Annotated in this window: 50 protein-coding genes (2 of these 50 running past the window's edge); 24 read left to right on the top strand and 26 right to left on the bottom strand. The window is 71.7% G+C overall.

Going from position 1 to position 57671, the window contains the following annotated elements; genetic code table 11:
* From AB0J72_RS24075 to AB0J72_RS24020, 12 genes are all read right to left on the bottom strand, one after another.
* Positions 1-949, bottom strand: the 5' end (the start) of a protein-coding gene (locus tag AB0J72_RS24075; RefSeq protein WP_363402206.1) for an amino acid transporter. 1052 nt of this gene lie to the left of the window's left edge; the window shows 949 of its 2001 coding nt (coding positions 1-949); it begins with the start codon at positions 947-949; its stop codon lies off the left edge, out of view.
* A gap of 43 nt (positions 950-992) precedes the next feature.
* The gene (locus AB0J72_RS24070) at positions 993-1880 is read right to left on the bottom strand and encodes a metal ABC transporter permease (protein ID WP_363402204.1); all 888 of its coding nucleotides are present in this window, start codon (positions 1878-1880) and stop codon (positions 993-995) included.
* Complete coding sequence (locus AB0J72_RS24065) at positions 1867-2727, bottom strand: metal ABC transporter permease (protein WP_363402202.1); 861 nt, start codon at positions 2725-2727, stop codon at positions 1867-1869. Before AB0J72_RS24065 ends, AB0J72_RS24070 begins: the two co-directional genes overlap by 14 nt.
* On the bottom strand, positions 2720-3535 hold the full coding sequence (locus AB0J72_RS24060) for an ABC transporter ATP-binding protein (RefSeq protein ID WP_363402200.1): 816 nt from the start codon (positions 3533-3535) through the stop codon (positions 2720-2722). Before AB0J72_RS24060 ends, AB0J72_RS24065 begins: the two co-directional genes overlap by 8 nt.
* Positions 3528-4472, bottom strand: a complete 945-nt coding sequence (locus AB0J72_RS24055) for a metal ABC transporter substrate-binding protein (RefSeq protein ID WP_363402198.1) — start codon at positions 4470-4472, stop codon at positions 3528-3530. The genes AB0J72_RS24060 and AB0J72_RS24055 overlap by 8 nt, the downstream gene beginning before the upstream one ends.
* 161 nt (positions 4473-4633) lie before the next feature.
* Complete coding sequence (locus AB0J72_RS24050; RefSeq protein WP_363402196.1) at positions 4634-5686, bottom strand: LLM class flavin-dependent oxidoreductase; 1053 nt, start codon at positions 5684-5686, stop codon at positions 4634-4636.
* Entirely contained in the window at positions 5676-6068 is a 393-nt protein-coding gene (locus tag AB0J72_RS24045) for an SCO5389 family protein (RefSeq protein WP_363402194.1), read from the bottom strand. Before AB0J72_RS24045 ends, AB0J72_RS24050 begins: the two co-directional genes overlap by 11 nt.
* 15 nt (positions 6069-6083) lie before the next feature.
* Positions 6084-7046 carry an ATP-binding protein gene (locus AB0J72_RS24040; RefSeq protein ID WP_363402192.1) on the bottom strand — a complete coding sequence of 321 codons (963 nt, stop codon included), beginning with the start codon at positions 7044-7046 and terminating at the stop codon, positions 6084-6086.
* 169 nt (positions 7047-7215) lie between these two features.
* Positions 7216-8028: a hypothetical protein gene (locus tag AB0J72_RS24035; protein WP_363402190.1), complete on the bottom strand. Its 813-nt coding sequence runs from the start codon at positions 8026-8028 to the stop codon at positions 7216-7218.
* A 115-nt stretch (positions 8029-8143) separates the two neighbouring features.
* Positions 8144-8662 carry a hypothetical protein gene (locus AB0J72_RS24030; protein ID WP_363402188.1) on the bottom strand — a complete coding sequence of 173 codons (519 nt, stop codon included), beginning with the start codon at positions 8660-8662 and terminating at the stop codon, positions 8144-8146.
* 114 nt (positions 8663-8776) lie between these two features.
* Entirely contained in the window at positions 8777-9973 is a 1197-nt protein-coding gene (locus AB0J72_RS24025; RefSeq protein ID WP_363402187.1) for a hypothetical protein, read from the bottom strand.
* Between the two features lie 808 nt (positions 9974-10781).
* The gene (locus tag AB0J72_RS24020) at positions 10782-14477 is read right to left on the bottom strand and encodes an NB-ARC domain-containing protein (RefSeq protein WP_363402185.1); all 3696 of its coding nucleotides are present in this window, start codon (positions 14475-14477) and stop codon (positions 10782-10784) included.
* A 334-nt stretch (positions 14478-14811) separates the two neighbouring features.
* Here AB0J72_RS24020 and AB0J72_RS24015 point away from each other — a divergent pair, with 334 nt between their 5' ends.
* The 9 genes from AB0J72_RS24015 to AB0J72_RS23975 all read left to right on the top strand — a co-directional run bounded on the left by AB0J72_RS24015 (position 14812) and on the right by AB0J72_RS23975 (position 24633).
* On the top strand, positions 14812-15186 hold the full coding sequence (locus tag AB0J72_RS24015; protein ID WP_363402183.1) for a hypothetical protein: 375 nt from the start codon (positions 14812-14814) through the stop codon (positions 15184-15186).
* Between the two features lie 210 nt (positions 15187-15396).
* The gene (locus tag AB0J72_RS24010; RefSeq protein WP_363402181.1) at positions 15397-15846 is read left to right on the top strand and encodes a PRC-barrel domain containing protein; all 450 of its coding nucleotides are present in this window, start codon (positions 15397-15399) and stop codon (positions 15844-15846) included.
* Positions 15847-15897: 51 nt separating this feature from the next.
* Entirely contained in the window at positions 15898-16347 is a 450-nt protein-coding gene (locus AB0J72_RS24005) for an HIT family protein (protein ID WP_363402179.1), read from the top strand.
* Positions 16348-16622: 275 nt separating this feature from the next.
* Entirely contained in the window at positions 16623-17600 is a 978-nt protein-coding gene (locus AB0J72_RS24000; RefSeq protein ID WP_363402177.1) for a LacI family DNA-binding transcriptional regulator, read from the top strand.
* A gap of 75 nt (positions 17601-17675) precedes the next feature.
* Entirely contained in the window at positions 17676-18866 is a 1191-nt protein-coding gene (locus AB0J72_RS23995; RefSeq protein WP_363402175.1) for a sugar ABC transporter substrate-binding protein, read from the top strand.
* Entirely contained in the window at positions 18863-19723 is an 861-nt protein-coding gene (locus AB0J72_RS23990) for a sugar ABC transporter permease (RefSeq protein ID WP_363402173.1), read from the top strand. Before AB0J72_RS23995 ends, AB0J72_RS23990 begins: the two co-directional genes overlap by 4 nt.
* Positions 19720-20529, top strand: a complete 810-nt coding sequence (locus tag AB0J72_RS23985) for a carbohydrate ABC transporter permease (RefSeq protein WP_363402171.1) — start codon at positions 19720-19722, stop codon at positions 20527-20529. The genes AB0J72_RS23990 and AB0J72_RS23985 overlap by 4 nt, the downstream gene beginning before the upstream one ends.
* 7 nt (positions 20530-20536) lie before the next feature.
* Positions 20537-22483, top strand: a complete 1947-nt coding sequence (locus AB0J72_RS23980; protein WP_363402169.1) for a TIM-barrel domain-containing protein — start codon at positions 20537-20539, stop codon at positions 22481-22483.
* Positions 22483-24633, top strand: coding sequence for a hypothetical protein (locus AB0J72_RS23975; RefSeq protein ID WP_363402167.1), 2151 nt, complete (start codon positions 22483-22485; stop codon positions 24631-24633). The genes AB0J72_RS23980 and AB0J72_RS23975 overlap by 1 nt, the downstream gene beginning before the upstream one ends.
* Positions 24634-24713: 80 nt before the next feature.
* On the opposite strand, the gene AB0J72_RS23970 is transcribed toward AB0J72_RS23975, so the two are convergent.
* Positions 24714-25088 carry a DUF488 family protein gene (locus tag AB0J72_RS23970; RefSeq protein WP_363402165.1) on the bottom strand — a complete coding sequence of 125 codons (375 nt, stop codon included), beginning with the start codon at positions 25086-25088 and terminating at the stop codon, positions 24714-24716.
* A 226-nt stretch (positions 25089-25314) separates the two neighbouring features.
* Between AB0J72_RS23970 and AB0J72_RS23965 the strand changes: the two genes are divergently transcribed.
* Positions 25315-26664, top strand: coding sequence for an NAD(P)/FAD-dependent oxidoreductase (locus AB0J72_RS23965; RefSeq protein WP_363402163.1), 1350 nt, complete (start codon positions 25315-25317; stop codon positions 26662-26664).
* A gap of 104 nt (positions 26665-26768) precedes the next feature.
* Here the strand turns inward: AB0J72_RS23965 and AB0J72_RS23960 are convergent, their stop codons facing one another.
* On the bottom strand, positions 26769-26945 hold the full coding sequence (locus AB0J72_RS23960; protein WP_363402217.1) for a hypothetical protein: 177 nt from the start codon (positions 26943-26945) through the stop codon (positions 26769-26771).
* Between the two features lie 335 nt (positions 26946-27280).
* Here AB0J72_RS23960 and zwf point away from each other — a divergent pair, with 335 nt between their 5' ends.
* Positions 27281-28678: a glucose-6-phosphate dehydrogenase gene (zwf, locus tag AB0J72_RS23955; protein WP_363402161.1), complete on the top strand. Its 1398-nt coding sequence runs from the start codon at positions 27281-27283 to the stop codon at positions 28676-28678.
* An 18-nt stretch (positions 28679-28696) separates the two neighbouring features.
* On the opposite strand, the gene gnd is transcribed toward zwf, so the two are convergent.
* From gnd to tkt, 3 genes are read right to left on the bottom strand one after another with little or no spacing between them, the layout of a single operon-like run.
* The gene (gene gnd / locus AB0J72_RS23950; RefSeq protein WP_363402159.1) at positions 28697-29725 is read right to left on the bottom strand and encodes a phosphogluconate dehydrogenase (NAD(+)-dependent, decarboxylating); all 1029 of its coding nucleotides are present in this window, start codon (positions 29723-29725) and stop codon (positions 28697-28699) included.
* 22 nt (positions 29726-29747) lie between these two features.
* A complete protein-coding gene (gene tal, locus AB0J72_RS23945) occupies positions 29748-30821 on the bottom strand; it encodes a transaldolase (RefSeq protein ID WP_363402157.1) in 1074 nt (357 codons plus the stop codon).
* Positions 30822-30881: 60 nt separating this feature from the next.
* Positions 30882-32945 (bottom strand): transketolase, encoded by a 2064-nt coding sequence (gene tkt / locus AB0J72_RS23940; protein WP_363402155.1) that lies wholly within the window; start codon positions 32943-32945, stop codon positions 30882-30884.
* A gap of 299 nt (positions 32946-33244) precedes the next feature.
* Here tkt and AB0J72_RS23935 point away from each other — a divergent pair, with 299 nt between their 5' ends.
* Positions 33245-33607, top strand: a complete 363-nt coding sequence (locus tag AB0J72_RS23935; protein ID WP_363402153.1) for a YciI family protein — start codon at positions 33245-33247, stop codon at positions 33605-33607.
* Between the two features lie 5 nt (positions 33608-33612).
* The gene (locus tag AB0J72_RS23930; protein ID WP_363402151.1) at positions 33613-34830 is read left to right on the top strand and encodes a DUF6596 domain-containing protein; all 1218 of its coding nucleotides are present in this window, start codon (positions 33613-33615) and stop codon (positions 34828-34830) included.
* On the opposite strand, the gene AB0J72_RS23925 is transcribed toward AB0J72_RS23930, so the two are convergent.
* Together AB0J72_RS23925 and AB0J72_RS23920 are read right to left on the bottom strand one after the other, a co-directional pair.
* On the bottom strand, positions 34809-35708 hold the full coding sequence (locus tag AB0J72_RS23925) for a cytochrome c biogenesis protein CcdA (protein ID WP_363402149.1): 900 nt from the start codon (positions 35706-35708) through the stop codon (positions 34809-34811). The genes AB0J72_RS23930 and AB0J72_RS23925 overlap by 22 nt on opposite strands.
* Positions 35708-36283, bottom strand: coding sequence for a redoxin family protein (locus AB0J72_RS23920; RefSeq protein WP_363402147.1), 576 nt, complete (start codon positions 36281-36283; stop codon positions 35708-35710). The genes AB0J72_RS23925 and AB0J72_RS23920 overlap by 1 nt, the downstream gene beginning before the upstream one ends.
* A 451-nt stretch (positions 36284-36734) precedes the next feature.
* On the opposite strand from AB0J72_RS23920, the gene AB0J72_RS23915 reads away from it, so the two are divergent.
* The 4 genes from AB0J72_RS23915 to AB0J72_RS23900 all read left to right on the top strand — a co-directional run bounded on the left by AB0J72_RS23915 (position 36735) and on the right by AB0J72_RS23900 (position 38445).
* Positions 36735-37106 (top strand): hypothetical protein, encoded by a 372-nt coding sequence (locus AB0J72_RS23915; RefSeq protein WP_363402145.1) that lies wholly within the window; start codon positions 36735-36737, stop codon positions 37104-37106.
* Entirely contained in the window at positions 37103-37450 is a 348-nt protein-coding gene (locus AB0J72_RS23910; protein WP_363402143.1) for a hypothetical protein, read from the top strand. The genes AB0J72_RS23915 and AB0J72_RS23910 overlap by 4 nt, the downstream gene beginning before the upstream one ends.
* 22 nt (positions 37451-37472) lie before the next feature.
* Positions 37473-37643: a hypothetical protein gene (locus AB0J72_RS23905; protein ID WP_363402141.1), complete on the top strand. Its 171-nt coding sequence runs from the start codon at positions 37473-37475 to the stop codon at positions 37641-37643.
* 223 nt (positions 37644-37866) lie between these two features.
* Positions 37867-38445: a dihydrofolate reductase family protein gene (locus tag AB0J72_RS23900; protein ID WP_363402139.1), complete on the top strand. Its 579-nt coding sequence runs from the start codon at positions 37867-37869 to the stop codon at positions 38443-38445.
* On the opposite strand, the gene AB0J72_RS23895 is transcribed toward AB0J72_RS23900, so the two are convergent.
* The gene (locus AB0J72_RS23895; RefSeq protein ID WP_363402137.1) at positions 38427-39137 is read right to left on the bottom strand and encodes a helix-turn-helix domain-containing protein; all 711 of its coding nucleotides are present in this window, start codon (positions 39135-39137) and stop codon (positions 38427-38429) included. The two genes, AB0J72_RS23900 and AB0J72_RS23895, sit on opposite strands and share 19 nt — an antisense overlap.
* Positions 39138-39242: 105 nt before the next feature.
* Here AB0J72_RS23895 and AB0J72_RS23890 point away from each other — a divergent pair, with 105 nt between their 5' ends.
* Complete coding sequence (locus AB0J72_RS23890) at positions 39243-41456, top strand: S8 family serine peptidase (protein ID WP_363402136.1); 2214 nt, start codon at positions 39243-39245, stop codon at positions 41454-41456.
* Positions 41457-41458: 2 nt separating this feature from the next.
* Here AB0J72_RS23890 and gsmA read toward each other — a convergent pair whose 3' ends face one another.
* Positions 41459-42115, bottom strand: a complete 657-nt coding sequence (gsmA, locus tag AB0J72_RS23885; RefSeq protein ID WP_363402134.1) for a sporangiospore maturation cell wall hydrolase GsmA — start codon at positions 42113-42115, stop codon at positions 41459-41461.
* Positions 42116-42284: 169 nt separating this feature from the next.
* Positions 42285-42656 carry a helix-turn-helix transcriptional regulator gene (locus AB0J72_RS23880; RefSeq protein WP_363402132.1) on the bottom strand — a complete coding sequence of 124 codons (372 nt, stop codon included), beginning with the start codon at positions 42654-42656 and terminating at the stop codon, positions 42285-42287.
* Positions 42657-42707: 51 nt separating this feature from the next.
* Between AB0J72_RS23880 and AB0J72_RS23875 the strand changes: the two genes are divergently transcribed.
* On the top strand, positions 42708-43976 hold the full coding sequence (locus AB0J72_RS23875) for an enoyl-CoA hydratase/isomerase family protein (RefSeq protein ID WP_363402130.1): 1269 nt from the start codon (positions 42708-42710) through the stop codon (positions 43974-43976).
* Positions 43973-44980 (top strand): MsnO8 family LLM class oxidoreductase, encoded by a 1008-nt coding sequence (locus AB0J72_RS23870; RefSeq protein ID WP_363402128.1) that lies wholly within the window; start codon positions 43973-43975, stop codon positions 44978-44980. The genes AB0J72_RS23875 and AB0J72_RS23870 overlap by 4 nt, the downstream gene beginning before the upstream one ends.
* A 49-nt stretch (positions 44981-45029) precedes the next feature.
* Here AB0J72_RS23870 and AB0J72_RS23865 read toward each other — a convergent pair whose 3' ends face one another.
* Complete coding sequence (locus tag AB0J72_RS23865) at positions 45030-45917, bottom strand: NmrA family NAD(P)-binding protein (RefSeq protein ID WP_363402126.1); 888 nt, start codon at positions 45915-45917, stop codon at positions 45030-45032.
* Positions 45918-45967: 50 nt separating this feature from the next.
* Here AB0J72_RS23865 and AB0J72_RS23860 point away from each other — a divergent pair, with 50 nt between their 5' ends.
* Positions 45968-46672 carry a TetR family transcriptional regulator gene (locus AB0J72_RS23860; protein WP_363402124.1) on the top strand — a complete coding sequence of 235 codons (705 nt, stop codon included), beginning with the start codon at positions 45968-45970 and terminating at the stop codon, positions 46670-46672.
* Positions 46673-46677: 5 nt separating this feature from the next.
* Here the strand turns inward: AB0J72_RS23860 and AB0J72_RS23855 are convergent, their stop codons facing one another.
* The gene (locus AB0J72_RS23855) at positions 46678-47865 is read right to left on the bottom strand and encodes an MFS transporter (protein ID WP_363402215.1); all 1188 of its coding nucleotides are present in this window, start codon (positions 47863-47865) and stop codon (positions 46678-46680) included.
* 108 nt (positions 47866-47973) lie between these two features.
* Here AB0J72_RS23855 and AB0J72_RS23850 point away from each other — a divergent pair, with 108 nt between their 5' ends.
* Positions 47974-48816, top strand: a complete 843-nt coding sequence (locus AB0J72_RS23850) for a LysR family transcriptional regulator (RefSeq protein WP_363402122.1) — start codon at positions 47974-47976, stop codon at positions 48814-48816.
* Between the two features lie 62 nt (positions 48817-48878).
* On the opposite strand, the gene AB0J72_RS23845 is transcribed toward AB0J72_RS23850, so the two are convergent.
* Positions 48879-51536 (bottom strand): hypothetical protein, encoded by a 2658-nt coding sequence (locus tag AB0J72_RS23845; protein ID WP_363402120.1) that lies wholly within the window; start codon positions 51534-51536, stop codon positions 48879-48881.
* Between the two features lie 13 nt (positions 51537-51549).
* Here AB0J72_RS23845 and AB0J72_RS23840 point away from each other — a divergent pair, with 13 nt between their 5' ends.
* Together AB0J72_RS23840 and AB0J72_RS23835 are read left to right on the top strand one after the other, a co-directional pair.
* On the top strand, positions 51550-51684 hold the full coding sequence (locus tag AB0J72_RS23840) for a hypothetical protein (protein ID WP_363402118.1): 135 nt from the start codon (positions 51550-51552) through the stop codon (positions 51682-51684).
* A gap of 3 nt (positions 51685-51687) precedes the next feature.
* Positions 51688-51963, top strand: a complete 276-nt coding sequence (locus AB0J72_RS23835; RefSeq protein WP_363402116.1) for a hypothetical protein — start codon at positions 51688-51690, stop codon at positions 51961-51963.
* 138 nt (positions 51964-52101) lie between these two features.
* Here the strand turns inward: AB0J72_RS23835 and AB0J72_RS23830 are convergent, their stop codons facing one another.
* Positions 52102-57671, bottom strand: the 3' end of a protein-coding gene (locus AB0J72_RS23830) for a hemopexin repeat-containing protein (RefSeq protein ID WP_363402114.1). It continues 8170 nt past the right edge of the window; only the last 5570 of its 13740 coding nucleotides appear in the window; its start codon lies off the right edge, out of view; its stop codon occupies positions 52102-52104.

Here is a 57671-nt window from a genome sequence, read left to right as displayed (position 1 = left end):
TGACGAAGCTGCTGGCCAGCAGGTACACGCTCATGATGGCGGCGGCCACGGTCAGCAGCTTGCGGGTGTTGCGGATGCGCGCCCGCAGCCGCTCCTGCGGGTCCTCGCCCTCCGCGGCGACGAGCGGCATCATGCTCACGCCGGTCTCGAAGCCGGACAGGCCCAGCACGAGCAGCGGGAACGCCAGCACGGCCGGCAGTGCGAGGTCGGTGAAGCCGGTGCCGCCGGCGGCCAGCGCGGTCGTCCAGGTGGAGAACGCGCCCGGCGTGGTGACCACCTCGACCACGCCGACGACGACGATGACCGCGTTGAGGGTGAGGAACACCGCGACGAGCGGGATGGCGACGCTGACCGCTTCGCTGAACCCGAGCAGGAACACCCCGCCCAGCACCAGCAGCAGGATCACGGTCAGCGCCACGGCGTGGCCGTGCAGGAAGCCCGGGGCGTGCGGGTTCTCCAGCACGTGCAGGCTGGCGTCGGCCGCGGACAGGGTGATCGTGATGATCCACGAGGTGGCGACGAACCCGAGCAGGACCAGCACGAAGATCTTGCCGCGCCAGAACGGCAGCAGCTGCTCCAGCATCGACACCGACCCGGCGCCGTGCGGGCTCTCCTTCGCGACCCGCCGGTACATCGGCAGCATCCCGAACAGGGTCAGCGCCACGATCAGCAGCGTCGCGAGGGGCGACAGCGCCCCGGCGGCGGTCGCCGCGATGGCCGGCACGTAGGCGAGGCTGGAGAAGTAGTCGACGCCGGTCAGGCACATCACCTTCCACCAGGCGTGCTGCTCGGCGTGCGCCTCCCCCGCCGCCGGCCCGACCGGCTGCACCCGGTGCCGCAACAGCCACCGGGCCACCGGACCGCCGCGCGGCGGCCGTCGAGCCGGTGTCTGCACCGCCGCCGGCGGCGCGTACTCGTCCAGCTCTACGGCGTCCTCCGTGGTCCCCATGCGTCCTCTTCCCAGGCCGTGCGAGCGGCGGTTCCCGCCGTGATCACGGTACGAGTATCCGTGCCCTCCCGCCGCCCAGAGGGAAGCCCTCGTCCGGTCCGCGGCGGCGACGGCGGCGCAGCCACCGGGCGAGCAGGCCGCGGCGCGGTCCGGCGAGCATCGAGGCGGCGAAGCAGCCGGTGGCGACCAGGCTGGTCGCCGCGCCGGCCGCGACGTCCCAGCTGCGTGACAGCAGCAGGCCGCCGATGGTGCTGGCAACGGCGAGGCCCACGGCGACGGCGGTCATCGTGGCGATCCGGTCGGTCCAGAGCCGGGCCGCGCCGGCTGGGGCGACGACGAGCGCGAGGGTGAGGATGGTGCCGACGGCGGGCACGGCGGTGACGACCACCGCCGAGATCAGCAGCAGGAGCCCCAGGTCGATGGCGGTGGTGCGGTAGCCGGCGGCCCGGGCGCCGGCACGGTCGAACGCCGTGTAGACGAGCGCCTTGTGGCCGGCGCTCAGCGCCGCGGCGACGATGACGGTGACCGCCGCGGCGACGTACAGGTCCTCGGTGGTCACGGTGAGGATCGAGCCGACGAGGTACGCGGTGAGGTCCTTGGTGAAGCCGCGTTGCGCGGACAGCAGCACCACGCCGAGCGCGAACCCGGCGGCGAGCGCCACGGCGGTCGCGGTGCTCGGGTCGTGCCCGCGCCGCCGGGACAGCGCGACGACGGCGAGGGCGGCGAGGACCCCGGCGGTGGCGCCGCCGAGGTAGAGGTCGACACCGACGACCGCGGCGACGACGACGCCGGGAAAGGTGGCGTGGGTCATCGCCATGGTGAAGAACGACAGCCGCCGCAGCACCACCTGGACGCCGAGCAGGCCGGTGGCGGCGCCGATGAGGACCGCTTCGACCAGGGCGCGGTTGAAGGCCACGTCAAGCCACGACATCGGACGGCCTCCGACGCACGAGCGGCACGAGCAGCGCGAGCAGGTACAGGGCGACGAGGGCCAGCACGACGGTGCCGCCGCTGGCCAGTCGCAGCCCGTACGTGACGGATGCGTGGTAGCTGACGACGAGGCCGGCGTATCCGGCTCCCGCCGCCGCCAGCACACCGACGGCGGCGATCACCGCGAGGCGGTCGGAGAGCAGCCGGCCGGTCGCGGCGGGGACGACGAGCAGCGCGACCATGAGGATGGTGCCGACGGACTGGGCGGCCGCGACGACGACGAGGGCGACGGCCAGATTGAGCAGCAGGTCCAGCAGCCACACGCGGTAGCCCATGGCCGCCGCGGTCTGCGGGTCGAACGCCCGCAGCCGCAGCTCCTTGGCCAGCAGGCCGAGCGTGAGCAGGACGACCCCGGTCACGGCCGCGGTCTGGGCGAGCTGGGTGGGCGTGACGGCCAGCAGCCGGCCGAACAGGAAGGCGGTGAGGTCGGCGCTGTACGAGCTGCGGCGGGAGACGAGGACGACCCCGACGCCGAACATCGCCGCGAGCAGGACGGCCAGGGCGGTGTCGTCGGTGACCCGCCGGGACCGGGTGAGCAGGGTCAGCAGCACCGCGGTCACCGCCGCGGCGACGAGCGCGCCGGGGAACACACCGCCGGCGCCGCCGGCGAGGAACCCGATGACGACGCCGGGAAAGACGGTGTGGGTCATGGTGTCGGCGACGAACCCGAGCCGCCGGATCAGCACGAACGTGCTGACGACGCCGGCGAGCAGTGCCAGGAGCAGCAGTTCGGCGAGGGCGCGGCCCATGAACGGCGTGGTGAACGGCTCGACGAGGACGCTACGCATGGCGGTTCGCGATCGGTTGGGCGACGATGACGCGGTCGCCGCGCAACTCCAGGGCCTGGCTGCCGTACGTGGCGCGCAGCAGGGCGGGGGTGATCACGTCGTGGACCGGCCCGAACCCGTACATGTGCCGGTTGAGCAGGCAGGCGGCGTCGCAGGCCAGGTGGGCCAGGGTCAGGTCGTGGGTGCTGATGACGACGGCGGCGCCGTGGCGTTTGAGTGCCGCGATCGCGGTCAGCAGCGCGTCCTGGCTGAGCGCGTCGACGCCGTTGAAGGGCTCGTCCAGCAGCAGCAGCCGGGGCTGCTGGGCGATGGCCCGGGCGAGGAGCACCCGCTGGCGCTGCCCGCCGGACAGGGTGCCGAACCTGGCCTTGGCCCGGTCGGCGAGGCCCACCTGGGCGAGGGCCTCCGCGGCGATGCGCCGGTCGGCGCGGCCGGGCCGGCGCAGCCAGCCGGTCCGGCGGTAGCGGCCCATGAGCACGACCTGCGCCACGGAGATCGGGAACTCGGGGTCCAGAGTGTCGGCCTGCGGGACGTACGCGACGTCGCGGCGGGCCGCGGCCGGCGGCTTCCCCAGGGCCGTGATCGTGCCGGCGGTCACCGGTACCAGGCCGAGGACCGCCTTGATGAGGGTGGACTTGCCGGCGCCGTTGGGGCCGATCAGCGCGACGGTCTCGCCGGGGAGGACCTGCGCGTCGACGTCCTCCAGGGCGGGGGTGCCGTCGTAGGCGACGGTGGCGTGCTCGATGCGCAGGGCGACGCCGACGGGGAGGGCCGTCGGCGTCGCCGGTCCCGGCGCCGGCTCAGCCACCGAGCGCCTTGACGATGGTGTCGGTGTTGTGGGTTTCCATCTTGAGGTAGGTGTCGCCGGCGGAGCCTTCTGGGCCGAGGGTGTCGCCGTACAGCGCGTCCTCGCCCGCGACGACCCTGACGCCGGCCTGCCGGGCGATGGCCTCGGCGGTCTTCGGCGGCAGCGAGCTCTCGGAGAACACGGCCTTCGTGCCGCTCTGCTTGATCTTCGCGACGATGTCGTCGACGTCCTTGGCGGACAGTTCGGCGGACGTGTCGAAGCTGGGGATGATCGAGCCGACGAACTGCAGCTGGTACCGGTCGATGTAGTAGCCGAACGCGTCGTGGTTGGTGACGAGCTTGCGGTCGCCGGCGGGCAGCTTGCCGATCTTCGCGGCGATGTCGGCGTCCAGCTGGTCCAGCCTGGCGCTGTAGTCGGCGAGGTGCTCGGCGAACGTCGCGGCGTCCGCGGGCGCGGCGGCGCTGAACGCCTTCTCGATGGTCTGCACCATCAGCTTGGCGTTGCGCGGGTCGTGCCAGATGTGCGGGTCGCCGTGGTCCGCCTCGTCGCCCTCGCCCTGGCGGATCTTCACGCCGGTGCTGGCGTCGACCGTGGTCCCCTTGAACCCGGCGGAGCTGATGGTCGCGTCGAGCCAGCCTTCCAGTCCGACGCCGTTCTTGACGAGCACCTTCGCGGCGCCGATGGCGGTGAGGTCGGCCGGGGTCGGCTCGTAGTCGTGCGGGTCGATGTTGGGCTTGATGAGCTGCGTGACGGCGACCCGGTCGCCGCCGATGTTGCGGGCGAAGTCGGCGACCTGGGTGGTGGTCGCGACCACGGCCAGCTTGGCGCCGGCGGCGTTCGCGGGTTGGGCCGTCGTGCCCGCGTCGTCGCCGCACGCGGCGAGCCCGGCCGCCAGGCTGGCGAGCGTGGCGGCGACTGCGAATGTTCGCAGCTTCATATCGGTTGCTCCTCGGATACGAGTCGTCCTTCGGGCGGTCAGCCGCCCGAGCGAGCCAGACGCTACTCGTTTTCATTTTCAATAACGAGCCGTCGCATCGCAATGTGCGCATGCCAAAAGGCACGCCGGCGCAGGAAGGCAGTGCAGGCAGGCGGTGCGGGCTATCGTTGCCCGGCTGAAGGCTGAGCGGCGGTCGGCAGGCGGCGCAGCGCGGGGAGCACCTCGGCGCCGAGCCGGTCGATGTTGCGGATCGTCCGCTCCGGTGTACCGCCGGCCTCGACCATGAGCAGCACCCGCCGGACGCCGGTGCCGGTGAGCGTGTCGGCGAGCCGCCGCACGCACCGGTCGGGTGGCCCGATCGGGTGAATGGCCATGAGGTGTTCGACGTAGTCGGCGAGGTTCCGGGTCGTGGTGGTGCCGTCGATGCGGACGTGTTCGCCCGCCCTGGCCAGCCACGTGGGTAGCGTGTCGCGGAGGACGTCCTCGGCCTGTGCGGTGGTGTCCGCGACGTACGCCAGATGCGCCGAGACGTGTCCGGCGCCCGGCTGGGCGTGGCGCCGGATCAGGTCTGCCTTGCCGGTGTCGGTGTCGTGCACGCCGAGCAGCAGCGGCAGCCCGCGACCTGCCGCGAGGTCCACGGTGGAGGGTGAGGTCGCGGCGACCCAGACGGGCAGTGCATGCGGCGGCCGCGGTACGACGGGGACGGTACGGAAGCCGAACCTTGCTCCTTCGCCGCGGACGGTACCGGCGCCGCTGAGCGTGGCGAGCAGGACGTCGAGGGCTTCGGCGAAGCCGTCCGGGGTGTAGCGGTCCAGGCCGGTGCCGAAGACCTCGAGGTCGACCCACGGGCCGCCGCGGGCGACACCGAGATCGAACCGGCCGCCGGAGACGGCGTCGAGCAGCGCCGCCTCCTCGGCGAGGGCGACCGGATGCCGGTTGGACAGGTTCGCCGCGGCGGTGCCGACCCGCAGCCGGTGCGTCCGGCCGAGGATGAACCCCGCCATGGCGACGGCGGACGGGCAGGTGCCGTACGTGACGAAGTGGTGCTCGGCGAGCCAGACGCCGTCGAAGCCGGCCCGCTCGGCCGCCTGGGCGTAGGTGACCGCGGCGCGCAGCGCGTCGGCGTGGCCGGCGCCGGGGAACTGCCCGGCCAGCAGGAACGCGTCGACGCGCAACACCCCGCCGGCCGGGCCGATGCCCGGGTCAGCAGTCACGAAGCTCCGGTGACTGGTTGAGCAGCTGACCGCGCGGGGAGACGAACGCCTGGTACCGATCGCCGCCGACCGCCGCCGGGGTGAACGCGGCGACCCGGTGGCAGTTCTGGAACGCGAGCTTCACCCCGAAGTGCCGCTCCAGGCCGCCGCGGATCGCGTCGCTGGCCAGGGCGCGCAGCAGCTGGCCGCGTTCGGCCTCGCTCGGCGGCGGCACCTCGTGGTCGGCGAAGTCGCCGCCGGACGCGCGCAGGTCGCCGGCGACGCCGCTGATGACCGTCCACGCGTACGGCAGGGAGTCGCGCACGCAGGCGACGAACTCGGCATCGTCGACGGGGCCGGCCTCGGCCCGCTCCAGCAGTGCGGTGGGGACGTCGAGTGACATCGTGTGCTCCTTCGGTCAGTGCGCGGCGACGGTCGCCGGCTGCAGGACAAAGTCGGGGTCGATCTGCGCGGTCAGGTCCGCGCCGGCGCGGGCGTTGCCCCAGGCCGTCGCGTTGCGGGTGTGGAACTCGGCGGCCTGCGCGGCGTACCGGGGCCAGTCCTTGCCGCAGCCGTCCAGCGCGGCCTGCATGGTGCGCAGGGCTTCGGCGTTGCCCGCCTCCAGTTCGCCGATCGGCAGGTGCCTGCCCCGTTCGGCGGCCTTCACGAACGCGGACCGGCCGATCCAGCACAGCAGGTCGTCGCCGACCTCGTCGCGCAGGAACGCGACGTCGCCGGGGTCGTCGACCTTGTTGCCCACGACGGCGACGCGCACCCCGTGGTCGCGGGCGTAGCCGGTGTACTGCCGGTAGACCCCGACGCTGCGCACGGTCGGCTCGCAGACCAGGAACGTCAGGTCGAAGCGGGTGAACAGCCCGGAGGCGAACGAGTCGGCGCCGGCGGTCATGTCCACCACCGCGTACTCCCCCGGCCCGTCGACCATGTGGTTGAGCAGCAGCTCCACCGCGCCGACCTTCGAGTGGTAGCAGGCGACGCCGAGGTCGTCGACGGCGAACGGGCCCGTCACCGCGAGCCGGACGCCACCGACCGGCCGGACGAGGCGGTCGTAGATCGGGTTGCCGTCACCGACGCCGACCAGCCGCGACCCCGCGCCGGGCGGCGTGGTCTTCAGCATCGCCGCGGCCGAGGCGATCCGCGGGTTGTCCCCGCGCAGGTGCTCCTTGATCTCGTCGAGGTGGTCGCCGAGCGCTGGCAGCAGCGCGGCCTCGTCCTGGTCGGCGCCGAGCGCCACGGCCAGGTGCTGGTTGATGTCCGCGTCGATCGCCAGGAGCGGGACGTGCTGCTGGGCAAGGTACCGGGCGAAGAGCGCAGCCAGCGTCGTCTTGCCGCTGCCGCCCTTGCCCACAAACGCTGTCTTCACCACCTAAGTGGTATCGGTTTTCATTTTCACCGTCAAGCGGTTCGCCCGGATTCAGCCCTTCCGGCGCCGCGACTGCGTGACCACCGACTTCCGCCCGATGCCAGGCGCGTTTCATCGCGCGCGACAGGAAGTGAACACATTCGCACGCGTGAATGCTTGAACCACGGTTTTACGACGATGCGTCTGGATCGTCGCGGAAGCTCAGCCCGGCCGCGTCCAGCGCTGCTCGCAGGTGTTGAAGGGCGTAGGCCCCGACGCCGTGCAGCGCCAGCACCTCGCGCTCGCTGAGGCCGGCCACCTGTTCGAGCCGGACCACACCGAGTGCGGTCAGCGCACGCGTCGCGGCCGCGCCGATGTGCGGCAGCGGGATGCCCGGCTCGGGCACCGGCCGGTCCCGGGACGGCCGGGGATGACCCTCGTGGTCCAGGACGGCGGCGCCGCGCGGCGAGAGCCGGTACCCGATGTCGAGCGACTCCGTCAGGCCGCGCTCCTTCAGCTTGCGCACGTCCTGCTTGAACGACAGGGTGTCGCGCCCCATCCGCTGCGCGAGGTCGGGCGCCCGGGTGGCCGGCAGCTCGTCGATCAGCAGCAGCGCCTGGCGGGTCCAGGGCCCGGTCGAAGAGGCACGGTCGAGCCGGTCGAGCCATATGACGATCGCGTCGATCTCGGCGGTGTCGGGCACCGACTCCCGCAGCGCGTGCCGTGGGTCCGCGCCCGCGTACCGCAGCCCGATCCGATACACCGGACGCTCCGGGTGGACGCGGTCCAACCCCTCCCGCAGCGCGACCAGCGACGCCGCACCGGCCCGGCGGGCGTCCGCGGCAGTCAGCGACCTCACCGGCACACGGTCGACGGACGTGATCTCGACCAGCCCGACCGCGGTACGCATCTGGGTGCCGACCTTGACCCGAGGCCGGTCCCACCGGCGGAACGCCACATCGACATCACCGGCACGGATCGCCGCCAACTCTGCCGGACGCATCTGCACACCCCAGTTCAACACACGCCACGACCCATCGGGCGGTCCGCGCATCCGGCGTGTCACACCGCCGCGGATGTGGGAACGTACCTCCAGTGACCGTGTCGAACGGCGTCGCTCAGCGGCGGTCGAGAAAAGCCGTGAACAGCGGGTCCGGGTCGTGCCGGTAGACGTAGTCGAGCACGGCGAGGCCGGTGGCGCCGGCCGCGAACGCCAGCACGAAGTCGACGCAGCCGCCGGCGAAGGGATGCACCGTGCCGCCGGTGAACGGGTTGGGTTCGTAGACGGCCACCCGCCAGTCGTCAGCCACGTCGCCGTCCGCGATCCAGCAGACCAGATAATCGCGGCCGAGGGCCGCCCACGGGACGAGCTGCTCCGGAGCCTCGTCGTCGCGCAGCTGCCCGCGACGGAAGTCCAGGGCGGCCTCCAGCTCGGCCGTCGAGCCGTCACCGTCGGGCTGGTCGACCGCGAGCGTGTCACGGTAGACCCCCGGCGGCACGGTGCGCACGTACCGCACATAGTCGACCGGCAGCGGCAGGCCGAACACGGTCTCGAGCGTCTCCTGCGGCACGGGCCGCGCCGGCGCCGGCGGCGATCCCGCAAGCGCCGTCAGGGACGCCAACGCATCACTGGTCACGGCCCATTCTGTACCACGCCTCGACCTTGAGTTCGAGCTTCCGCTGTGCCTGAACAGTCAGGGGCGCGGCCCGGAGTTCCGGGTCGCGCCCCCTGACTGGTGGTTCTGTCTGACTTACCTGCCGATCTGCTGGCCGTTGTCGGCCCAGGTGTTGTTGCTCCACGTGGGGAGCGTCGAGGCGTTCAGTGCCTGGGTGCCGTAGTAGCCGCCCTTGGGCCAGAAGCCGCCGCCGGACTGGCGCATGAACTTGTTGTTCGTGACCTTGCCGTTGGTGATCTTGTAGCCGGCGTCGTACCAGTAGAACGAGTAGCCGCCGCCGTTCATCAGGTTGCTGTCGACGACCACGTCACTGATCGGGCCGATGTCGGCCTTGAGCAGGATGCAGGACGTCTGGGTGTGCTGGTTCTCCAGGCGGTTGTGCAGGATGCGGACGTACGTCGCGTTGGTCGACTGGATCACGTCGTTGTGCTGGGCGGAGCCGGAGCCGCCCGGGTCGTGCAGCCAGGAGTCCTGGACCGTGCCGCGGCCGTCGATGCGCAGGATGTCGCCGGAGCCGTGGGCGTTGACCCGCAGGAGGCTGTAGCCGGTGCGGCCGATGAGGGCGATACCACCGGTCGACGCGTCCTTGAGCTGGCCGTCGATCTCGGTGTCCTCGATGCGCAGGTTGTTGTTGTCGTCGGTGGAGGTCACGGCCTGGACGTTGGCCACGCGGATCCGGCTGTTGCGGATGGTCACGTTCTTGGCCTTGATCTCGATGTGGCCGTTGATGTCCTTGCCGTCGATGACCGTGCCGGCGACCGTGATCGTCATCGGTCCGGTGTACGGCGTCAGCGTCACCTTCTTGCGCGTGTCACCGGGCAGGCCCTGCGGGTAGCCGGTGTTGTTCGCGGCGGGGAAGCCGGCCACCGTGTAGGTCGGGCTGCCGCCCGCGCCCGGCGTCGTCGTGCTGCTGCCCGTCGGCGTGGGCGACTTGGAGCCGGAGGGCGATGCCGAAGCGGTGGGCGACGCCGAAGCCGAGGTCCCCGGGGTGGCCGAAGCGGAAGGGCTACCCACGCCGGCGGACGCGGACGGGGTGCCGCCCGTGCTCGCGGTGGCACCGGGCTGCGCCCCATAGGCGGGGAGGGTGTCCTTGCACGCGGTCAGGCCGCCCGTGGCGAGCAGTGCCATCGCCACGATGCCGACACCCGCGCGGCGCCGCGAGCTGCGGCCGGCGGCGGAGTGCGAAAGGGTCTGCGCGGGGTGGAGCGGGGACTCGTCGGCGGAGACGTGGGTCCCGTCGGCGAAGTCGTGCGAGGTGGAGTGCTGGTTCATGCTGTGGGAATCCTCCCGGTCAGTCGACATCCGTCCGTCGACGGCCATTGGCCTGTCGGATCTTGTCGGCGTGAAAGTCGGTTGGGGTTCCATACCTAACTGCAACTTTCCTTTGTCTGCGGTACACGCGTTTGTCCATTCCGGCGAACCCGAATTGGCCGCGCGATGACCGGCGCTTTTGGCGCCGCCCGAGACCGTGCCGTTAACCATTCCGTTCGAAGCATGCCACGGCTTGACGAGGGAATGAATCCTTGAGGGATAGACAGACCGCTACCTTTAGCTGTCTTAAGTCAGGGCTAAGAAGCAGTACGATTCAGAAAACCCACGTAAGCCCCGGATCGGGCATATCGGCGCAGACCTGGAGTGACCCAGATCACACCTATTGGTGTGCCGAAAATGACGATCTTCTTCGTTTCTGCAATGCCGTAAACCATACCGCCACATAGCAGTTTGGCCTAGTGCTAGCAGGTTCGACCTGGCCCGGCCGTCGGTTCAGCTCCCGAACTCTGCCCGATGGCTCCACCCGGACCTGCAACTCGACTTGTGGCGTGGCGAACAGTTCGCCTCTGTCGAGGTGGCGCTATTCCGCAGGATCGCGAACCGACTCCGGACTAGAACCGTCGGTGCTGATCGCCGGAACGGACCGGGCGGGCGAATGCGTAATGGCGCCGGGGCCGGCACTATTCTGACGTTCGTCATTTGCGGTTACTGACGCCCGATAGCAGTGAATTGCAAAGATGTAGACATCGAGCCGCCGACCGCACAGGCGCGTGAGCAAATCGGCAAACTGACGCACCTCCGGACGGACTTAGATCCGTGGCGTCCGGATCGCGAACACGAAGAGATGGTCCCCTCCCGTTGCCGCCAGGATCCCGTCGCCAACCATCACACAGCCAGAGAGCGGCGTGTCGGTTCTCGTCGTCGCGGCGAGTCCGCCGCTGCGGTCCCAGACCCGCACGGTCTTGTCGCGGCCGACGGTGACGATGTGCGACCCGTCCGTCGATACGGCGACCGCTTCGACCCAGTCGGTGTGCCCGGCCAATTCGTGGCGCAGCGCGCCACTGACCGGGTCCCAGACTCGCGCGGTGTCGCCACTACCGGTGACGATGTACGACCCGTCCGCCGGTACTGCCACCGACAGCACCCAGTTGGCGTGCCCGGTCAGTTCGTGGCGCAGCGCGCCGCTGACGGGGTCCCATACCCGCGCGGTCTGGTCGCGGCTACCGGTCACGACGAAGGACCCGCCGGCCGGTACGGCGACCGCCTCGACCCAGTCGGTGTGTCCGATCAGCTCGTGGCGCAGCGCTCCGCTGACGGGGTCCCATACCCGCGCGGTCTTGTCGCGGCTACCGGTGACGACATACGACCCGTCCGACGGAACGGCGACCGACAGCGTCCAGCCAAGGTGCCCGGTCAGTTCGTGGCGCAGCGCTCCGCTGACCGGGTCCCAGATCATCGCCGTTCCATCGTTGTCGCTTGCCGTCACGATGTAGGACCCGTCTGGCGGCACAGCCACCGTGTTGACCCAGCCGTTGTGCCGGGTCAGTTCGTGGCGCAGCACGCCGCTTCGGTGCCAGACCCGCGCAGTCCTGTCGCGGCTGCCCGTGACGATGTACGACCCGTCGGCCGGGGTGGCCACTGCCTCGACGGAGTCGATGTGGCCGGCCAAGGCATTGCGCAGCACACCGCTGACCGGGTCCCATACCCGCGCCGTCTTGTCGCGGCTACCGGTGACGACGTACGACCCGTCCGCAGGCCCGGCCAAGGCTTCCACCATGTCGGTGTGGCCGGTTTGCGCATGCCGCAGGATGCCGCTGGCGGGGTCCCATACCCGCGCGGTCTCATCGCGGCTGCCAGTGACGATGCATGACCCGTCGGCCGGCACGGCGACCGCCTCCACGGCGTCGGTGTGGCCCGTCAGCGTGTGCCGCAGGACGCCGGTGGCGGGGTCCCATACCCGCGCCGTCCCGTCTCCGCTGGTCGTGACGATGAACGACCCGTCGGCCGGGACGGTCACGGCCGACACCGGGCCGGCATGCCCAGCGAGTTCGTACCGTGGTCGGCCACTTGCCGGGTCCCAGACGCGTGCTGTCCGGTCGTGGCTGGCGGTGACGATGTACGACCCGTCGGCTGGCACCGCTACCGCAGAACCGGTGTGGCCGGTCAGCGTGTGCATGAGTCCGTAGCCGGCAGGATTCCAGACTCGCGCCGTCCGGTCGTAACCGGTGGTGACGACGTACGACCCGTCCGCTGGCACGGCCACGGCTGACACCGGGCCCGTATGCCCGACCAGGTCGTGTTGCGGGATTCCCCGCGCCGGATCCCAGACCCGCGCCGTCTGGTCGTCGCTGGCAGTCACGATGTAGGACCCGTCCGCCGGGACGGCCACGGCGAGCACAGCACCGGCGTGTCCGGTCAGCCGGTGCCGGAGGGCGCCCGTGAACGGGTCCCACACCCCCGCCGTTCGGTCATTACTGGCGGTGGCGATGTAGGACCCGTCTGCCGGAACGGCCACGGCGAGCACCGGGCCGGCGTGCCCGGCCAGCCGGTGTCGGAGCATGCCGCTGACCGGGTCCCAGACCCGTGCGGTCCGGTCATCGCTGGCAGTCACGATGTAGGACCCGTCCGCCGGAACGGCCACGGCGAGCACAGCACCGGCGTGCCCGGTCAACCGGTGTCGGAGCACGCCGCTGACCGGGTCCCAGACCCGTGCGGTCCGGTCATCGCTGACGGTGACGATGAACGATCCGTCCGCAGGGAGGGCCACCGCCACAACCCGGCTGATATGGCCGGCCAGGACGAACGACAGGGCCAGATGAGGGGCGTCCGGTGGGCGTCCGCGACTGGTCAGCCGGATGGCGTCGGGCAGCGTCGCGCGGTACGCCGCGACAGGTGCAGCGACGTCGGGATTGCCGTCGAGGCGGCTGATGACGATGTCAGCGAGGCTGTGCGCCGGCTCGACCGGGCCGAGGAGATGCGCCGCCTGCCGCACTGCCCGCCGTAACGTACCGACGGTGGGGACAGTGCACGTGGCGTAGTCGGCATCGAGACTCAGCGCGCCGAGCTCGGTCTGTCGCAACTTCATCTCCGCCCACCGCAGATCCCGCAGCAGCCCGGTCAGCTCCGGCACCAACCCTGCATCGGCCAAGTGCTGGCAGAGGTACCGCTGAAAGTAGTTGCCAGTGGGAAGCAGATGCCACGGCGTCGGCCCGGTGCCCACGGGCACGAGCGCGCGGGCCGCAGCCACCAGCGCCCGGTTGCCGTCAACGATTTCAGCGGGGTACTGATGCCGCAGGAACGTACGCACCACGTCATGGACTCGGACCGTCGCGGTTGCCCTCGAGTAGCTGGCCAGCAACGACAATCCGTCCAGCCGTTCGCAGAGCCGCTGGACCGCGTATGGACCTGACACCACCGGCGACCAGAGCATCGCCAGGACGTCGGCCGGCACCGCGAGGTCCTCGGCGAATACGCCCAACCGGACGAACGCGGTCCGCTCCGGGCCACTCAAGCGGGCCATGCTCGCCCCGATGCTGGCCGCCGCGGCCCGGTTGCGGCTCTCCTCGTCGAGCAGGTTCAACGTTGATGGACCCTCCGCGACCAGCCGTGCGACCAGCCGCTCCGCTGCCTGTGGCAACGCCGCGCCCCCCGCGACCTCGTCGAACAGGTGCCGGTTCGCCATCCGCACCAGCAGCGGCCATCGACCGGTCACCCGGAGCAGTTCGCTCTCGGCCCGCAGACCCAATGGCGCCGTGCCGGTCAACCCGGTCAGCAACGCGGCCCGTGCCTGCTCCGCACTGAACTCGTCAACCCGGACCATCCGACCGCCGGCCACCCCCGCGACCACACCCGGACGGCGGGTCGTCACCAGCCGCGTGCACCGCTGTCCACCGTGCAGAAACGGTCGCAGATGCTCCGACCGCCACACGTCATCGATCACCAGCAGCACCCGCGGGCCCTGATCCAGCAAGCGCCCCAGTTCCTGACCTGCCTGCTCCAAGCTCTGCGCATCCAGCCGGCGGCCGCTCAACCGGAAGTACACGTCATTGATCTGTTCACGCAGATAGGCCTCGGTCGGCTCCTCACCGAGGGTCACCCACGCCGCCGAGCGGAACACCCGCCGCACGCGCCGATGTCCGCAGACCTGCCGCGCCAGTGTCGTCTTGCCGAACCCGCCGGCGCCGAACAGGGCCGTTCCCACCCCGACCACCCCGTGACCGACGCCGACCAGGAGAGCGGCCAGTTCCTCCTCCAGGTCGACCCGTCGGACCCGGCCGGCCTCAAGCGCGCTCACCCACACGCGACCCCGCGAACCCGACCGTGCCGCCTGCACACCGGCCACCGCAGCCGCGCCGACCGTACCCGTGATCCCAGCACTCAGCAGCCACCACCGAAACCGACCAAGGTCGAACGCGTTGGTCGTCAAACTCAACAGCGCGTCGAGAGCCGTCAGCCACAACACCGTCAGGGCCGCCCCTGCCGCAACCCACCAACGCCGCCCCACCCAACCTCCTCGCCCAACCGTCATTCACCACAATCAACACCACCCGACCCCGCCCCGCCAACAACCGAACGAACAAACCCACTCACCCACAGACCCGGGCTTGTTCTCCGCGAGCGCCGGACGTCGAAGCGTGCTCCGTACAGGCCCGTACAAGGCCGGACGTCCCCCATGAGCTGCGGCGATGGGTGGGTTGCCAGTACGGGTCCGTCCGGACTGGACGTGACCTCTTCCTGGCTGGCCTGAGGTCGTCAACGGTGAGAGGACATGTTCGCAGCGCACCGATTTTGCGAATCGGTGCTTCGAGGGGAGTTCGGAGATGCGTAGAGCCGGGCACGTGTTCCGCCGGACGGCGGTTTCGGCAGCGCTGGTCACAACGCTCGTCAGCGCAGGTGTGGTCGCGGCGGCCGAGCCCGCCATGGCCGCGGTGACTGTCTCTGGTGACGTGGTCTGCAATCAGAGCACCGGTCCCGTGGTGGGGGTCTGGATTCAGGCCGCGGGAGGATCGGGCTGGGCATCGGGGACGAGCGTCTTCAGCAAGTCGGGTGTCACGCCGCCGTGGACAGTCCATGTCGGCTGCGGCGGTTCGCCGTCGAGCTGGAAGTACACGGTCTACGGCGTGAAGAGCATCTCCTCGACCTTCGCGAACTGGGGTTGCTTTCCGTTCGGGCCGCCCTTCCAGGCACCGGGCTGCTACACGCCCGCCAGCTAGGCCGTACAGCGACGCGGCGCGCCCGCCACCGAGTGGAAACCGTTCGGGGCGGGCGTTCTGGCAGTCGAGGCTCGGACCCCGGCCCGGCGGGAAGGCATGGGCCGGTCGGGCTGCGGACTCGCGGCGAAGGTCCACCAGATCGGTGAATCGTCAGGTCCAGGACGGCCGGTCTGGGTGCGTGAGCGGCGGCCAGCGGGGTAACCCGTGGACATGTTCGATCCCTGGACCTGGCGTGACCCGGCGGCACTCGCCGGTGGCTACAGCGGCGTCGCCGACGAGGACCTCGGCGTGGACACCGCCGCACCGGTGCCTCCTCCCGACGGCCGGACCGACGTCGAACTCACCGGCTACCACGTCGAGGCGACCGACGGCCGGATCGGCACCGTCGACGAGGCGAACCACGACACCGGCGCGGCCCATCTGGTCGTGGACACCGGTCCGTGGATCTTCGGCCGGAAGGTGCTGCTTCCGGCCGGGACCGTGGACCACGTCGACCACCGTGAGCGCACCGTCCACGTCGACCGGACGCGGCAGCAGGTGAAGGACTCCCCCGCGTACGACCCGGACACCTTCACCCAGTCCGGCTACCGGGACCAGGTCGGCCGCTACTACACCGACAGCTACGCGCGGCCCGAGCCAGGTGCCGGTCCCGATCGGTAGAGCAACAAACTCAGTAGCACCCGTCTGGGCGCGCTGGGGACCATTGCGCGCATGACACAGAACGCGACGCCGGCGGCGCAGGGGTGCATCTTCTGCGCCATCGCGGCCCGGCAGGCCGAGGCCAGTGTGGTGTACGAGGACGAGACCGTCGTGGCCTTCATGGACCTCAACCCCGTCGCACCCGGCCATCTCCTCGTCGTGCCACGCGTGCACGCGGTGGGCCTCGAAGACCTCGACCGAGCCACCAGCGCGCACGTCTGGTCGGTCGGTCATGACATGGCACGGGCCTTGCGGCGCTCAACCATGCGCTGCGAGGGAATCAACGTCCTGCTCTGTGACGGCGAGGTCGCCTTCCAGACGGTCTTCCACTTCCACCTTCACGTCATCCCTCGCTACGCGGGGGACGGCTGGGCCCTCATGCACGACGCGACGGAACGCAAGCGGTCGCTCCTCGACAGCGACGCGCAGGCGATCAAGGACGCCATCGCGGCGGCGGACTGACCGGTCCCTGCCGGCGGTCTGCTCGCCCTTCCTCAGGCCAGCAGGTAGACCCGAACCTTCTGGCCGACCATCCGTCGCGATGCGCGACGTCGCCCTCCGAGCCCGGCCGGGATCGCCGCCGTCCTGACCCGCTCGGGGCGTCGGGCCGGCGGCGCCGGGTCTTGCCGCCGTGTTGCCGCGGTGTTACGGTCCACGCGTCGAACTGATTCGACAGTTCGACACCTCCGGCTCGACCCAGTGCGGCCGGACCGCGGCGATGGGAGGAGACTCGGGCAATGGCAGTGACCATCGCGGACGTGGCCCGGCACGCGGGGGTGTCGCGGAGCACGGTGTCCTACGTGCTCAGCGGCAACCGCTCCATCTCGCCCGAGACGATCGCCCGGGTCGAGGCGAGCATCGCCGAGCTGCAGTTCCGGCCGCACGCCGGGGCGCGCTCCATCCGCACCAGGCGCACCGGCGTCATCGCCATGGCGCTGCCGCTCGTGCACGGACCCCACAACCAGGTCCAGATGCCGTACGTGTGGGCGGCCCTCACCGCCGCCCAGGAGGCCGGGCTGAAGCTGCTCATGCTCACCGACGACGACGGCACGTCCGCGATCCGGGACGCCGTCGGCACCGCCCTGGTCGACGGGGTGATGCTCATGGAGGTGCAGCAGAAGGATCCGCGGGCCAAGCTCCTGCGCACGCTGCAGTGCCCCGCCGTCCTCGTCGGCACGCCGGACAACCCCTACGGCCTGCCGTACGTCGACTTCGACTTCGTCGCCTGCGGGCGCGTCGCCGCCGAGCACCTCGTCGAGCGCGGCCACACGCACGTGGGCTTCCTCGGGCAGCACCCCGAGACCTACCGCCGCGGCGCGGCCTACGCCGCCCACGCCCGCGACGGAGCCCTCGACGCGCTGCGCGAGCAGGGCGCCGCGGCGACGTGGACGCCCTGCCTGCCGAGCGCCGGCGGGGTCGTCGACGCGCTGGGCGAGCTGCTCGAACGCGACCCGGACATCACCGCGATGGTCGTCTACAACGAGTGGGCGCTGCCGCTGGTGGCCGACCGGCTCGCCGGGCTCGGCCGGCCCGACGTCGACATCGTCGCGATCTGCCCCGACGACGCCGCCGACCGGCTCACCACGCCGGTCACCGCGGTGTCCCTGCCGGTGGAGGAGCTCGCCCGCACCGCGGTGCAGCGCCTCGCCGGACTGCTCAACAACGAGGTCCAGCCCTCCGTCACGATGCTGGCCCCGCTGCTCAAGGTCCGCTGAACCGACACACCCTTCACCGCACACCCTTCCGCCATTTGTCGAATCAGTTCGACAAATCGAGAGAGGCACCCCCACATGAGAAGACTCGCGGCCGCCGTCCTCACCGCCCTCGCCCTCACCGCGTGCGGCAATGGGGCCAGCGGCACCAAGGACGGCGCCGACACCCTGACCGAGATCGACTACTACGAGGCCGCGCCGCAGAACACCCAGCTGCCGAAGCTGCTCGACGAGTGCGGCGCCCAGGCCGGCGTCAAGGTCCAGCACCAGCAGGTGCCGCGGGCTCAGTTCATGCCGAAGCTGCTGCAGCAGGCGTCCGCCCGGTCGCTGCCCGACCTCGCCCTCGTCGACAACCCCGACCTGCCGCAGCTGGCCGCGTCCGGCGGCCTGGTGCCGCTGAAGGAGCTGTCCACCGACGGGCTGTACCCCTCCATCGTGGCGGCCGGCAAGTACAAGGGCGACACCTACGGCATCGCGCCCGGCGTCAACGGCCTGGCGCTGTACTACAACCAGGACCTCTTCACCGCCGCGGGCCTCCAGCCGCCGAAGACCTGGGACGAGCTGACCGCCGCCGCGAAGGCGCTCACCAAGGGCACCCGCTACGGCATCGCCTTCTCCGCCGTCGGCACCGAGGAGGGCAGCTTCCAGTTCGAGCCGTTCTTCTGGACCGCCGGGGCGAGCCTCAGCCGGCTCGACTCCCCCGAGGCGATCAAGGCCCTGACCCTGTGGAAGGACCTCGTCGAGGCCAAGGCCGCGTCCAAATCCGTCGTCACCTGGACCCAGGCCGACATCAACGACCAGTTCATGGCCGGCAACGCCGCGATGATGGTCAACGGGCCGTGGCAGCTGCCGACGCTGAACAAGAAGAGCGACCTCAAGTTCGGCATCGTGCCGATCCCGATCCCCTCGCCCACCGCGAAGCCGGTGACCCCGCTCGGCGGCGAGATGTGGACGGTCGGGCGCAGCAACCCGCAGCGCGAAGCGAAGGCCATGTCGGTGCTCAAGTGCCTGCTGAGCCAGGACAAGAGCCTCGAGTGGTCGAAGGCGGCGGGCTACATCCCGAGCAACCAGGCCGCCGCGGCCCAGCTCGCGCAGAGCGACCCTCAGCTGTCGGCGTTCGTCGAGGAGATCGCCACCGCCCAGGCCCGCACCGCCGAGCTCGGGACCGACTACCCGAAGGCCAGCGAGGCGCTGTTCAACGCGATCCAGGCCTGCCTCGCGGGCGGGAAGTCGCCGGAAGAGGCGCTCAAGGCGGCTGCCCGAAAGTGAAGCGGCTCGCCTTCGTCGCCCCGGCGTGGCTGTACCTGATCCTGTTCTACCTCTATCCGCTCGCCACCAACGTGCGGATGGGTTTCCAGGACTACACGGTCTCGTCCTTCTACACGGGCGTCGCGCCGTTCGCCGGGCTGCGGAACTATCGCGAGGTGTTCCGTGACCCGGCGTTCGCCGGCACCGTCACGAACACGGTCCTGTTCACCGCCGCGTCGCTGGCCTTCCAGTTCGGCATCGGCCTGGCCCTGGCGGTGTTCTTCCGCCGCCGGTTCCCGCTGAACGGCGTGCTGCGCTCGCTGCTGCTGGTGCCGTGGCTGCTGCCGCTGGTGGTGTCCGGCACGGCGTGGCGGTGGATTCTGGAGACGGACTCGGGCGTGCTCAACCAGTCGCTGCTCGGCCTGCACCTCATCGACGAGCCGATCCCGTGGCTGGCCAGCACGAGCGTGGCGCTCACCGCCGTCACGCTGGTCAACGTCTGGGTCGGGATCCCGTTCAACATGGTCATCCTGTACGGCGGGCTGCAGTCGATCCCCGAGGAGCTCTACGAGGCCGCCGCACTGGACGGCGCCGGGGCGTGGCGGCGGTTCCGGCACATCACGCTCCCGCTGCTGCGGCCCGTCACGACGGTCGTGCTCACGCTCGGGCTGATCTACACGCTGAAGGTGTTCGACGTCATCATGGTGCTCACCCAGGGCGGCCCGGCCGACTCGTCGCAGACCCTGACGACCTTCTCCTACGACCTGTCGTTCCAGCAGCTCACGTTCGGGCGCGGCGCCGCCGTCGGCAACCTGCTGATCGTCGTCGCCGTGGTGTTCGCGATCGGCTACCTGCGCGCGGAACGGCGCTCGTCGTGAGGCGCGCGGCCAACACCACGATCGGCGTGATCGTCCTCGCCGTGATGCTGTTCCCGCTGTACTGGATGGTCAACGCCTCCCTGCTGCCGTCCACGGAGCTCATCAAACCCTCGCCGGTCTGGCTGCCGATCCACGGCACCCTGGACGGCTACCGCAACGCCCTGTCCAGCCAGGGAAGGCACCTGCTGACCAGCGTGTACGTCGCGCTCGGCACGGTCGGCGTCACGCTCGCCGTCGCCGTGCCGGCCGCGTTCGGCCTGGCCCACCTCGGCGCCCCGCTGCGCCGCACGCTGCTGTTCGGCCTGCTGGTGGCGCAGATGATCCCGGGCATCGTCATGGCCAACGCGTTCTACGCCGCCGCCAACCAGCTGTACCTGCTCGACACCCCGCTCGCGCTGATCCTCGCCGACTCGACGCTGTGCGTGCCGTTCGCCGTGCTCATCGTGCACACGTTCATGCGCGGAATCCCGGCCCAGATCCGCGAGGCGGCCCAGCTCGACGGCGCCTCGGCGCTGCGCACGCTGTGGTCGGTGATCCTGCCGGTGAGCCGCAACGCGGTCATCACCGCCGGGCTGTTCTCGTTCCTGTTCGCCTGGGCGGACTTCCTCTTCGCGGTCACGCTGACCACCCGCGACGAGGCCGCCCCCATCACCGTCGGCATCTACCGCTTCATCGGCGCGCACATCAGCGACTGGAACAGCGTGATGGCCACCGGGGTCATCGCCTCGCTGCCGGTCGCCGCGCTGCTCGTCGTCGCACAACGCTACGTCGCGGCCGGCATCACCAGCGGCAGCGTCAAGGATTAGGAGAGCAATGACCACTGCGCTGACCTGGCGGCACGGCCACGACGTGCTGGTCGCCGAGCCGTGGGGAGCCGACAGCGTGCGGGTCCGCGCGGGCCGGCACCGCATCGCCGACGACCGGCCCGGCGCCCTGCTCGACCGGCCCGCCGACCCGGGCGCGTCCATCGTGGACGGTGTACTCGTCAACGGCCGGCTGCGGGTCGAGGTGAGCGCCGGCGGGCTGCTCACCGCCCGCCGCGCCGACACCGGCGAGGAGCTGCTGCGCGAGGCACCGGCCCACTTCTGGTGGCCGGGCCCGCGGCACTTCGAGCCGGCCGGCGGCGGGAGCCACCGCGTCGAGCAGCGCTTCGCCGCCTACGCCGGCGAGCGCTTCTACGGCCTCGGCCAGCACGGGCACGGCCGCTTCGACCAGAAGGGCATGGTGCTCGAGCTGCAGCAGCGCAACGGCGAGGTGAGCATCCCGTTCACGGTGTCCAGCCGCGGCTACGGGCTGCTGTGGAACACCCCGGCCGTCGGGCGCGTGGAGCTGGCCGTCAACGGCACCCGCTGGGTCGCCGACCGGGCGCCGCAGATCGACTACTGGCTCACCGTCGGCGAGCCCGCCGAGATCCTGCGCCGCTACGCCGAGGTGACCGGGCCCGCGCCCGAGCTGCCGGCGTGGGCGTCCGGCTTCTGGCAGAGCAAGCTCCGGTACCGCGGACAGGCGGAACTGCTCGAGGTCGCCCGGGAGTACCGTCGCCGCGGCCTGCCGCTGTCGGTCATCGTCGCGGACTACCTGCACTGGCGCCACCTCGGCGACTGGGACTGGGACGGCGAGGACTGGCCCGACGGGCCCGCGATGGTCCAGGAGCTGCGCGGGCTAGGCGTCGAGCTGGCGGTGTCGGTGTGGCCGTCGGTCAGCCCGCTGTCGGCGAACCACGCGGCGATGCGCGACGCCGGGCTGCTGGTGGCGACCGACAGCGGCAGCGGCGTACACGCGGAATGGCCCGACGGCGAGACCGACGCGCCGATCGGGGTCTCGTTCTACGACGCCACGGACCCGCGGGCGCGGGAGTTCCTCTGGGCGCGGGTGCACGAGTCGTACGGCAAGGACGGCGTCCGCGCGTTCTGGCTCGACGCCTGCGAGCCCGAGATGCGCCCCGGCCACTTCCACAACCTGAGCCTGGCCGCCGGGCCGGGCGCCGAGGTCGCCAACCTGTATCCGCGCGAGCATGCCCGCGGCGCGTTCGAATACCTCGGCCAGCAGGGCGAGACCGAGGTGCTGTCGCTGGTCCGCTCGGCCTGGGCCGGTTCACAGCGCTACGGCGCGGCCCTGTGGTCCGGCGACATCCCGGCGACGTTCCCGGCGCTGCGGGCGTCGGTGCGGGCCGGGCTGAACGTCGCGATGAGCGGCATCCCGTGGTGGACGACCGACATCGGGGGCTTCCACGGCGGCGACCCCGACGACCCGGAGTACCGGGAGCTGCTCGTGCGCTGGTTCCAGTTCGGCGCGTTCTGCCCGCTGTTCCGCCTGCACGGCCACCGCGAGCCCCGCACCGACCGGGCCGGCGTCGGGGTCGGCGGCGGCCCGAACGAGGTGTGGTCGTACGGCGACGAGGCCTACGCCATCCTCGCCGCCTTCCTGCGGCTGCGCGAACGGCTGCGCCCGTACCTGCACGAGCAGCTGCGCTCCGGCCTGCCGCTGCTGCGCCCGCTGCTCGTCGAGTTCCCGTCCGACGCCGCCGCCTGGGACGTCGACGACGCCTTCCTGTTCGGCCGCGACCTGCTCGTCGCGCCCGTCCTGTACCCCGGCGCGCGCGACCGCGAGGTGTACCTCCCGGCCGGCGCCCGCTGGACGCACACCGACACCGGCACCACGTTCCCGGGCGGGAGGACCGTCACCGTCGACGCTCCCCTGGCCCGGATCCCCTTGTTCCTGCGAGACGACGCCCGTCTCCCCGTCAATCAGGAGGATTGATGTCCCGCGCCGCTCCGCCAAGCCGCATCATCGCCGTCCTGCTCCTCGGCATCTGCTCGATCGCGGTGCCGCTCCTGGCCACGCCGTCGGCCGAGGCCGCCGACACCACCGTCGACGTCGACTTCTCCGCGGTCGGCAAGACACCCACCTTCGCCGGATCCGGGTTCCTGTACGGCCTCAACCAGGACGGCTCCGGGCCCGCCGACTCCCTGCTGCAGCCCCTGCATCCCACGCTGTTCCGCGGCGGCGGGGCGCGCATCGCCGGGCACGGCTGGATCGGCGACGGGTACACCGCCGGGTCCGGCTACCAGGTGCGCCTCAACTCCGCCGTCGGGCAGGCCCGGCGGGTCACCGCCGCGCCCTACAACGCCACCTATCACCTGCTCGTCTCCGACATCTGGGGCGCCGACACCGAGCAGCCGTCCAACACCGTGTACCCGTGCGACAACGGCGACTGCACCAACTGGCGCGCGTTCGTCAACCGGCTCGCCACGGACGTGAAGGCGTCGGGTGCGCGGGTGCGGTACGACATCTGGAACGAGCCCGACGGCACCGGCTTCTGGCCGCGCGGGGTCAACAGCGCGCAGTACTTCCAGATGTGGAACACCGCGGTGACGCAGATCCGCCAGGTCGACCCATCGGCCGTCATCGTCGGCCCGTCGTACTCCGGCTACAACCACGCCTGGCTCGACGCCTGGGTCGCGCGGACCAAGGCCGACGGCACCCTGCCGAACGTCCTCAACTGGCACTTCGGCAACGATCCCCTGGCCGACTCGGCCGACGCGGCGGCGATCCTGTCCGCGCGCGGGGTGGCGGCGCTGCCGCTCACCATCGACGAGTACCTCTTCTCCGGGCAGCAGCAGCCGGGGTACCTCGCCTGGTTCCTGTCCCGCCTGGCCGCGTCCAACGTCTCCGCGGCGGCGCACGCGATCTGGTCGGACTGCTGCGTCGCCGGCACGCTCGACTCGGTGCTGTGGAACGGGCAGCCCACGGGGCAGTGGTGGACGTACCGCGCCTACGCCCAGATGACCGGGAACCTCGTCGCGGCGACCGGCTCGGGCCCGATCGGCGTCGCCGCGAGCATCGACCGCAACGCCGGCCGCGCGGTCGCGTTGCTGGGCAACCAGACGGGCCAGACCGGCACCACCACGGTGGCGGTGCGCGGCGTGCCGTCGTGGCTCGTCACCAACGGCCGCGCCCGCGTCACCGTGGCCCGCATCGCCAACCAGTCCCCGCTGACCGGCCCGGCGGTCGTCTCCAGCGTCGACGTCACGGTCACGGGCGGCACGCTGAACGTGGCGGTGCCGATGACGTCGGGCTCGGACGCGTACACCGTCACGCTCGGCACCCCGCTCGACGGCGGCACCACGGGCGGCCCGCTCATCGTCGACGCCAACAGCCCCGACTTCTCCTACGGCGCGAACTGGGGCGTCACGACGGGGGTGCCGGACATGTTCAACGGCACCGCGAACTGGAGCCACGTCGCCGGCGCCACGGCCACGTTCCGCTTCACCGGCACCCAGGTCGCGCTGCGCGCCGTCCGCGACGTCGACCAGGGCCGCATGACGGTCGCGGTCGACGGGGGCAACCCGGTCACGGTCGACAACTACGCCGCCACGCGCAACGCCTCGGGCGTGGTGTGGACCAGCGCCGTCCTGGCGTCCGGCCCGCACACGCTGACGATCGTCAACACCGGCCAGCGCAACCCGTCGAGCACCGGCACCAACATCGCCCTCGACCGCGCCGACGTGACCCAGGCGGCCACCGCGAGCACCTACGACGGCACCGACGCCCGCTTCGCCTACGGCTCCGGCTGGGGCCTGACCACCGGCGTGCCGGACATGTTCAACGGCACCGCGAACTGGAGCTTCACGGCCGGCTCGACGGCGACGTTCACCTTCACCGGCACGCGGGTCGCCCTGCACGCCGTCCGCGACGCCGACCAGCAGATCATGGCCCTGTCGCTCGACGGCGGCGCGGAGACCCTGGTCGACAACTACGCCGCGGCGCGCAACGCCTCGGGCGTGGCGTGGACGAGCCCGGCGCTCGCGGCCGGTTCGCACACCCTGCGGATCCGGCTGACCGGCACGAAGAACGCGGCCAGCAGCGGATGGAACGTGGCGATCGACAGCGCCGACGTCACGCCGTAGCCGTCCCTCCCCGGTCCCGGCCGTGCGGCGTCACGGCCGGGACCGCACCGAGACGCGCCGAGATGTCCGCGGCGGGGGGATCAGGTCGTGGTGCTTTCGGCGCCGGTCAGCCATTCGGCGAGGACGGCGGCCTGGCTGTGGTCGACGTCGTGGGTGGCGGTCAGCAGCGTCACCTTGTCGTGGGTGGCGACGTCCCGGAGATGGTCAGCGGCCTGCCGGCGCTCGGGCTCGCGCAGTTCGGTGAGGTAGCGGCGGCGGAACTCGTCGAAGCGGCTGGGCTTGTGGCCGTACCAGCGGCGCAGCTCGGTGGACGGGGCGACGTCACGCAGCCACTCGTCGAGATGCGCGTCCGCCTTGCGCATCCCCCGCGGCCAGACGCGATCGACCAGCACCCGCCTGCCGTCGCCGGGCGAGGACTCCTCGTAGATCCTGCGGTACGTGATGTCCTTGGTCATGACGGTCCTCCCCCACTGAGCGCACTCGTTTGAGCCGGTGGACGCCGTCTTCCATCATGCGCCTTCGCGATGGAGAACCAGGCCGCGGTGGCGCGGGAGGCGGCGGATGTGTCGGGGGCCGTGGACCTGGGTAGGGCAGCACATTCACGGGCAGCCGCGCGGGCAGCACTCGCGCGGCGGCGCCAGATCGTTGCTGCCGTCAACGAGGTACCTCAGGAGGAGGATCATGAAGAAGTCCTTTGATGTCGTCGTGATCGGAACTGGGGAAGCCGGCTCAACGGTGGCCACGCGATGCGAGGCGGCCGGCCGGAACGTGGCGATCGTCGACTCCCGGCCCTACGGCGGCACCTGCGGGTTGCGCGGCTGTGACCCCAAGAAGGTGCTGGTGGGAGCGGCCGAGATCATCGACCGGAGAAGTCGCATGCAGGGCCGCGGCGTCACCGGGGATCTGCGCATCGACTGGCCGGAGCTCATCCGGTTCAAGGCCACGTTCACGGACCCGTTTCCCCGGCAGCAGGAGGAGATGCTCGTCAAGGAGGGGGTGGAGACGTTCCACGGGCGGGCACGCTTCGTCGGTGAGCGTTCGATCGAGGTCGGCCAGGACGTGCTCGACGCCGCGAACCTGGTCGTGGCGACCGGCGCGTGGCCGAGAAAGCTGGGTATCCCGGGCGAGGAGCACCTCACCCGCAGCGACCAGTTCCTCGACCTGCGGGAGCTGCCCCGGCGGATCGTGTTCGTCGGAGGTGGATACATCGCGTTCGAGTTCGGCCACATCGCGGCCAGGGCCGGTGCGACGGTCACCATCCTGCAGCGGGGGGACCGGCCCCTCACAAACTTCGACCAGGACCTCGTGGCGCGGCTCCTGGTGCGCACCCACGACGCGGGCATCGACGTCCGCACCGGCGCCCAGGTCACGGGGGTCGAGGGAACACCGGGAAACTTCAGGGTCACGGCCGCGACCGATTCGGGATCCGAGGTGTTCGAGGCGGACCTGGTCGTCCACGCGGCCGGTCGCGCCCCTGAGATCGACGACCTCGACCTGTCCGCCGCCGGCGTCGAGTCCGACCGCCACGGGGTCCGGGTCGACGACTACCTGCGGAGTGTGTCGAACCCGGCGGTGTACGCGGCGGGAGACGCGGCCAACAGCGGCGGCCTTCCCGAGACGCCGTTCGCTCAGTACGAGGGCGGCCTCGTCGCCGAGAACCTCCTGAACGGCGACCAGCACACGACGGACTACCGCGGCCGGGCGAGTGTGGTCTACTCGATCCCCGCACTGGGCGCGGTGGGCATGACCGAGCAGGAGGCGCGGGCCGAGGGCCTGAGCTTCGACGTGAAGCAGGCGGACACCTCGAGCTGGTACTCGGCGCGACGGGTCGCCGAGCCGGCATCGATGTACAAGGTCCTGATCGAGAAGGGCACCGGCAGGATTCTCGGAGCGCACCTGTTGGGCCCCGAGGCCGACGAGTTCTCGAACCTCTTCGCGCTCGCCATCCGGGCGGACATCCGCGCCGACGCACTGCGGCAGGCGCTGTTCGTCTACCCGACCCAGGCCTCCAACATGGCCTGGATGGTGTAGCGCCGGCCCCTACGCGGAACGGGCCGGCGGCGAACGGGTTCACGACCCGGTGGTTGGCTGGGTCGTGGACCGGGTCGCGCCGGTGGGACGGGATGTGTGACCGGTCAGCCGGAAGGCCCGGCCGTGGTGGGCCGGCTCGATCGGTTCGTCGCCCTCCAGCGCAGCCCGACATGGCCGTTCGACAGCGCGAACACCGACTCCGACTGCGCCAGCACCCCGAGGTCAAGACCGGTTTCGCGGATGTCCCACGGCTCGGGCGGAAACGCCGGATGGCTGATCATCGCTCGTCCCCGATTCGGGTCGGTCGCGCCCGTCGAGATCGAACAGGCAGGCGCGGACGCCTGCGGGCAGGCTCAGCACCCTTCTGACGCTACCCGGGACGATCCGGCGGTACCCAGCCACGGACGGACGGACGGCCGCCCGGGCCGGATGTGCCGGATTCCGCCGGCGCGGTCATCGGTGTACGAACCGCCGGGCCGGGTAGCGGTCAGGAGTACCCGTACATCCACAACGGTCGGAGTGACCAGGGATCATGAGCGTTCAGTATGCAGCGCCTGGTGCCAGGGAGTCGGTGACGCCGCGGCAGGAGGGCGCACCCTGCGAGGATCACGTAATCGTGCTCTTCGGCGCCACCGGGGACCTCGCCAGACGCAAGCTCCTACCCGGGCTGTTCAGCCTGGCCAGAGCGGGTCTGCTGCCGGCCCGCTATCGGATCGTCGGCTCGGCCCGCTCCGCGCTCACCGACGACGAGTTCCGCCGGCGCGCCAGGGACGCGGTGGCCGAGTTCGGCACGGCGGAGCCGACCGGCGAGGCGTGGCACGAGTTCGCCGAGTCGTTGTCCTTCGGCTCGGCGGAGCCGGCGCACCCGCAACCGCTGCTCGACGCGGTGGCGACGGCCGAGCAGACGATCGGCGGGCACCCCCGCCGGCTGTTCCACCTGGCCGTGCCGCCACGGGGTTTCACGCCCACGATCGGCATGCTCGGCGACACCGGCCTGGCGGGCAACGCACGCGTCATCGTCGAGAAGCCGTTCGGCACGGACTTCGCCTCCGCCCGCGCGCTCGACGACGCCATCCACACCACGTTCGACGAGTCCCAGGTGTTCCGCATCGACCACTTCCTCGGCAAGGAGTCGGTCGACAACATCCTCGCCCTGCGGTTCGCCAACGGACTGTTCGAGCCGATCTGGAACCGCGACCACATCAGCCACGTGCAGATCGACGTGCCCGAGACGATCGGGATCGAGGGCCGCGCCGGGTTCTTCGAACAGACCGGCACGTTCCGCGACATGATCGTCACGCACCTGTTCCAGGTGCTGGGGTTCGTGGCCATGGAGCCGCCGACCTCCCTGGCCGCCAAGCAGCTGCGCGACGAGACCACCAAGGTCTTCGAGGCCATGCCGCCGGTGGACCCCACCCAGGTGGTGCGCGGCCAGTACCGCGGCTACCGCGACGAGCCCGGCGTCGATCCCGGCTCGCAGACCGAGACGTTCGTCGCCGCCCGCGTCGAGGTGGACAACTGGCGCTGGTCGGGGGTGCCGTTCTACCTACGCTCCGGCAAGTCGCTCGGGCAGCGGCGGCAGGTGGTCACCCTCGGGCTCAAGCAGCCGGCCCTGCGGATGTTCGCGCTGGACCCGAGCTTGGCGTGCGCGATGTCCAACAACGAGCTGGTGATCGACTTCGACGATCCGGGCTGGATCGCGGCCCGCTTCCTGGCCAAGGAGCCCGGCGCCACCATGCGCCTCACCGATGCGGCCATGACGTTCCGGTACGCGGACTCCTTCTGCACCCAGTGCGCGCTGGCCGGCTACGAGCGGCTCATCCTCGACGCGATGCTGGGCAACCAGTCGCTGTTCACCCGTGCCGACGGTGTCGAGCGGCTCTGGAAGGTGTCCGGCCCGCTGCTGGACAATCCGCCACCGGTGCAGCCGTACGACCCCGGGTCGTGGGGCCCGGACGCCGTCCACCGGCTCATCGCGCCGCACCACTGGTACCTGCCGGACGGCCGCCGGTGACGCGGCCGCCCGGCCGGCTCAGCCGTGCTTCTCCGCGTGGCCGCCGAACTCGCTGCGCATCGCGGACAGCACCTTGTCGGTGAACTCGCCGAGCCCCCGCGACTCGAACCGGTCCATGAGGGCCGTGCTGATCACCGGGGCGGGCACGCTCTCATCGATCGCCGCCTGCACGGTCCAGCGGCCCTCGCCGGAGTCCGAGACACGCCCGGTGAAGTCGTCCAGCCCGGGCGAGCGGGCCAGCGCGTCGGCGGTGAGATCCACCAGCCACGACTCGACGACCGAGCCGCGCCGCCACACCTCGGCGACCTCCGCGACGTCGATGTCGTACTGGTAGGCCTCCGGGTCACGCAGCGGCGTCGTCTCGGCGTCGACGATACGGGTGGTCTTGCCCGCGTTGGCGTGCCGGATGATCGAAAGCCCCTCGCCGATGGCGGCCATCATCCCGTACTCGACGCCGTTGTGGACCATCTTCACGAAGTGGCCGGCGCCGTTGGGGCCGCAGTGCAGGTATCCGTCCGGCGCGGTGCCGTCACGGGTCCGGCTCGGTGTCGGCTCCGCATCCCCGTGCCCCGGGGCGATCGTCTTGAAGATCGGGTCGAGCCGCCGGACCGGCGCCTCCTCGCCGCCGATCATCAGGCAGTAGCCGCGTTCCAGGCCCCACACGCCGCCCGACGTACCGCAGTCCAGATAGTGGATCCGGTGCGCGGCCGCCTGCCGGGCGCGGGCGATGTCGTCGCGGTAGTACGAGTTGCCGCCGTCGACCACCACGTCGTCCGGGTCGAGCAGCTCCACGAGCTCGTCGAGCGTGGACTGCACGGCCGCGGCCGGCACCATCAGCCAGACCGCGCGGGGCCGGTCGAGCTTGGCCACCAGATCCGCGAGCGAGGTCGCGCCGAGCATGCCCTCGTCGGCGAGCCGCTGCACGGTTCGCTCGGTGCGGGCGTACCCGACGCACCGGTGGCCGTCGCGCATGAGCCGGCGGACCAGATTCCCGCCCATCCTGCCCAGTCCGACCATGCCGAGCTGCATGGGCCTCTGCGTCGTCATGATGATTCCCCCTCGAGCGGCGTCAGGCGACCGCGGCACGTTGTGCGGAGATCCTTGCCAAGAGGTCGTTCCAGGCGGCGACGAACGTCTTCGCCCCGTCGGACTGCAGCTTCGCGGCGAGGCCGCCCTCGTCGAGGCCGGTCTCGCGGAACCGGGCCAGCATCGCGTCGCAGCCGTCGCCGTCGGCGGGCATCGGCGCCCCCATCTCGCCGTGGTCGTAGAACGCCTCCAGCGTGACGTCGGGCATGGTGTTGATCGTGAACGGCGCGGCGAGCCCGTACACGTAGAGCGTGTCGGAGGCGGCCGGGTCCTTCGTCCTGGTGCTGGCCCACAGCAGCCGCTGGATCCGCCCGCCGGAGTTCTGCACGCGCTGCACCCGGTCGGAGTCCATGAGCTGCCGGTACGCCCGGTAGGTGGCCAGGCCCACGGCGAGCCCGAGCTCGTCCTTGAGCTCCTCCGGCACGCGGGTGGCGACCTCGACGTCCCAGCGGGACATGAAGACCGAGGCGACCGACCCCACGGCGGGATCGAGCTGGCGCTCCATCCGGCGCTCGACGCCGGCCAGGTACGCGTCCGCGGCGGCCTCGTACTGCTCCGGTGAGAACAGCAGGGTGACGTTCACGGGTACCCCGGACGCCACGCACTCGGTGATCGCCGGCAGGCCCTCCGCCGTGCCGGGAATCTTGATGAGCAGGTTGGGCCGTGCGGCCCGGGCGTGCAGCGCCTTGGCGGCCTCGACCGTCCCCGCCGTGTCGAACGCGAGCAGCGGCGACACCTCGAGCGACACCCACCCGTCCACGCCGTCGGTGCGCTCGTGCACCGGCAGGAACTCGTCGGCCGCCCGCCGCAGGTCCTCGATCGCCAGCTCGTAGAACAGCTCCTCGCTGGAGAGCCCGGTCCTGGACCCCTGCCGGATCGCGTCGTCGTAGTAGCCGGACTCGATGGCCGTGTCGAAGATCGAGGGATTCGAGGTGAGGCCGGTGACCGAGTACTTGTCGATGTAGTGCTGGATCTTGCCCGAGTCGAGCATGCCCCGGGTGATGTTGTCGAGCCAGAGGCTCTGCCCGTGCTCGTGCAGCGTCTGGGTTGCCTTCACGTCCCCTCCTTGCCTGCCACAACCCCTCGTTGCCTGCGCCGGGCGAGGCCGCCTCGACGGTCAGGGGTTCGCGGCCGCTTGTTCCCGGGCGACCTGCGTCACCCGTTCTGGTGTGAACCCGAACTTCTTCTGCAGCTGCTTGAGTGGTGCGGAGGCGCCGAACGTGTGCATGCCGACGATCGCGCCGGCGTCGCCCACGTACCGTTCCCAGCCGAGCGTGGACGCCTGCTCGATCGCGACCCGGGCCCGCACCGCCGGTGGCAGCACCTCGTCGCGGTACTGCCGCGGCTGCCGGTCGAACAGCTCCCAGCACGGCATGCTCACCACCCGGGCGCCGATCCCGTCGGCGGCGAGCTCGTCGCGCGCCGCGAGCGCGAGCGCGACCTCCGAGCCGGTGGCCAGCAGGATCACGTCCGGCTCGCCGGACGGCGGGTCGGCCAGCACGTACGCGCCTCTCGCGACCCCGTCCGCGCCGGCCAACCGGGTGCGGTCGAAGGTCGGCACCGGCTGTCTGGTGAGCACGAGCGCCGCCGGCTCACGGCGCAGTCCAGCGATCACCCGCCAGCATTCGACCACCTCGTTCGCGTCGGCCGGCCGGAACACCTGCAGCCCCGGCGTGGCCCGCAGCGAGGCGAGCTGCTCGACGGGCTGATGGGTCGGCCCGTCCTCGCCGACCCCGATCGAGTCGTGGCTGAAGATGTGCACCGTCGGGATCTCCATCAGGGCCGACAGCCGGATCGCGCCACGGGCGTAGTCGGAGAAGATCAGGAAGGTCGACCAGTACGGGCGGAGCTTGGTCAGCGCCATCCCGTTGGCGATCGCCGCCGCCGCGTGCTCGCGGATACCGAGGTGGAAGTTGCGTCCGAACTCGTCGGCCTGGAAGTCGCCGGCACCGGGGAACGTCAGGCGCGTGTCGGTGGACGGGGCGAGGTCGGCCGACCCGCCCAGCAGCCACGGCACCGCCTGCGCCAGCGCGTTGAGCACCTGACCCGAGGACTCGCGGGTGGCGATGCCCTTCGCGTCGGCCGGGAAGGTGGGCAGCGCGTCCTGCCAGCCGTCCGGAAGCTCGCGTCGCTGCATCCGCTCGATCTCGTCGGCCAGCTCCGGATACCGCGCCCGGTACCCCTCGAAGCTCGACCGCCACGCGGCGCGGGCCGCGCCACCGTGGGCGCCGATGCCCTGGGCGAACCACCCGTACACGTCGTCGGGGACGTAGAAGTCGATGTCCTCGGGCATGCCGAGGAACCGTTTGGTCTCCCGGACGGCCTGCGCCCCGAGGGGCTTGCCGTGCGCCTGCGCGGTGCCTTCGACCGGGGAGCCGTACCCGATGTGGCTGTGCACCACGATCAGCGTCGGGCGCTCGTGCTCGGTCCGGAAGTTGTGCAGTGCCCGCTCCACGGCGTCCAGGTCGTTGGCGTCCGCCACGGTCGTGACGTTCCAGCCGTACGCCAGGAACCGCTCGGCCACGTCCTCGGTGAACGCGAGGTCGGTGGAGCCCTCGATCGTCACCCGGTTCGAGTCGTAGATCCAGCACAGGTTGGCCAGCCGCAGGTGACCGGCGAGCGAGGCGGCCTCCGACGCGACGCCTTCCATCATGTCGCCGTCGCCGGTGATCGAGTACACGTCGAAGTCGAACATCTTGAAGTCGTCCCGGTTGTACCGGGAAGCCAGCCACCGGCCGGCGATGGCCATCCCCACCGAGGTCGCGTCCCCCTGGCCGAGCGGCCCGGTGGTGGCCTCGACGCCGCTCGTCCACCGGTACTCGGGGTGGCCGGGAGCGCGCGAGTCGAGTTGACGGAAGGTCCTGAGGTCCTCGAGTGTGATCGAGGGACGGCCGAGCACCTCGTAGTCCGGGTCGACCGCCCGTGCCCCGGTCAGGTGGAGCAGCGACCACAGCAGGGCCGAGGCGTGGCCCTCGGACAGCACGAACCGGTCCCGGTTCGGCCAGATCGGATCGGCCGGGTCGAACCGCAGGAACCGCTGCCACAGGGTGTACGCGACCGGCGCGATCCCCATCGGCGTGCCCGGATGTCCGGACTCCGCCCGCTGGACCGCATCCATGCAAAGGCCGCGGATGGTGTTGACGGAAAGGGTGTCCAGATCGATGGCCGTGGTAGTCAACATGGCCTCCAAGGATCGTAGATCTTGGTGTAGACCTTGCGCCACGGGTCCGCGCGTCGGCGCCCCGAGCCGTACCGTACAAACCAATATCCGCAGGGTCCCGCCAAACTCACCCGGACCGAGCGATTGTCCGGCTCCGCCCCTCCCCGGTCACTCGGGCGTACCGAGTCGCAATGCGACGTGGTCGGGTGCTGGTAGGCACGCCGGCGAGAATCCTCGGCGAGGATGTCGAGAACGGCGGCGGTGGCTCCGACTGAGACCCGACGCCCGAGCGACGGGCGCTCGAACGGAGGAGACCCGGCATGAAGTACATGATCATGATGTTCGGCGGACTCGGCGCCACGCTGGCCGACCGCGGCCCCGAGTGGATCACGACGATGCAGACCACGATGATGCGGATGGACCAGGAGCTGCGCGCGTCCGGTGAGGTGGTGGAGAGCCGGCACCTCACCGACCCGGCGCAGGCCACGACCGTCCGGTTCGTCGACGGCGCACCCGCGCCGACGGACGGCCCGTTCGCCGAGATCAAGGAGTCTCTCGCCGGGTACTGGGTCGTCGAATGCTCGCATGAGCGGGCGTTGGAGATCGCGGCGCAGGTGGTCGCGGTCACCGAGTACCCGATGGAGGTCCGCCGGGTCATGGACGAACCACTCACCCAGGACTGACTTCCGTGACGGGAACGCTGGAGGACCTGCTGCGTGAGCTGGCGCCGCAGGTCCTCGGCGTGCTCGTGCGCCGGTACGGGCAGTTCGACGCTTGCGAGGACGCCGTACAGGAAGCTCTGCTCGCCGCCGCCGCGCAGTGGCCGGCCGAGGGCGTGCCGGAGCGGCCCAAGGCGTGGCTGGTCACGGTCGCCGGACGGGCGCTGGTCGATCACTGGCGCACCGACAGTGCCCGCCGCCGACGGGAGACCACCTCCGTGCTCGACCCGACGAACGAGGTCGGCGACGACCGGGACGACACGCTGACCGTGCTGTTCCTGTGCTGCCATCCAGCGCTGTCACCGCCATCGCAGCTGGCGCTCACCCTGCGCGCGGCCGGTGGCCTGACCACAGCGCAGGTTGCCGCGGCGTTCCTCGTGCCCGAGGCCACGATGGCGCAGCGGATCAGCCGGGCGAAGCAGCGCATCCGCGACGCCGGCACCCGCTTCGAACTGCCGGACGCCAACGAGCGCCCGGGTCGGCTGGCGGTGGTCGCGCACGTGCTGTACCTGATGTTCAACGAGGGGTACACGGATCTGCAGCAGCCCGGCCTGACCGCGGAAGCGATCCGGCTCACACGTCTGCTGCACCGGCTCGTGCCCCGAGACGGCGAGGTGGCGGGCCTGCTCGCGCTGATGCTGCTCACCGAAGCCCGCCGCGCCGCCCGTACCGACGCCGACGGCTCGATCGTGCCCCTCGCCGAGCAGGACCGCGGCCGCTGGGACGCCACCGCGGTCGCCGAAGGGCTGGCGCTGCTCACCCGCACGCTTGGCGCCGGGCCGATCGGGCCGTACCAGGTCCAGGCCGCGATCGCCGCCGTCCACGACGAGGCCCCGACCGCCGCCGACACCGACTGGCCGCAGATCCTCGCCCTGTACGACGTCCTCGAACGCGTCTCCCCCGGCCCGGTCGTCACGCTGAGCCGTGCCGTCGCGGTGGCCATGGTGCACGGCCCGGCTGCCGGTCTGGCCGTCCTCGGCACGCTCGACGACTCGGGCCGACTCGCGCACAGCCACCGCCTCGACGCCGTCCGCGCCCACCTGCTCGAGCTGGCCGGTGACCTGGCCACCGCCCGCGACTGCTACCTGCGGGCCGCGCGGATGACCGCGAGCCTGCCCGAGCAGCGGTACCTCACCCGCCGGGCAGCCCGTGTCCAGGACCGGCATCAACAGCCGGACCAGGATTGACCGTCGACGGCAGGGCGATCGCCAGGCTCCTGTACGGGGGCGGCGGTCCGTCCGGCGCGGCGGACGCGAATCGCTCGTGCGGTCAGGGCGACGGTGAGCAGCAGGGCGAAGAGCGCCGCGATCCACGCGGTGCCGGGCGTCTCCACCGCGCGGACCAGCGCCTGCTGCAGTTGCTGCGCCGCCGCGATGACCGGGTCGTCGGTCCCGCCGCGCAGTTCGTACCAGCCGTAGTAGGCGACGTACCCGCCGGCGACGAGCAGGACCGCACCGCCGATCCGGGACAGTGCGGGGCCGAACCGGCGCAGCCCGGTCAGCGCCGTGGGCCGGGCCAGGGCCACGGCCAGCGCCGCGACGCCGACCAGCAGACCCATGCCGGCGGCGTACGCGACGAACAGGCCCACCCCGGCCAGGACCGAACCCGCGCGGAAGCTGGAGGCGACGATCGCCAGGAACGGGGCGATGGTGCAGGACAGCGACGCCGACGCGTACGCGGCACCGAACAGCGTCATCGAGCCAGCCGAGCGCCGCACCCTGGGACCCCGCGCCGGCCGCAGCCCGAACGACGGCAGGTGCCGACCGGCGAGCAGCCAGCCGGCGAGCAGCACCAGCAGCAGCCCGAACCCGACGGTGAACCACGGCAGGACCCGGTACAGCGCACCGGCGACCGGCGAGATCACCAACCCGACGACCCCGAACACCGCGACGAACCCGGCCGTCATCGCGGCCGTGGCACCGAGCGCCCGCCGCACCGCCACCACCCGGCCGGGGTTGTCTTCACCGAGGACCAGCAGCGTCAGGTACACCGGCAGCAGCGCGAACCCGCAAGGATTGATCGCGGCGACCAGCCCCGCCGCCAGCGCGAGCCCGAGGTCGGTCATCAGGTCAGCGCGGCGGCCCGGCCGGGGAGGTCGTCGCCTCGCAGGACGCCCTTGTGCACCACGGTCCCGCGGCTGTCCAGCAGCACGAACGTGCTCTGCGAGGTGACCCCGAACTTCTTCCACACGGTGCCCGCCTCGTCGGACAGGTGCGGCACCGCGTCCAGCTTCCACTCGGTGATGAACCGGCGCATCGCCGGCTCGTCGTCGAGGCCGCCGACGCCCACGACGTTCACCTTGCCGGCCAGCTGTTCGGCGGTCGCCTTCACCCCCTTGGCCTGACCGGCGCACGTCGGGCACCACGGCGCCCAGAACCACAGCACGGCCGGCTTCCCCGCCAGGGCGGCGCCGTTGAAGTCGGCGCCACCGACGGTCCGCGCGGTGAACGTCAACGTCGGCGGCGCGGCCGCCGTGGCGCCGGAGGTGGCTGGTGCGGCGGCACCCGTGACAGCCGGGGCGGACGCGGACGGACTTCCGGGCCCGGCCGCGCCGGTGGAGGTGCCGTCCGCGCAGCCGGCCGCGACGGCGAGCACGGCGAGCGCGGCGGCGACGGATGCGCCAAGACGTCTGAAGACCACGACACGACCCTACGGTCCCCGACCCCGCCGTGATTCTTACGAACCGATGTCCTTTCGCCGTGCGCCCGCGCACCGGGCATCCGCAGTTCCGGATGTCCTGACCGTTGGTCACCACGATGCGGATGAACCGACGGATCCGCTCCCGCGGCGCCGGCGCTTCATCCGCCTGCGGCATGATGGCGTTCCTGCTGATCGGCCTACCGGCAGGGGCGTGGGTGGACCGGATGCGCCGCCGCAAGGTGCTGATCATCGCCGACGTGGGGCGGGCGGTCGTGCTGAGCTCGGTGCCGTTGGCGTGGGCGTTCGACGTGCTGAGCATGCCACAGCTTTGTCTGGTGGCGTTGGCGGTCGGGGTGTTGAGGGTGTTCTTCGACGTGGCGTACATGAGCAAGGACCACTTCGGCCTCGACCATTCCCAGCTCCGCCTTACATCACCCGCGTCCGCCGCCTCGTGCTGCACACCGCGGTCGCGGATACCTGGGCTCTGTCAATCGGCCTCGCCGACGCTGCCACCGACGGGGTCGCCGGGATTCTGCTGCAGCTGGCGGCGCTGTTGGACCCCAACGGCATCCCGCACTGGCTGTTCACCACCGCCGCGGTCACCGGCTACTGCACCATCCGCACCGGCAACATGGCACAACCGGTCACCGACGACGACACCCACGACGCTCTGCGCGCCCTGCACCGTCTCAGCCTCACCACCACCACCACCACCACCGCCGACCCAGCCGACACCGACGCCGGCACGGTACGAGTCCACGCACTGCTGCAACGCGTCGTCCGGGAGAACACCCCACCGAGCACGAACACGACCTGGCCGTGACCGCCGCCGACGCCATCAACGAACTATGGCCCAGCCGCGAACCCGACGCCGGCACCGCACAACCATTGCGCGCCAACACCACCACCCTGCACCAGCACACCGGCCAGCACCTGTGGACCGTCGCCGACGCTGCGCACCCTGTCCTGTTCCGCACCGGCAGCAGTCTTGGCAACACCGGCCTCGTCGCAGCCGCCCGCGACTACTTCCACCACCTGCACACCACCGCCACCCACCACCTCGGCCCAGACCACCCCGACACCCTCGGCACCCGCCACAACCTCGCCCTCGGTCGAAGGGGGGCGAGGTGGCCACCGACCCGTCCGGGTCTACGCGCCGCCCCGTGAGAGGCCTTGCTAGCGTCGGCGCATGTCCGACGGTCCGCGCCGCCATCACTACCTCTTCGCGCATCGCGAGCTGCCCTCAGGGCTGTTCCGACTCGGCACCGACCTGGTGAACGCCGGGCGGGATGGCCGGCTCAACCTCGACACGGTCTGGGACCGCGTGGGGCAGACGTTGCCCGATCACGAACGGACCTGAGCCCCAGACAGAAGCATTCCTCAGCGCCGTCCGATCACACCTGGCCGACCGGTCACAACCCGCCTCCTGACGCGCCCCCACCTCGGCATACCCATCCCGGCCGACCGGCAGGCGCCGCTCTCGACAACAGGGCGGCGGCGCGTCGTTTCTGTACAAGACGGCCAGGTCGGCGGCTCCTAGCATCCTTGTCGATCTCGTTGCCGGGCTGAGGGGAAGCAGGGACATGCGCGAGCTGGTCTACACAGGGTTCGTTTCGCTGGACGGGGTGGTCGACTCGCCCGGCGGCGGGCCCGGTGAGGAGCACCGCAGCGGCGGCTGGGTGGTCAACGACGTCGAGTTCCTGCCCGAGGCGTTCTCGCTCAAGGGCGAGGAGCTGCGGGTGACGACCGCGCTGATGTTCGGGCGGCGCAGCTACGAGGTGTTCGCGCCGCTGTGGCGCGGCTCGGAGGACCACTCCGCGTACAAGGACCTGCCGAAGTACGTGGTCTCGGCGACGCTGCCCGACGACGCCCTCGTCGACGGGTGGGGTCCGACGGCGGTCCTGCGCTCGGCCGAGGACGTGGCCGAGCTCAAGCGCGGCGACGGTGGCGCCATCTTCGTCCACGGCAGCGCGGAGCTGGCCCGGCGCCTGTCGGACGAGGGGCTCATCGACCGGTACCACCTGCTCGTCTTCCCGGTCCTGCTCGGCGCCGGCAAGCGCCTGTTCAGCGACGCGGACAAGGCCAAGCAGGTGCTGCGGCTGCGGGAGTCGGCGGCGTACCCGAACGGCGTCGTGAAGCTGATCTACGACGTCGCCCGCTGATCCAGGGCCAGGGCGATCGGCCCGCCGGTGCCGTCGCGGAGCTGGCGTGCGGTGCGGCCCACGTACCGGCGCAGCGCCCTGGCCAGATGCGGCTCGTCGAAGTAGCCGAGCCCCGCGACCACCTCGGCGACCGGGACACCCGAGGCGAGCCCCGCGGCGGCGGAGCGGGCGCGTTCGATCTGCCGGACGGCGCCCTGGGTGAGGCCGGTCGCTTCGCGGAAACGGCGTTCGACGGTGCGCGCGGTCGCCGCCGGCCGGTCGCCGCGGCGCAGACCGGTGACGAGCGGGTCCCGGATCACGACGCCGGCGCGGACGAGCCGCGCGACGAGGGCCTCGGCATCGTCGGCGCCGGGTGTCTCCCACCGGGCGCCGTCCAGCCGGAAGCTGCGGCGGTGGGCGTCGGGCAGCTCCACGCCGCCGTCGACCAGGGCGGGCGCCGGCACGGCCCGCAGTGACGTGCCGACGGCGAACTCGATGCCGACGAAGGTCGCGCCCTCGGGCACGGGCGCGGTGCCGGTCCTGGTCTCGGGTCCGCTGATGCTCGTGTACGCGATGCCCTCGCGCTGCCAGAAGACGATTCCCCACGACACGCCGGCGACCGAGGTCATCTCCGCGACGCGCTCGCTGGTGCACGTCCACACGGTGCCGATCCACGAGGAGTCCGACGCGCGCGTCTGGAACAGGAGTCCCACCCCACGTATTGTGCCCGCCGAACGGAGCACTGATCAGGTGTCAGCGCGCCACTCCTCGGGTATGGTGACTCAACGTAGTCGAAAGGGAACTTGAGGTGATGACGCGTGATCGGCACCCTCGCTCTGGCCACCTTCGCGGCGTTGCTGGCCCCCGGCCCGGCGCCGCCGCCGGAGGGCGTGGTGTACGGCGAGGCGCCGACCGGCGCCGCCGCCGGCTACGTGGTGCTGCTCGAGCAGCCGCCAGGGATCCAGAGCGCCGGGCAGGCGCAGGCCGCCGTCGCCTCCGCCGCGGCCGACCTCGCCGGGCGGTTCGGCGGCGAGGTGCAGGAGCAGTTCAGCTCGGCGGTGCACGGCTTCGCGATCGACGGCCTCGACGAGGCAGACGCGCGGCGGCTCGCGGCCGCGGCCGGGGTGGCCCGGGTCGAGCGCAACATCCTGCTGCACGCCACCGCCACGCAGGCCGACGCGCCGTGGGGCCTGGGGCGCATCGACGACCGCAGCGGCGCCGACACGGTGTACACCTACCCCAACACCGCGAGCCACGTCACCGCGTACACCGTGGACAGCGGCATCCGCATCGCGCACACCCAGTTCGGCGGCCGGGCGAGCTACGGGCGCAACTTCGTCGACCGGGCCACCAACCCCAACCCGATCCCGGCGAACGCCGGCAACAGCAACGACCCGGCCAACGCCAACGACTGCGACGGGCACGGCACCCACGTCGCCAGCACGATCGGCGGCACCACGTACGGCGTGGCCAAGGGCATCAACCTCGTCGCCGTGCGGGTGCTGGACTGCGGCGGCGACGGCTACCTCTCCGAGGTCGTCGCCGGCGTCGACTGGGTGACCGCCCACGCGGCCCGCCCGGCGGTGGTGAACATGAGCCTCGGCGGGGAGAAGACCGAGATCCTCGCCGCCGCCGTGCGCCGCTCCATCAGCTCCGGCCTCACCTGGACCGTCGCCGCCGGCAACGGCGACGCGGACGACAACCCGCTCAACGCCTGCGACAACTCACCCGGCGACGTCGCCGAGGCCATCGTCGTCGGCGCGTCGAGCTCCTCCGACCACCCCGTCCGCTGGTCGGACTACGGGCCCTGCGTCGACCTCTTCGCGCCGGGCGAGGGCATCCTGTCCGCCTGGAACACCGACAACAGCGCGACCCGCCGGCTCGACGGCACCTCGATGGCGTCCCCGCACGTGGCCGGCGCCGCCGCCCTGATCCTCGAGGCGCACCCGGACTACAGCCCGCAGCTGGTCCGCACCGCCCTCGTGCAGAGCTCGACCGTCGGCGCCCTGGACATGTCGACGTACCCGGCGTACGCCGCCGCTTCCACCGCCAACCGGCTGCTCTACATCCGCCAGGCCGACCCGCCGCGCCCGGCCTCGCGGACCGTGAGCCTGTTCAACCCGCGGTTCGGCACCACCGAGGTGTACGCCCGCACCACCGGCGGCTCGCTCGCCTACGCCTACTGGTCCGGCGAGTGGTCCGGCTGGACCGACCTCGGCGGCACCACCCAGGCCGACCCGGCGGTGCTGTACAACCCCCGCTTCGGCACCACGGAGGTCTACGCCCGCCTCGCCAACGGTCACGTCGCCTACCGGTACTTCAACAACGGCTGGGCGGACTGGATCGACCTCGGCGGCGACGGCACGGGCACCCCGGCCGTGCTGTACAACCCGCGTTTCGGCACCACCGAGGTGTACGCCCGGCTCGCGAGCGGCAACCTCGCGTACCGCTACTTCCTCGGCGGCTGGTCCTCGTGGATCGACCTGGGCGGTCCGGCCTCGGCCGACCCGGCGGTGCTGTACAACCCGCGCTTCGGCACCACCGAGGTCTACGCGAAGGTCGGCTCGGCCCTCGCGTACCGCTACTACCTCAACGGCTGGGCGGGCTGGATCGACCTCGGCGGCACCATCGAGGGCACCCCCGGCGTCCTCTACAACCCGCGCTACGGCACGACCGAGGCGTACACCCGCACCGCGGACGGCACCCTGAAGTACCGCTACTACCTCAGCGGCTGGTCCTCCTGGGTCGACCTCGGCGGCTCGGTGGACTCCGACCCCGGCGTCGTCTACAACCGCAGCTCGGGCACCACGGAGGTGTACGTCCACACGCCGGCCGACGACCTCCAGTACATCTACTACCTGGGCGGCTGGTCGGGCTGGAACAGCCTGGGCGGGGCGACGACGGGGGCGCCTTCGGTCCTGTACAACCCGCGCTTCGGCACCACCGAGGCGTACACGACGGGGCGCGACGGGCACGCCTACTACACGTTCTACGCGGGCGGCTGGTCCGGCCTCCTCGACCTGACCGCCTGACTTCAGGGCAGGTCGTACTGGTACAGGTTGTACTTGGCCATGATGCCGGTCAGCTTGACCGTGTATTCGGGGTCGGTCGCGTAGCCGGCCTTGTGCATCTCGGCCACGAAGCGGTTCGGGTCGTTACGGTACTGGAAGGCGACGCTGTACCGCGGCAGCGTGGCCAGCGTGTAGCCGTGGTCGCGGAACGAGTCCGCCGCGCTGCCGTACACCCGGAACGACGCCGTGGTCCCGAAGCACGCCCCGGCCGCGGTGCACTCGCTCGTGGCGTGGCTGCGGCAGCCGGTCGCGTACCTGCCCTGCCCGTTGCACTTCATGCCGAAGAAGTTCTTGTCCACAGTGGACAGCGCGCTCCTGCCCCAGCCGGACTCGAGGATCGCCTGCGCGATCGTCACCGACACCGGCACCCCGTCCTCGCGGCGGCTCTGCTGGGCGCCGGGCACGGACGCGGCGATGAACTCCGCCGGGCTCATGGTGCCGTTTGGCTCCGGCAGGCTCGCGCGTGGCTCGCCGGGCTGGTGGCACTCGGGTCCACGCGAGCGACACGAGAACAGCGGGTCGCTCGCCTGCGCGGCCGTGGGCACACCGGCCCCCACGGCCAGCGAGGCAAACGCCGCCGCGATGGCGACGGCGATCGTACGCCGGATTGCGGGCAACATGAGCGACTCCTGTCGGGCGGCTGGTGTTCGGCTCCACCAACCGTCGGACAGGCAAGGCGCACCCCGGTTCGCCCCGCGTTGCGGCCCGGTTGCGCGCGATCCGGGCGGTTACCCGATACGCCGGAGCGCCCGGCCGAGGAATGCCATCACGGCCAGGCCGGGGGCTCGATCAGCGGCCCGGCTGGGTGGCCGGCGAGCCGCCGGGTCCGGCGGACGATCGCGCCGGAGACCCGGTGGTCGCGGTGAGGGCATCGATCAGGCCGGGGAAGCGGGCGTCCAGCTCGGCGCGGCGCAGCTCGATGGTGTGGGTGCGGCCGGCCACGACGGTGCGGGTCAGGCCCGCCTCCCGCAGCGTGCGGAAGTGGTGCGTCATGGTCGACTTGTGCACGCCGAAGTCCCAGTGCGTGCCGCACTTGCCGTGCGGCAGGCCGTCGGCGAGCGTCTGCACGATGCGCAGGCGGATCGGGTCGGCGACCGCCCGCAGCACGTCGACCATCGTCACGTCGGCGATGTCCGGCATCGCGTCGTCCTCCCGCGCCATGCCCCCACCCTACAGTTGGATATCTGTCATACCATCGCCTATGTTGATGGTATGACAGATGTCCAACAGTCTGAGTCGGCGCGCTGGTCCTGGGACGCCGACGGCGTCGTCACCGTGACCCTCGACGACCCCGGCCGCACCGCGAACATGCTCAACCAGCGTCACCACGACGGGCTCGGCGCCTGCCTCGACGACCTCACCTCGCAGCTCGGCCGGCTGCGCGGCGTGATCCTCACCTCGGCGAAACGCTCCTTCATCGCCGGCCCCGACTTCGTCCCCGGCGAGATCACCCCGGACGAGGCGGCCGGCACCTACGACCTGCTGACGCCGCTGCGCGACCAGGCGCGCCGGCTGGAGACCCTGGGCCGGCCGGTCGCCGCCGCACTCAACGGCTCCGCCCTCGGCGGCGGCTTCGAACTCGCGCTGGCCTGCCATTACCGGGTCGGCCCGGACGACCCGTCGGTCGTCTGGGCGCTCGCCGAGACCGGCATGGGCATCATTCCCGGAGGTGGCGGGACGGTCCGAGCCACGCGGATGTTCGGGATCGCCGCGACGGTGCTGGACATCGTCGGGCCGGGCACGGCGTATCACCCGGCGCAGGCGCTGCCGGCCGGCCTGGTGGACGAGCTGGCCGACGACGTGGTCGCCGCGGCGCGGGTCTGGGTACTGGCGCAGCCGGCCGGGCACTTCGTCCAGCGGTGGGAGCGGCCCGGCTACGAGGTTCCCGGGGGGACCGCGGAGCCGCCGGGCCTTGCCGAGGAGGTGAGCCGCCGATCGGCGGGGTCACCGGTGCGGGCGCTCGCCGCGGTCCTCGATGTGGCGGTGCGGAGCGCGGCGGCGCCGCTGGATGAGGCGTTCGAGATCGAGACGGCGGCCTGCCGGGCGTTGCTGGGCGCACCCGAGATCCCGGACCTGGCGCATCTCTTCTTCGCGATGCGTGCGGTCGCCACGGCACCCGCCGAGCGTTCCCCGGCCGGTTCGCGGGCCGGCATGCGGGAGTTCCCGCAGCTCGTCGCCAACCCCCTGGCAGCGGTGTTCTTCGCCCCTGACGCCCCGATCGTCGAGATCACCGACGCCGACCTCATCCCCGAGGTCCGCGCGAAGGGCGGCATCCCCGTGCTGATCCGCGGCGGTCACGGCTCCTTCGTGCAGACCCTCCTGGACGCCGGCCCCGACCCCGCCGCCATGGCCGCCGCCGCCCGCCGCGCCCTCGACAACGGCCTGCGGATCGACCCGGCCGGCGCCGACGTCGCCTCGGTGCTCGCGGCCGGCTTCCCCTCCTGGACCGGCGGCGTCCTGCACGCCGGAGGCGTGCGGTGAGATTTTCGCTCGTCGAACTGGCCCCGGTCACGCCCGGAGGCAGCAAGTGGGATGCCCTCAACCGGGCCCTCGCCGCCGCCGAGGAGGCCGAACACCTTGGCTTTCACCGCTTCTGGTTCGCCGAGCACCACCACGTGACGGGATACGCCGCCCAGGACCCGGCCGCGCTGATCGCGGCGGCCGCCCAGCGGACCTCCCGGATCCGCCTCGGCTCTGGTGCCGTCCTCCTCAACCACTACAGCGCCTTCAGCGTCGCCGAACGCTTCCTGATGCTCGAGTCGCTCGCGCCCGGCCGCATCGACCTGGGGCTCGGCCGCTCCACCGCCACACCCCTCGTCGACCACGCGCTGCGTCGTGACCGGAGCAGCCAGCCGGCCGACGACTTCCCCGACCAGGTACACGAGATCATCGGCTACCTCCACAAGGCATTCGACTGCGCCCACCCCTTCGCGGCGATCGACCTCACGGCCGGCATCGACGGCGTGCCCGAGGTCTGGGTGCTCGGTTCCTCCGGCGCGAGCGCCGGCCTCGCCGCGCGGCTCGGCATCGGCTACACCTTCGGCGGTCACATCAACCCCGGCCGGGCCGACTGCGCGCTCCGCCACTACCGGGAAGGCTTCACGAAGACGCCCTTCGGCACCGGTGCTGCGCAGCCGATGCTCGCGCTGAACATCGTCGCCGCCGACGACGAGGCGTCGGCACACCGGCTGACCTGGCCCGCGCGGGCACTGCGGGCCGGTGGACGGGACCGGCCGATCCCCACCGTCGAGCAGGCCCGGGCGGAGCTGAGCGCCTCGGCGAAGGCTCAGCCGAGCACGATCGTCGGCGGCATCGTCCCGCCGCAGATCTCCGGGACCCCGGCGACCCTGCGGGCTCAGCTCGAACCGGTGATCCGGGCATCGGGTGCGACCGAGGTCATGGTCCAGGACATGGTGACCGATGCCGCGGCGCGGACCCGGTCACGCCAGATCATCGCGGAGACCCTCCAGGCCATCACCGTCTGAACCGGCCGGCGGACCCGCCCGGTTCGAGCGGGACCGCGGCTGTCGCAGGCTATGCGGCGAGGTGGGCGCGGAGGGCGGCGGCGCCCGACTCGGCGAGCCAGTCGGCGAACGTGCGCAGCCCGGGGTGGATGACGCGCAGGGCCTCGATGTCCGCGTGCCAGCGCTCGCCGGTCCGCCAGCGCCGGAGGGTCTCGACGATCATCGGGCCGAGCGTGGCCGCCTCGTCGTCGGTGAGCTGTTCGTAGCGGACCGGGACACCGGTGGCCGCGCTGATGGCGGCGGCGGCTTCGACCGGGGTCGGGTCGTCGCCGGCCAGCTCCAGGGTGCGCCCGGCGAACCTGGCCGGGTCGGCGAACGCGAGGGCGGCGATGTCGGCGATGTCCTCGAGCGCGACGACCTGCATGGGTTCGTGTGGTGGGAACAGGTGCCGGTGTACCCCGTGGGCGATCCCGTCGATGCCGCGCATGCCGGGGCTGATGTAGTTGGTCATGAACCGTACGGGTCGAAGTACGGTGGCGGACCTGATCCTGTCGTGCAGGTGCCGCTCGATGAGCGCCTTGCCCTCGGCGGACTGCCGCTTCGTCGATGAGGACGCGACCGTGCTGAACACCATCTGCTCGACCCCGGCGGTGGCCGCGGCGTCGATCAGCGCCCGTCCGCGCGCGACCTCCACATCGGTCTCGAACGTGACTGGCGGGATGGCGAACACCGCGGCGGCGCCGTCGAGCGCGGGCACCAGGCCGGCCGGGTCGTCGAGGTCGCCGGGGACGAGCCGGGCACCGGCGGCGGCCAGGGCGGCGGCGGCCGGTGTCGTGACGTCGCGGACCAGGGCCTGGACCGGCCACCCGAGCGCCAGGAGTCTCCGTGCCGTGGCACCGCCCTGCTTCCCCGTGGCGCCGGTGACGACGACCGTCCCGCGTGTGCGTGATACTGACATGAACCGGAACGATCCACCCGGTCCCGGACCGACGGCAAGGATTTCGTGACATGACCGCCGAGCGCACGGACGGCCGCCGCAACCGCGAGATCGTCCTGCGCACCGCGATGCGCGTCTTCACCGAGGACGGGCTGGACGTGCCGCTCAGCCGGATCGCGCAGCGGGCCGGGGTCGGCGCCGGCACCGTCTACCGGCACTTCCCGAGCAAGGAGGTCCTGATTGAGGCGGTGCTCGCCGAGCACATCCACGGCCTGGTCCGCGGCGCCGACCGGTGGGCCGCCCGCGCCGCACCCGGCGACGCGCTGCTCGGCTTCCTGGTCGAGGCGATCGAGCAGTCGCCCGGCCGGGTCCGTGTCTGCGACTGGCTCACCGGCGACAGGAGCTGGCCGCGCGCCGGGCTCGCCGCCGCCACCGAACAGTTCGGCCAGGCCCTGGACCGGTTGCTGCTGGCCGCCAAGCGCGCCGGTGCGGTGCGGGCCGACGTGCACGCCGACGACCTGACCGCGCTCCTCGCCGGCGGCGCGGCCCTGCGTTCGGCCCATCGCAGCCCGGCCCGCGGCGCCCGGCTGGTCCGACTGCTGCTCGACGGCCTGCTCACGAAACCGGCCGAGTTTCGTGACACGGCTCCGGGCCGGCGTCACGAAACGGGGCACTGCCTCGAATGCGGCGCGCGGCTGCACATCCACACCACCGGCCGGCCGCCCACCTACTGCGGGCCGACCTGCCGCCAGCGCGCCCGCCGCCGGCGTCGCTGAGCGGGTCAGCGGGGACGCCGTCCCTGCGGTTCGAGGACCGGCGCCTCGGCACGGGCGGGGTGGGTGGGCGGAGACGGCGGGCGGCGGGACAGCAGCCATCCGGTCAGTGCGGCGGCGAGGCCGGCCAGCCCGGCCGCCGCGAAGCCGCCCGCCGGAGTGGAGAGGTCGACAGCCACCCCGACCACCGGGGAGCCGAGCGCGAAACCCGCGCTCTGCGCTGAGGACTGCAGGCCGGTCGCCTCGCCCCGCACGCCGGCCGGTGCCAGCCGGCTCACCGCGTCGGCGACCGTGGACAGGGTCGGCGCGGTGAGCAGCCCGGCGCCGACGACGGCCACGCACAGCGCGGGCCAGCCGGAGGCGAGCCCGGCGGGAATCGTCACGAGCCCGAGCAGGCCGAGCAGCAGCCACGTGGGCAGCGGCCGGGGCAGCGCGCCGTAGATCAGCCCGCCGGCGACGGACGCCACGCCGAACACGGCGACGACCCCGGCGGCCCAGGACACCTGGCCGGCTTCCGTGAGCGTGGCGACGATGGCGAGATCGACGCCGCTGAGCAGCGTCGTGGTGCCGACCGCCATGACCAGTACGGCGATCATGCCGGCGCCCAGCCACTCCCGGCGCGGGGGGCGTCCGGCCGCGGCGGCATCCGCCTCGCCGTCGGCCCGCACCGGCGGGTCGAGCACGGCGATCCCGGCGCCGCCGGCCGCGATCGCGGCGCCGACGCCCCACGCCACCACGTCGGGGGACGTCTGCGCCGCGCAGAGGATCACGACCGACGGGCCCACGATGTACGACAGCTCGCCGTGCACGGACTCCAGCGCGAACGCGGCTCTGCGCTGCCCTGCCGTCGTCATCGCGGCGATCGCCTGCCGGGTCACCGACTGGGCCGGCACCATCAGCAGACCCGACAGGAAGGCGGCGCCCAGCAGGATCCCGTACGGCAGGACCGGCACGCTCATCCAGAAGACGACCTGCACGGCGGCGGTGCCCGTCAGCACGACCCGCACGCCCCGCCGGTCGATCATGCGGCCGAGCAGCGGCCCGCCGAATGCCAGCCCGGCGGTCAGCGCCGCCGCGACCCCGCCCGCCGCCGCGTAGCTCAGGTCCAGGCCCAGCACGACGTACATCGTCAGCGCCATCACGTCGGCGGTGATCGCGGTCCGGGCGAGCAGCGAGATGCCGAGCAGCGAGGCCATCCCTGGCACGGCTAGCACCTGCCGGTATCCGGTCACTCACCTGACGCTAGGTCATCCGGTACGCCATAGGAACGCCTCATTCAGTTGGAGCAGGCATAATGAACGCTTATGGCAAGGGACCTCGAAATCGTCTTGCTGCGGTCGTTCGTCACCGCCGTGCGGGCGGGCAGCATCAGCCGCGCCGCCACGGCGCTCGGGCACACCCAGCCCGCGCTCAGCCAGCAGCTGCGCAAGCTGGAGAGCGTGGTCGGCCGCCCGTTGCTGCACCGGTCACCGTCCGGCGTCTCGCCGACCCGGGCGGGCGAGGAGCTGCTGCCGTACGCCGAACGCATCCTCTCGCTCTCCGCACAGGCGCTCACCGAGACCGGGCGAGCGCTCACCGGCCACTGCGGCGTCGGGCTGCTCGAAGACCTCGCGGCCTCCCAGCTGCCGCAGACCCTCGCCGACCTCGCCCGACTGCACCCCGGCGCGACCCTGGAGGTGCTCAGCGTCTCCACGGCCGCGATGCGGGAGGCGTACGACGCGGGCCGCGTCCACCTCGTGCTCGACGAGGTGCCGGACCTTCCCGGGCCGCCCCGCTGGACGGTGCGCCGCCCGCTGGTCTGGGCGGTCGGCCACGGGGTGGACGTCGCCGCCGATCCGCTGCCGGTGGTGCTGTTCTCGAACACGTGCACGTGGCGCACATCGGTGGTGGAGACGCTGGACCGCACCGATCGGAGCTGGCGGGTGGCGTTCGAGAGCAACAGCCTGATCGGTGTGCTCGCCGCGCTCCGGGCCGGGCTCGGCGTCGCGGCGCTCATGCCCGCGAACCTCGAACCGGCCATGGCCTGCCACGACGCGGACGCCCTGCCCACCCTGCCGGACGTCGAGCTCGGTCTCGCACGGCACCCGCGGACCGAAGGCGACCCGCTGATCGATGCCGTGGAGACCGCGCTGCGCCGCACGATCTGACCCCCGTCGCCCGGGTCGGCGATCTCGACGAGACGATCACCGACCCGGGCGACGAGGGGTGGTCACACGATCAGGCCGGAGCTGGCCCACCGGTCGACGGCGGCGCGCAGCGGTTTGATGAGCGCGCTGGCCGTCTTCTCCGGGGTGAGGTAGGTGTCCTTGAGTACCGCCGCCGCCGCCAGCCGCTTGTCCAGCGGCAGGCCGAGCATCACCTTGTAGTCGTCCCTGAAGGCCTCCGGCAGCAGCAGGTTCTTGTAGAGCTCCTTGCAGTTGTCGAGGGCGCCGGACAGCAGCTCGAAGTGCGCGTTGGCGGCCATCTTCACCAGGTCGGCCTGGAGCACGACGTGCTTGAGGGTGCTCTCGTCCTCGGCTCGGAGGTTGGGGTTGGTCGTGTCCAGGCCCTTGAGCTTCGGTTCGAGGGCCTCCTTCGACGGGCCGGTCCGCGCCATGATGCGCTTCGTGGTGGCGTCGGCCTCCTTCATCTCCTTGACCCAGCCGTCGATCTTGTTCAGGTCCGCCCCCTCCAGGATCCTGCCGCGCTCGACGAACTTCACGTACGTGCGCATCTTCTGATCCGGTTTGTCCCAGTGGTTCAGAATCTCGCGGACCTCCGACAGCGTGATGACCTCGCCGAACGCCTGGACCTTCAGCGGGTCGGCCATCCGCTCGTTGATCTTCTTCGTCTTGTATGCCTTGTAGTCGATCGCGTCGCGTTCGTTCAGGCCGTCCAGGACGTAGTAGATCGGCTCCTTCGCCTCGGCGGCCCACCACAGGCCGGCCTTGCAGCCGAGGGCGCCCATCCACTTGTCGGGCCGCTTGCCGCTGAGGTCGGCGATCGCGAGCTTCGCCTCGGGTGTCTGCCTGGCGAGGAACGTCAGGTACGCCCTCGCCTGCTGCTGGAACTGCGCCTCGAACGCGCCGGACTCCCGGCCGTAGTACTCCCGCGGCTTCTCCTTGAGGCCCTCCTGCAGCTTCTTGACGCCGGCCTTGAGGCAGTCATTGATGACCTTGTCGGGGTTGGCCAGCAGCGCCGGGTAGCCCCTGGCGTTGAGCGCCTTCTCCACCGCGTCCCAGATCTCGATCATCCGCAGCGGCCGCTGGCCCTCCGCGGACTCGTGCGCGGCCTGGACGTACGGCAGCCGCACGTCCTCGAAGCCCCAGATCGTCCCCGGGGCCTTGTCAAACCCGGTGATGACCTGGCAGTCCTTGATCTCCTTCCAGGTCGTGACGATCGTGGTGTCCGTCCGCGCACCCAGGACCTCCAGCAGTTTCGCGGCGCCGGCGACCTTCTTGCGCTCATCGTCCGTCATCTTCTCGGTCGCCGAGATCTTCGGGTCGCAGAGCCGGACGTAGTTGCCGAGCAGGTGCTCCAGCGGCTGGACGAAGCCGCTCCAGACCCCTTCGCGGTTGCGGCCGGAGTCCGACCCGTCGCTGGCGGGCAGCCGCGGGCTGACACCCTTGTCGATGAGACGGATCATCTCCGGGTAGTCCCCGGCGTGCCAGAGCATGTTGTACGCCCGCGCGGCGAGCCCGTCTCCGGGGTCGTTCCACGCCTTGGCGTCGATGTTCGCGATCATCCAGTTCAGGGTGTCCTGGTCGAAGGCCACCGGGTTGCGCCAGTGGCGTTTGAGCAGGTTCGCCGCCACCGCCGGCGCGGCGTCCGGCGGCAGCGCGTCGCGCAGCGCCTTCACGTCGGCTCCGGTGACCTCGACGACCTTCGCGTCCGGCTTCACCCTGGACAGCTTGATCGCGCCGACGAGCAGGTCGGCGAACACGTCCGGCGCTTGCGTCGCCTGGCTCTTCAATGCGGGGCTGGCGAACACGTCGCCGATGAGCGCCTTGTACTTCGGGTGTCCCTCGTCCGAGGGCAGGTACGCGTCGTCCTTCAACCCCTTGATCGCGGCGCGGACGCTGTCGAACTTGCCCGCGACCAGGTCACCCACGGCCGTGTTGACCAGCTCGGGCTGTCGCAGCTCCGCGGTGCGGGCCGCGTTGTCGAGCTTCGCGGCCTTCTCCGCCATGCCCATGTAGCGGACGACGCGGTAGGTCTGGTCGATCACGTACGAGGCGGTGTGGTACTTACCCTCGTCGATCAGCCGTGCGGCCCATTGCTTGCTGGCCGCCAACTCCGGCGCGGAGCTCACGCCGTCCAGCTGCACCCTGACCTGCTGCTCCTCGGTCTTCGGCGAGTCGTCGTCCGCCACCTTCGGCTCCGGCTCACCGTTGGGGGCCTCGGCGGCACGCTGCCTCGCCTTCTCCTCCGCGACGCGCTTGAGCTCCTCCTCGATGTCGAGCTCGTCGTTCTCCGGCAGCGGGCGGACGTTCAGCGCCATCGTGGTCGCGAACGCCTGGGCGACCCGGCCCACCAGGTCCTCGTCGGGCGCCTGGCCCTTGTTGCCGAGCAGTGCCTCCGCCTCGTCGCCGATCTTCTTCAGCGCGGCGAGCTCCATGTCGTCGGCGACCGGGGCGAGCAGGCCCTCGTGCCACGTCAGGAAGTCCCTGATCACCTCGGTCTGCTCCCGCATGACCTCGCGCGGGTCGCTGACCGGCAGCTCGCCGTGCTTGGTCTTGCCGGCCTCGCCCGTGGCCTTGACCCGCGACGCGAAGCCGGTCTTCACCTGCGACTTCGGCGGCGGCGGGCCGGGCGGCGGCGGGGCCGCCGGCGACGGCTGCTGCGGCGCGGCCACCGGCGGGCCCGCGTCCGCCGGCGTGTCACGCACCGTCGAGGGCCGCGTGGTGCTGCTGACCGGCCGCCACACCGTGACCGGGTTGCGCGTCGAACTCGTCGGACGGGCCGAGCGCGACGCCTCGGCCTCGCGGATCGTCGGGTACCGGTCCGGCAGTCGCGTGGATCGCGGCGGCGTGTAGGCGGTGGACCGCCCGGTCGTCGTCCGCGCCACCGGCCGCCACACCTCGGTCGCTCGCGACGAGGTTGCCCGCGCCGAGGTGGAGCGTGACGAGGTGGACCGCGACGACGCCGACGGCACGGGCGTCGACCGCACAGGGGTCGACCGCACGGGCGTCGATCGGGACGCCGAGGTCGAGGACGAGGCCACGGGGCGCGGGCGGTACCCGTACGCCGACCGCGAGGACGAGGAAGAGGACGAGGAGGAGGCCGTGATGGGCGGGCTGTACCAGCCGCTGTAGCCGTAGCTGGACCCGATCCGGGTGGTCGTGCTCATGCTGGACGTGGTCCGGGGGGTGTACCGGGGCACCGGCTGCTGCCGACGGCTCGGGTTGTACCCGGACGAGCTCGAACGGTATGGGTTGGTCATCGCAGTCTCCTTACTGGACGCGGGCCTGGTAGGTCAGGACGAGCCCGACGTTGCCGAGGTCGGCCTTGTCGCCGTCGAGCGCGAACGCCCACCCCGGCCCGTCGTCGCGGACGGTGAGACCGGGCGTCGCCAGGAGCGTCGCCTCGGTGAGCGTGAGCCTCGGATCGCCGTTGAGGACCAGGCGGGCGGGGGTGCCGTTGGTCAGCTCGTACGCGGGCACGATGCCGGTGATCCGGCGGCCCGCCATGTCGGGGAACATGGTGGTGGAGAAGGGCAGCACGAGCCGGGACGCGCCGTTGCCGATGAAGTCCTCCCACTGCTCGGGGAACTCCCGCGCCACGTCGAAGAACCGGGCGGCGGTGAATGGCTTGAGCATCCCCTTGACCGCGGCGGCGAACGGGTCACCGCCGTACTCGGCCGTGTACTTCACGGTGACGAGCACGTCGTACACGTCGGGGGCGCGGTGGGCGGAGCGCTCCAGCCGCCAGGTCGACACCGCCCCGGTGCCCTCGAACGGCAGGTACCGCTCGTCGTCGTAGCGCAGCTCGAACAGGCCGTTGTTCTCCTTGCCGTAGTCCACCTGGGACAGCGCGATGCGCTGGCTGGCCCGCCAGTCGGCGCGGATCGCGTCCGGCGGGCTGCCCTTCGGGTCGAGCAGGTGCTTGACGGCGGCCGGGTCCGGCGCCAGCACGGTCTTGTTGCTCAGCTGGGTCAGCGTCGCGTTGACGCCGACCGGTTGGCCCTCGGCGTCCAGGAAGGTCACCGTCACCGTGCGGATCTGCCGGCGGAAGTGGCCCGGGAAGTCCCGGTCGAAGAGCGCCTCGCTCAGCGCGAAGTCGGCGCTGCCGGCCGTGCGCAGCCGCAGCAGCGCGACCGGGTCGGTGTCCAGCAGCGACACCTGGCGGGTGATCTCCAGGGGGCGCGCGTCGCCGTCGAGCTGTGCCTTGCCGAGCCGCTGCAGGTCCAGCGCGAGGCCCTGCCCGGCGAGCAGGCCGTTGCGCCGGCTCTCCCAGTACGTCGGCCGGATGAACTCCTCGGTCACGCCCTGCTCGAACTGGTAGGCCCGCTCCGCCGCCTTCGCGAGGTCGTAGGCGAGGCTGTACGCCTGGAAGTACATGCCGGACAGCCGCGCCGCCATCCAGCCGTACAGCTCGGCGTTGGTGAAGCGGTCCTGCAGGAACGTCGCGACGGCGTCGGAGTGCTCCAGCTGCCGCGCCTGGATGTCCGCCTCCCGCCGGGCGACGCCGAGCTGCTGGTCGGCCGCGGCGATGCGGTGCTCCAGCTGCTCCAGGTCGTTGCGGGCGGTGGCCAGCTGCAGCGTCCAGTCCTGCGACATCCGCTCGTACTGCGCGGACACCCCGAGGACCTCGCCGATCACCTGGAAGCCCTCGCCGAGGGACTGCAGGATCTGCGCCGTGCTGTCCAGCGAACTGCCGGCCTGGTCGCCGCCGGCCTCCGCGCCCATGATGAACGGGCCCATCTTGATCTGCGGCAGCGCGTGGCTGATGGCGGAGGCGATCTGCAGGACGCTGGACGACATGTGCATCGTCGCGCCGAGGGACATCGTCGCGATCTGCGCCCGTTCCAGCGCCGTCATGCCCGTGGCGATGAGCGCGTCGTAGTGCGCGGCCCGTTCCTGCGCGCCGACCCGGCCGGCGGTGAGCTCCGCGACGCCCTCCTCGGCGATGCGGACCTGCGCCTCCTTGACCGCGAGCGACATGGTCAGGATGGTGTGCTCCTGCCGGTTCTGCAGCAGGCTCAGCTCCTCCGCGCTGCCGCGTTCCAGGACGCTGAGCAGCTCCGAGCCGAGCTGGCCGAGCTTGTCGACGACCTCCTGGGCCCGCCGGTACACGGCGGCGAACCGGTAGTGCGGCGGCTGGGCGGCGGCGGCCGCGGTCACCTGGTCCAGGCCCGCCCCGGACGCGACCGCCTGCACCAGCGCCATCGGGTCGATCGGCGGCGCGAACAGCGGCAGCGGCCGGCTGATGCCGAGGATGTCCAGCGACTGCCGGATCTTGTGCAGCCGGTCCTCGACCCGGGTCCAGTAGTCCAGGAAGACGCTGTTCTCGGGGATGGAGAAGTACGCGTCGCCGACGCCCGCGTGCACCTCGCCGGGGCCGTCGAGCATCACGCCGCCGCGGCTGAAGTAGCCGGTCAGGTCCGCGGTGCCGAGCTCGGCCAGGCTCTTGCCCGGCGGCAGGAGCCGGACGCCGAGCCGTTCGGGGCGCTCGCCGAGCAGGTCGTAGGCGAGCACGTACAGCATCCGCGCCTCGTCGACGCTCTCCGGGGTGTACTGCCGGAACAGCATGTCCGCCCAGTCGAGCAGGTTGTCGACGTAGCCCATGACGACGGCGCGACGGTAGGCGACCGGGCGCAGCGCGGCGATCGCGTGCGGGTCGAACGGGTCCTCCCGGTACGCCTTGAGCAGGTCCTCCTCGTCGCCGTTGGCCTCGAACAGGGCGCCGAGGTCGGCGGCGATGAGGGTCCGCTCCTCCAGCGCCGCGACCGCGGCGCGCTGCGCGGCCGTCGGCGTGCCGGCGAGCAGCGCCGCCAGCGCGCCGGCGATCCGCTTGTGCGTCGCGGCCGCCTTGACGGTGCCGAGCGCGGCGAGCTCCGCCGGGGTGCGCGGGTCCCGGTGCTCCGCCACCGCCGGCGCCAGGGTGCGCAGCGCGGTGACGACCGGTTCCAGCGAGGGTCCCAGCTTCGGCGACGAGGATCGCTCAATCCGCCCGACGTCCAGGCCGGTGCCGCCGGTCGCGGCGAACTCTGCGGTCAGGCTGTCGGCGAGCGCCGCCGGGTCGATGGTCAGGAACGGCAGGAACCGCCAGTAGGACGTCGGGTGGGTCGGGTCGAAGATGTACTCGTACCAGCGCCGGGCGTCCTCGAAGCGCTGCGCGCCGTTGAGGGCGTTCGCGATGAGCAGCGGCGCGTGGAAGAAGATCTCCCAGTAGTAGAGGCCGTTGGCGCTGCGGAAGTCCAGGTGCGAGCCGGACGGCAGCCGGTCGGGGTCGACCAGCTCCGGCTTGACCCGGATCGCCTTGACGTCGAGCGAGTCGGTGCTGAACGCGACCTCGTTCGTCTCCTGCGTGCTCAGGTCGAGCAGCGCCGGCATCCCGCCGGACAGCAGCTTGCGGTTCAGGTCCGAGGCGGTGCCGGTGGTCAGCCGGACGATCTCGAACGGCAGCGCGGTGCGTTCGTACGGGCGCGGCGGCTCGAGGGTCTGGTCGTGCAGCAGGTACGTGTCGCCGACGAACAGGTACAGCCCGGTCGAGGACGTCAGCGCGGAGTCGAACGCCGGCAGCTCACCCCACGCGCCGGCGACCGGCCGGAAGCCCGGCATCTTCGACGGCTCCTGGGTGGCCGGCATCTTCGTGTACAGCGGGCCGCTGAACACGTACAGGTCGGCGCCGCGCCGCAGGACGGTGTCGACGGGCACCGCCAGCTGCTTCGGGTAGCCGTCGTCGATGCAGTCCGGGACGGTGTTGTCGGCGTTCAGCGTGTACCGCACGTACTCGCCGGCCCGGGTGAGGTACAGCTTGCCGCCGCCCACCCACGCCGCGTCGACGATCTGGGACGTGGCGATCGAGCTGGGCGCGGCGTAGGTCGCGCGGTACGTGCGCGCGCCGGCGGCCGGCACCTCGGCGTAGCGGTGGTCGGTGTTGTCGAAGTAGTACGCGGTGCCGTTGCGCCACGCGGCCGCGTCGACCCGGACGTCGGTGGGGATCCTGTCGGGGTTGCCGGCGATCGGGCGCGGGTAGTCCTTGTCCGGCGCGTCGAACCAGTTGCCCTTGTTCGGCTTCTTGGTGTGGTCCAGGCGCGCGTACCGGTCGCCGGCGAACAGGAACACGTAGGTGTCGGTGACCATGACGGCGTCCAGGCCGCCGAGGTGCTTGCGGACCCAGTGGTCCTTCCAGCTCGCCGGGGTGCCGAGCTTGCCGTCGGTCACGGTGACGACCTGCTCCAGCGCCTGGTTGAGGAACACCTCGACGTTGCCGGGCAGGGTGAACGCGACGTCGACCCGGTCCCACTGCGGCAGCGTCTCGCCGTTGCCGAGGATCGGCCGCGGGTACCCCTTGTCGATCTTGCCGAACGGGGTTCCGGTGAACCGCACGTACTGGCTGCCGGAGAACACGAACGTGTGCTCGCCGCGGACGAGGACCGCGTCGACGGCGCTGTTCGCGGCCGGCAGCACGGTGCGGGGCAGCCCCCACTGCTCACCGATCGGCACCGCCCCCGGGATCCGCCCGGCCGGCGGGACGACCACGGACCGGTTGCGGGCGGTGGAGAAGAACAGCTGCGTGCCGGGCGTGGTGGCCGTGCCGCCGGGCAGTTCGACGGCGGCGTCGACCGCGCTCCAGCTCGGGAAGCGCACCCCGGTGGTGCTCAGCTTCACCGGGGCCACGGTCACCTGCTCGATCGTCACCGGCCGGCACAGGAAGCTGCCGCCCTTGTGGTCGACGCTGAACCACGGCCACGACTCGGCGCCGGTCGGCGCGTCGAAGCGCACCACGTCGGCCGGCTGGACCTGGTCGAGGAAGATCTGCGCGACCCGGTCGGCGGTGGCGGCCTTCGCGGCGGCCGCGGCGGCCACGGCGGTGGCGAGCTCCGCCAGGGCCGCGTCGGTGTCGGCGTCGGCCGCGACGGGCCCCGCCGGCAGCGGGAGGCCCGCGGCGGCGGCAGCGGCGGCCATGATGGACGCGATGATCGACGCCGCGACCTCGGCCGGGGTCGTGCCGGTGCCGGCGACCGCCTTGGGCGGCACCGGGATCCGCTCCGCGTACAGCTCGGGGTTGAGCTCGTACAGCACCGCGGCCGGCTTCGGCTCCGGCGGCGTCTCCGCCCCCGCGGGGGTCGGCGGGGTGGTCGTGTACGTGCACGACACGACGACCGACATCCGGCCCGTGTCGGGCTTGATCCGCGGCAGCACCAGCAGCTGCACGTCGCCGATCGTCCCGGCCTCCGCGGGACCGGTGCCGAGCTCCTGGGCCGGCACCCACTCCCCGTTGAGGTTCTGGAACGAGTAGGCGATCCGGACCCGGGTCGACTTCGCCGACGCCGTCACGTGCTGCTCCGCGCCGTCGCTGCGGGCGACGACGGTGCCGCTGGCCGGGTCGTCGGCGGCGACGGGCTCGACGACGGTCCAGAAGACGAAGACCCGGCCGAACGCGTGGACGGGGTGCACCAGGTCGGCGTCGATGCGCACGCCGACCGGCTGCCACGGCTCCCACGTCGCGGACAGCTTCTCCCGGCTGCCGAACTCGGCCCGCCGGAAGTAGTAGCGGCGCGGGTCGGTCTTCGTCCGGCCGAACAGCACCAGCCGGCGCGGCCCGTCCGGCAGCTGGTCCTTGGTGTAGACGTAACCGCCGGCGATCGTGAGCCGGGACACCTCGGTGTACTCGTCGAGGTAGCGCTTGTACGCCCGCTCGACGCCCTGCGCGGTGATCTCGCCCTGCAGCAGGTCCCGTTCCAGGGCCTCGAACGCGGGGGTCTTCGTGTCGCGCAGCTCGGGCCGCAGGTAGTTCTCCGGATACAGGAAGACCTTGCGGTTGGCCTCCCACACCCGGTAGTTGCGCATCCACG

The organism is Dactylosporangium sp. NPDC049742 (assembly GCF_040674675.1).
Lineage (GTDB): Bacteria > Actinomycetota > Actinomycetes > Mycobacteriales > Micromonosporaceae > Dactylosporangium > Dactylosporangium maewongense.
The sequence above is the reverse complement of the archived record's forward strand: the minus strand, read 5'-3'. Positions and strand labels throughout refer to the sequence as shown.

Bases quoted from the DNA above. Each gene is read 5' to 3' on its own strand.
- AB0J72_RS23970 (WP_363402165.1), bottom strand. From the start codon at position 25,088: ATGACCAAGGACATCACGTACCGCAGGATCTACGAGGAGTCCTCGCCC.
- AB0J72_RS23995 (WP_363402175.1), top strand. From the start codon at position 17,676: ATGAGAAGACTCGCGGCCGCCGTCCTCACCGCCCTCGCCCTCACCGCG.
- gsmA (WP_363402134.1), bottom strand. From the start codon at position 42,115: ATGTTGCCCGCAATCCGGCGTACGATCGCCGTCGCCATCGCGGCGGCG.
- AB0J72_RS24055 (WP_363402198.1), bottom strand. From the start codon at position 4,472: ATGAAGCTGCGAACATTCGCAGTCGCCGCCACGCTCGCCAGCCTGGCG.
- AB0J72_RS23975 (WP_363402167.1), top strand. From the start codon at position 22,483: ATGTCCCGCGCCGCTCCGCCAAGCCGCATCATCGCCGTCCTGCTCCTC.
- AB0J72_RS24070 (WP_363402204.1), bottom strand. From the start codon at position 1,880: ATGTCGTGGCTTGACGTGGCCTTCAACCGCGCCCTGGTCGAAGCGGTC.
- AB0J72_RS23865 (WP_363402126.1), bottom strand. From the start codon at position 45,917: ATGTCAGTATCACGCACACGCGGGACGGTCGTCGTCACCGGCGCCACG.
- AB0J72_RS23935 (WP_363402153.1), top strand. From the start codon at position 33,245: ATGAAGTACATGATCATGATGTTCGGCGGACTCGGCGCCACGCTGGCC.
- AB0J72_RS23965 (WP_363402163.1), top strand. From the start codon at position 25,315: ATGAAGAAGTCCTTTGATGTCGTCGTGATCGGAACTGGGGAAGCCGGC.
- AB0J72_RS23905 (WP_363402141.1), top strand. From the start codon at position 37,473: ATGTCCGACGGTCCGCGCCGCCATCACTACCTCTTCGCGCATCGCGAG.
- AB0J72_RS23960 (WP_363402217.1), bottom strand. From the start codon at position 26,945: ATGATCAGCCATCCGGCGTTTCCGCCCGAGCCGTGGGACATCCGCGAA.
- AB0J72_RS23880 (WP_363402132.1), bottom strand. From the start codon at position 42,656: ATGGCGCGGGAGGACGACGCGATGCCGGACATCGCCGACGTGACGATG.
- AB0J72_RS23860 (WP_363402124.1), top strand. From the start codon at position 45,968: ATGACCGCCGAGCGCACGGACGGCCGCCGCAACCGCGAGATCGTCCTG.
- AB0J72_RS23980 (WP_363402169.1), top strand. From the start codon at position 20,537: ATGACCACTGCGCTGACCTGGCGGCACGGCCACGACGTGCTGGTCGCC.
- tkt (WP_363402155.1), bottom strand. From the start codon at position 32,945: ATGTTGACTACCACGGCCATCGATCTGGACACCCTTTCCGTCAACACC.
- AB0J72_RS24010 (WP_363402181.1), top strand. From the start codon at position 15,397: ATGTTCGATCCCTGGACCTGGCGTGACCCGGCGGCACTCGCCGGTGGC.
- AB0J72_RS24065 (WP_363402202.1), bottom strand. From the start codon at position 2,727: ATGCGTAGCGTCCTCGTCGAGCCGTTCACCACGCCGTTCATGGGCCGC.
- AB0J72_RS24000 (WP_363402177.1), top strand. From the start codon at position 16,623: ATGGCAGTGACCATCGCGGACGTGGCCCGGCACGCGGGGGTGTCGCGG.
- AB0J72_RS23875 (WP_363402130.1), top strand. From the start codon at position 42,708: ATGACAGATGTCCAACAGTCTGAGTCGGCGCGCTGGTCCTGGGACGCC.
- AB0J72_RS24035 (WP_363402190.1), bottom strand. From the start codon at position 8,028: ATGCGTCCGGCAGAGTTGGCGGCGATCCGTGCCGGTGATGTCGATGTG.
- AB0J72_RS24045 (WP_363402194.1), bottom strand. From the start codon at position 6,068: ATGTCACTCGACGTCCCCACCGCACTGCTGGAGCGGGCCGAGGCCGGC.
- AB0J72_RS23925 (WP_363402149.1), bottom strand. From the start codon at position 35,708: ATGACCGACCTCGGGCTCGCGCTGGCGGCGGGGCTGGTCGCCGCGATC.
- AB0J72_RS23850 (WP_363402122.1), top strand. From the start codon at position 47,974: ATGGCAAGGGACCTCGAAATCGTCTTGCTGCGGTCGTTCGTCACCGCC.
- AB0J72_RS24025 (WP_363402187.1), bottom strand. From the start codon at position 9,973: ATGAACCAGCACTCCACCTCGCACGACTTCGCCGACGGGACCCACGTC.
- AB0J72_RS23900 (WP_363402139.1), top strand. From the start codon at position 37,867: ATGCGCGAGCTGGTCTACACAGGGTTCGTTTCGCTGGACGGGGTGGTC.
- AB0J72_RS23855 (WP_363402215.1), bottom strand. From the start codon at position 47,865: ATGGCCTCGCTGCTCGGCATCTCGCTGCTCGCCCGGACCGCGATCACC.
- gnd (WP_363402159.1), bottom strand. From the start codon at position 29,725: ATGACGACGCAGAGGCCCATGCAGCTCGGCATGGTCGGACTGGGCAGG.
- AB0J72_RS24005 (WP_363402179.1), top strand. From the start codon at position 15,898: ATGACACAGAACGCGACGCCGGCGGCGCAGGGGTGCATCTTCTGCGCC.